The sequence below is a fragment of the Syntrophus sp. (in: bacteria) genome, from assembly GCF_040768185.1.
Taxonomy (GTDB): Bacteria; Desulfobacterota; Syntrophia; order Syntrophales; family Syntrophaceae; genus Syntrophus; species Syntrophus buswellii.
Map to the genome: position 1 here is coordinate 228,972 of NZ_JAXGNC010000002.1, position 57,671 is coordinate 286,642.

Consider the following 57,671-nt stretch of genomic DNA (forward strand, 5'->3'; position numbering starts at 1 on the left):
AAATGACGAAGACAAGGAAGATCAGGGTAAAGGTGTCCTTGAGGAGACTGGTCACCGCCTCGGAAACGGCATGCTGGATGGAAGTGACATCGTTGGTGATCCGCGACATGAGCTCCCCTGTGTGATGCTTGGCAAAGAATCTCAGGGACTGCCTCTGGATCTGCTCATACAAATGGTACCGCAGGTCGGCGACGATGCGCTGACCGATGAAGCTCATCAGAATCGTCTGGAAATAACTGCAGGATCCCTTGACCGCGTAGATCAGAATGACGGCCAGGGGAATCCAGAGGAGCATTTCCGCATTCCTTTTGAGGAAAATGTCATCCAGGGCCGGCTTGACGAGAAAAGCCAGCGCAGAGGTAAGGGCGCCCACGACCAGCATGCAGACCATGGCGACGGCAAACCGGGGAATGTGGGGTTTGGTCAATTTCAAAAGACGCTTAAAGATATCCATTGTTTTCCTTGCAAAAGTCCCTGCGCTCAGGCCTTCCTTACCGGCCGGGTTCCCCGCAGACCCACGTTATCCCCGGGGTCTCTGCAGAAGCGACAAGGCCATATCGGCCGCCCGCCGGGCCGCACCCGGCCGGCCGAGTTTTTCCCGGAGCTGCGAAAGCTCCTCCTTGATGATTCTTCTCCGGTCGGCATCGCCGAGGATCGCCAGGACTTCCGCTGCGATGCGCTCCGGGTTGGCCTGGTGCTGGATCAGCTCCGGGGCCACGGTCTTTCCGGCCACAATATTCACCAGGCCGATATGATCCACAGAAATGAGCATCCGTCCAATCAGATAGGAAAGGGCTGAAACTTTGTAGATAACGACCAGGGGAGTCCCCAGAAGCGCTGTTTCCAGGGTGGCCGTTCCGGACACCACCACAGCTGCATCAGCCGCGGCCACCGCGTCATACGTGGCACCTCGGACCAGGCGAATCTCAGGCACATCCACCCCCTGCATCCGGCTCTCCATCCAGGCCGGGTCCAGCGTGTCGGCCAGGGGGAGGAGAAACTGCACGGGCTGGATCTTCCCGGCGATGAGCCGCACCGCCTTCAGCATGTCCGGAAGCAGCCGGGTGACCTCCCCCTTCCGGCTTCCCGGCAAGAGCGCTACCGTCGTTACGTTGTCCCGCAGTCCCAGCCGGCGAAGGGTTTCGCTGCGCGAAGAGCTTACCTGGACAGCATCGAGAAGGGGGTGGCCGACAAAGGAGGCATCAACACCCGACTCCCGGTAGAGCGGCTCCTCGAAGGGAAGGATGACCGCCATGCGGTCCACAACGCGGCCGAGGGTCTTGATCCTTCCTCTCCGCCAGGCCCAGATCTGGGGAGAAATGTAATAAAAAACGGGAATACCGTTTTTCTTTGCAGATCGTGCAAGGGGAAGATTGAAGTCGGGATAATCGATGAGAATGACGAGATCGGGTTTTTGGAACCGCATCGACTTTTTCAGGCGGCTCATGACAGACAGAATGACCCGCAGCTTGGACAGCACTTCCGTCAACCCCACAACGGCCATGTTCCCCGCATCGGCCCACAAGTCCACGCCGGCCTCCCTCATACGGCCGCCTCCGACGCCGTAAAAGGAAAGCCCCGGGTTCTTCCGCATCATCGCGCGGACCAGGGAAGCCCCGTGAAGGTCTCCGGATGCCTCTCCCGCCACAATAAGGATGCGCTTTGAACTCAAGGGAAGGATTCGCTCTTCATCTCAGGCTTCTGCGGGCCGATTCAATTCTGTCGACAATGTTCAAAGCCACTTCAAGAGACTGGCGGCCCTCCTCCCCCGTCACGGGAGGCGGCATGCCGGTTTTGACGGCCCGGACAAAGGCCTGGATTTCTTCTTCAAGGGGGTCATGCTTCGGGATATTCAACGGATTCGCAACAATTTCGACTTTACCATCGGGAGACCGCCTCGTTCTAAGAGAGGACACCTCACGCTTGGCGCAGTCGGCGGAATGGTAACCATTCGTTTCAAAGAACCGGATCTTCTGCATGGTCTTGGCCGTCACCCTGCTGGCCGTCAGGTTCGCCACACATCCGTCGGCAAAGGTCACACGGGCATTGGCAATGTCGATCTTCTCGGATAGAACGGAAACGCCGACGGCAGCGACATCCGTCACCGACGACTGGACAAAATGGAGGATCAGATCCAGATCGTGAACCATGAGGTCGAGAACCACGTCCACATCGGTTCCCCGTTCGAAGAAAGGGTGAAGCCGGTGGGCCTCAATAAAGACCGGCTTTTTCATCACTCCTTCCAGCGCAACAATGGCCGGGTTGAACCGTTCCACAAAACCGATCTGAAAGGCCAGGCGTTGCTTCTCGGCCAGGGCAACCAGTTCATCGGCCTGCGCCAGGGTTTCCGTAATCGGCTTTTCCAGAAGCACATGAACCCCGGCTTCAAGAAAATCGTGCGCTACCGCGTAATGCGCTCCCGTCGGCACGGCAATGCTCACCGCGTCCACCCGCCCCAGGAGCCGGCGATGATCGCTCAGCGCCTCGCACCCGAACTGGTCCGCCGCCTTCCGGGCGCGTTCCGTCTGGCTGTCTGACGCACCGACGATTTCGACGTCTTCGATTCTGGCGTATTTCTGTAAATGGTAATTGCCCAGATGCCCGATTCCGACAACTCCCACCCGTATTCTGCTCATCCCTCTTTTCCCTGTCTCTGCGCTAGTGGCAGACGCCCCGTTCCGACGTCTGGATGAACTCAATGAAATTGCGCACCTCCGGTGTATCCGTTACGGTTGTCCTCACCCGTTCCAGAGCGGCCTCAAGCCGCAGAGGTGAACGGAAGATGATCCGATAGGCTTCCTTCAGAGCCGCAATGGTCTCCTTGCTGAACCCCCGTCGCTCCAGTCCGATGAGATTGAGTCCATAGAGTTTTGCGTGATTGCCCGCCGCCGTCACATAGGGCGGGATATCCTGAGTCACCGCAGATGCCCCTCCGATGATGCAGTGCGCCCCTATCCTCGTGAACTGGTGAATGCCGACCATGCCGCTGATGATGGCGTAGTCGTCGACATGAATATGCCCGGCCAGATGGGATGCATTGGAAATGATGATATTGTTCCCCAGTTTGCAGTTATGGGCAACATGACAATAGGCCATGATGAGGTTGTGATCTCCGATCAGGGTAACGCCTATATCCGCCGACGTGGCCCGGTTCACGGTCACATATTCACGGAACACATTATGGTTTCCGATGACAACCCGCGTCTTTTCCCCTTCGTACTTCAAATCCTGAGGATCGCCGCCCAGAGAGCAGAAGGATGAAATCCTGCAGTCCTCACCGATATCCGTATCCCGTTCAATAACGACGTGCGATCCGAGAATCGTATTTTTCCCGATGGTCACACCGGGACCGATTACGCTGTACGCTCCGACTTCAACACCCTCCGCCAGGCTGGCCTCGGGTGACACGACTGCTGTGGAATGAATCCTCATGGTTGATTTGTTTCCTCTTTTGCCTTAGCTCATGAACGTTACTTCTTTTTTTCCAGATGCTCACTGAACTGCCCTTCCAGCGCCTCCAAGCGCTTTAATGCATGGTTCAGTGTCGTGCGCATCTCCGGCAACCGTGGCACACAGGACATTGCTCTCAGCCAGGTTCGGTGGGGCATGCACGGCGAACCGGAAACGATGGAACGGGCCTTCACATCTTCATGAACGCCGCTCTGAGCACCGACCATGGCGAAATCACCGATATCCAGATGGCCTACGAGCCCCGCCTGTCCGCCGAGAATCACGCTTTGACCCAGGTGGGTGCTGCCGGAAATGCCGACCTGGGAAACGATGATCGATTTTTCTCCGATCACCACGTTGTGGGCAATCTGAACGAGATTGTCGATTTTAACGCCCCTCTGAATCCAGGTCCGGCCGAGGGTTGCCCGATCGATGGTCGTATTGGAACCGATCTCCACATCGTCATCGATCTGGACAATGCCGATCTGGGGGATTTTCAGATTGTCGCGCCCCGGATTGGCAAAGCCGAAGCCGTCACTCCCTACCACCGCACCAGCATGGAGAATGACCCGCCTGCCAATGAGGCATCGCCGGTAAACGCACACATTGGGGTAGAGAACGGAATCTTCACCGATGACGGCCTCGCGGCCGATAAATACGCCGGGATAGAGAACAGCCCCCGCTTCGATCCTGGCCCCCCGGCCGACGTAGACCCCGGGGTATACCGTGGCCGACGGAGCAATCTCAGCGCCCTCCTCAATCATCGCCCGGCCGCTGACGGCGGGAATTTCCTTCTCCTCCGGGTAAAACAAAGCCAGCAGCCTGCCGAGGGCTGCGTAAGGGTCGTCAACTTGAACCAGGTTTCTGCCGGGGCTTTCCGTGTCTCTGGAAACGAGGACCGCTGAGGCCTTTGTGGTCAGCAGCTTCTGTTCGTACTGCGCATTGGCGACAAAGGTGATATCTCCCGGACCGGCTTCGTCAATTCCCCGAACCGAGCCAATGAGAGCTTGATCATCCCCGACAACCGTTCCCCCCAGAAAAGAGGCGATTTCATTGAGCGTCTTTTTCACTTCCCCGTTCATATTCCTTTCTGGAACGGATTACTTTTCCATTCGTTCTTTCCGATCCTTCATCACCAGCCGTTACTTTTTCGGCTTGTAGGTCCGATCGAATTCTTCGATAACGCGCTTGGTCAAATCATTTTCCCTGGAGAAAAAGGGCACGGGAACCGATCCGACATCCAGGATGACCGTAAACTTCTCCTTCGTCCCGATGTCACTGATGACCTTCATGATCTCCGGCAGCAGAGTCTTGGAAAGCTCCTGGTCCCGTTTCTGCATTTCTTCATTGGCATCCTTGACCATCTGCTGATAATCGCGAAGCTTCTTCTGGTAGGCGTTTTCCTTTTCTCTCAGGGCCGCCTCCTTCAGGACTGAACGCTGCTTATCCAGATCTTCCTTGAGTTTTCTAAGTTCCGCCTCCTTGGCCGAAATCTGCGCCCTGTTTTTTTCAAAGGTCTTTTTTAATTCCTCAGAGGCCTTTTTCCCCTCCACGGAATTCAGCATAACCTCCCGAACGTCCACAAATCCGATTTTTTCAGCGGCCAGGGCCGCGGGTAGCGAACACAGAAAAACAAAACCAAAGACCAACAGCGAAATCCTCATAAGTTTATCTTTCATGAAAAAACTCTCCTTAACTGTGAAATAAACGGATCTGACCATCCCTTACATGAACATGCCGATGGTGAATTCCCAGCGGCTCGCCGGTTCGTCCTCCTCGCGGTCAAGCACATAGCCCCATTCCAGGCGGAGCGGTCCAATGGGGGAATACCAGCGGATGCCGACGCCCGCCGTCTGGCGCAGATCGCCAAGATCGTAACCGCTTTCCCAGGCATTTCCGGCATCAAAAAAGATGACCCCCTTCATCCCCGCATTCTTGATCAGCGGAAAGACAAAATCCACGTTGACGTTGAACATCGTCTTGCCGCCGATCACGTCGTCCTCCTCGTCCTTGGGCCCCACATCACGCAATCCGCGGAGCGAGTTGATTCCCCCAAGGTAAAACCGCTCATAAATGGGAAGCCTTTCGCCGCTGTGGGCCGAGATGTACCCCGCCCGGGCCCTGGTTCCCAGCACGGTTTCCAGCGGGAGAGGGAAGAACCAGGTGGAACTTAACGTGTATTTCGTGAACCCCACGGTTCCCCCCAGGGGACCGCCGGTATATTCCACCGCAATCGTGTTTTTCGATCCCTTCGATGGAAACATGTTGTCATCCGTCGTGTCCCGACCCAGCGACAAGGTCACTCCGCTCGTCGTGTTCTCGCCTTCCTGGTCCTTGACATAGTTCGAAGCGTCCCCATCGACGTTCGTGACGTCATCCAGCGAATACCGGTAAGCGATGTAGCCGTTGATCTGATATTGCGGCCAGAGGGGATATCCCAGCGTGACCCCCCCGCCCTTTGAATCCAGATCGTAGGAGTTGTATTCCCTCTCCAGGTTCCAAAGATCAAACTTGCTCCACAGGGGCATATCCATCAGGTAAGGCTCTATAAAGGACAGCTGATACAGGGTGGTTTTCGAACCCAGATTTGCCTTGAGGCTCAGGATCTGCCCTCTGCCGAAGAGGTTCTGCTGGGATATCTGCGCCGTCAGCATGGCGCGGTCCTGGGCGCTGTAACCGGCTCCCAGGCTGAGAAGGCCGGTCTGCTTTTCCTTGACCCGGATATTGACATCCGTTTTGCTTTCATCCGGACCTTTCTCCGTCTGAAAGTCGATTTCTTCAAAATAGCGCAGCCGGTTGAGGTTTGCGTAGCTCTTCTTCAGATTCGAGCTGTTGTAGAGCTCTCCCTCCTTGATGGCCAACTCGCGTCGGATGACCTTGTCCCTCGTCTTGGTGTTTCCGGTTATTTCAATGCGGTTGAAGTAGACATGCTGCCCTTTCGTAATATCGAACATGACATCCACGGACTGGGTTTTTTCCTGAGGGACCGTCCGGGGGCTGACATCGGCATAGGCATAACCCTCATCATTGCATGCCTGGGTCAGATAATCGATGTCCTTCATGATCGCTTCGCGGTCGAAATGCTCCTTTTTGGCGATTTTCAGCTTAGACAGCAGGTCCTTCCGGGAAACGGTCAGTTCGTCGCCTGTGATCTCAACCGTTCCGACGCGATACCTCTCTCCTTCCGTAATGGGAATCTTGACATAGATGCCCTTCCGGTCATAGGAAATTTCCGGTTCTCCGACCTTCGCGTTCATGAACCCATTGTTCAGATAAAAAACATTGAGTTTGGCAACATCCTGCGTGAGCTGTTCCCTTTTGAGTATCCCGGAATCGGTAAAGAAAGAAAGGATGCCCTTTTCCGTGGTGCTGAGCATGTTGCGGAGTTCTTTTTCCGTGTAGGTCTTATTTCCCTCAAAGCTGATCTTTTCGATAAACAGCCTGTCATGCTCCTTGATCCTGTAAACGACACGCATGTCCTTGGGTCCGGAAGATTCAATCCGATCCAGGACCTCGGCATTGTAGTACCCTTTGCTGTCGTAGAGCTCCTTGATCTTCTGGACATCGGCCTTTACCTTCTCCGCATTGAGAATCTGTTTGGGCTTCGCGCTTATGACCGCTTCAATGTCACTTCGGCTGAGCGCCTTGTTGCCCTCGATCTGAACCTCCGCGATCATGGCCTTTTCCTGAACGCTGAAGACCAGAATCCGGCCTTCGGAGGTGCTTTTCGTCTCCGCCGACACATCATTAAAATATCCCATCTTGTAGATGGCCTTGATGTCTGCTGAAACATCCTCCTCGGAAAAAAGGCTGCCCTGCCGGCTCTTCAGCACCTGTTCGATGGCGCTGGACCCGATCTTCCGGTTGCCCTGGATCTCGACCCTTGCGATGCGCAATTCCGGTGCGATCTTGAGAAGAACGGTCGATTTGAGCTCCGCCGCAAGCTTGTCGATTGCGCTCCGTTTCCCCTGGACAAACAGGGGCGGCAGGGCCGTTGACCGGCGGATGTCCAGAACCCGGATATCCGCACTGAGGCTTTCCCCGAATTCAGAAAGGCTTCCCAGAACGACATAAGCGGCGCCCGTCATGCTCCCGATCTTAAAGCCCAGGGCTTCGGTGACCGCCTGACCGGCCAGGGCGTCCGCAAAAGATTTTTCCTCAATCAGCTGGACATTTTTGGATTTACGGAATTCGCTGGACAGCTGCCGGGACATCGCCTCCTGCAATGAGGCCTTCTCCGCGGAGGTAAAAATATCGAAGGGCAGGACGGCAATGCGCGCCGCCTCTCCGGCGATGGAAATTCCTGCTCCCAGCAGAAAGGCTGCAAGCCCGATCACAAAGATTCCGCATATCACTAGAGATAGTTTCTTATGCACAGGCATATATTTCCCCATCCCGCAAGCCAATGCTTCGCGACATTCTGCCGGCCAAGGACTGGTTGTGGGTTACCACAATCAGGGTAATCCCCTTTTGCCGGTTCAGTTCCAGAAGAATATCTTCAATTTTTCGGCCGGTTTCCGTATCGAGATTCCCCGTGGGTTCATCAGCAAGAAGAATTTCCGGCTCCATGATCAGCGCCCGGGCAACGGCAACCCTCTGCTGCTCGCCACCGGAAAGTTCCGAAGGTTTGTGCGTCATCCTATCACCAAGGCCTACATCATGCAATATCGTTTCAGCCTTCGCAAGGGCGTCGCGCCGTGACATCCCGTGGATCAGGGCCGGCATCATCGTATTTTCAAGGCTGTTGAACTCGGGCAACAGGTTGTGAAATTGAAAGACGAAACCGATCGTCCGGTTTCTGAAGGACGCCAGCTTTTTTTCCTGCCAGTCAAAAACATTCAGCCCGTTAAACAGCACCGTTCCGGAGGTCGGCCTGTCCAGCGTCCCCAGGATATGGACGAATGTCGTCTTGCCTGCGCCGGAAACGCCGAGAATCGCCAGAGAATCCCCGTCGTCAATACTCAGATTGATTCCGCGAAGCACCTCGATCCGGCTGCCGTCTTTAACAAAAGTCTTCTTGAGATCATGAACCTGGATCACAACGCCCATCCCCGGAATCGTTTTCCGCCGCAACCCCTCGCCCTTCCGTCGTCTGCCCTCATGACCGGCATCCCCCCTGGTCGCCCCTATTCATTTCGCAGGGCCTCCGCCGGATCCAGCCGTGCCGCCCGGTAGGATGGATAGAGCGTGGAAAGAAACGAGATGATGAGCGATCCAATCACAATGACGGCGACATCCGTATAATCCACCCGGGAAGGCAGCTGGTTGAGATAGTAGACATCTCCCGGCAGAATCTTGAATCCGAAGAGCCGTTCGATAAAAGCGGACAACCCGGAGAGGTTGTGGGCCAGAGCCAACCCCCCCAGCATTCCCAGAGTCGTTCCAATCGTTCCGATCGTCACCCCCTGAAACACGAAGATTTTCATGATGCTTCGTGACGTGGCGCCCATGGATTTCAGGATTGCGATGTCCTTGTTCTTTTCCATGACCACCATGATCAGGGTGCTGATGATGTTGAAGGCGGCCACCAGCACGATCAGGCTGAGGATAATGAACATGACCCGCTTTTCAAGCTTGAGGGCCGAGAATAGATTCTTGTTCATTTCCATCCAGTGCCTGGCCCAGTAGGGGAAGCCCAGCTTTTTCTCGATGGTTCGGGCAATGACGTCGGCGCGATAGATGTCATCCACTTTGATCTCGATCCCCGAAACCGTATCCCCCAGGTTCAGAAATTCCTGGCAATCCGCCAGGGACACATAGGCCAGGGTGGAATCATATTCGTAAAAGCCCGAATCGAAAATGCCGACGACCACGAATTTCTTCATCCGCGGGACAAATCCCATCGGCGTGGAGACCCCCATGGGGGTGATGATATACACAGGGTCATGGAGGATCAGGCCAAGATTTTTAGCAAGCTCCTTGCCGATTACAATGCCGGGCGGAGCTTCCGCCTCCCCCGCGGCACGGTCGCGCGATTCCGTCCCCGCAAGGGCCTGGATGCTTCCCGCCTTCATACGCCCGAGATCAAGGACTCCGAAGGCGTCTTTCAAAGAAAGTCCCCTCAGAACCGCACCGCTGACGCTGCCTTCACTCTTGAGCATGGCCTGGCTGTAGATAAAGGGGGTGGAGGCCACAACCCCAGGCATCTCTTTCACCTCGCCCATGACCTGACGGTAGTTTTTCATCGTCCCCTGATATTCCATCAGAACGATGTGCGAATTAATCCCCAGGATCTTGTTGCGCAGATCCGTTTCAAACCCGTTCATCACGGCCAGCACGATAATCAGCGCCGCCACACCCAGAAAGATTCCCGCTATGGAAATAAACGTGATGATGGAAACGAAAACCTGTTTCCTTTTTGCGCGTAGATAGCGCAGATTGATGAAAAATTCATAGGACATTTTGTATAATAACCGCACCGGGTTGAAAAGAGATCTGCCGTTCAGGAAACGAAAGGCCGGATCTTATTCCACTCCCGGCTCTTTCCTCCGCATGTGGGGGAAGAGGATCACATCCCGTATGGACGGCGAATCCGTTAAAAGCATGACAAGCCGGTCAATTCCGATTCCCTCGCCGGCCGTCGGCGGCATGGCATATTCCAGAACCTGGACATAATCCTCATCCATGACGTGCGTTTCCTCGTTACCCTCTTCCCGCTCCTTGGCCTGCATGAGGAAACGTTCCCGCTGATCTTCCGGATCGTTCAACTCGGAGAAGGCATTGGCGATCTCCTTGCCGGCGATGTACAGTTCAAAGCGGTCGGTAACACCCGGATCCTCGACATTGCGCCGGGACAGAGGAGATACCTCGACGGGATAAAGGGTCACAAACGTGGGCTGCACGAGTTTCTCTTCCACAATCTCTTCAAAGATGGCGGTCACGAGTTTGCCCAGGGCGTCCGTATTCTTGACCTCCAAACCCAGCTGGCGGGCATAGGCATAGGCCTTCTCTTGATGCTCCAGGATTTCAGGGTCTATTCCACCGTAACGGAGGATGGAATCCTTCACCGAAATCCGCGTCCAAGGCGGAGTCAAATCGATCTCCATTCCCTGATACTGGAAATTCAGCGTGCCCAGAACGCGCTGCGCAACGGTAGTCAGCAGCTCCTCCGTAAAGGTCATCAGGTCTTCATAGGTCGCATAGGCCTGATAAAATTCCATCATCGTAAATTCCGGATTGTGAAAGGTGGAGATCCCCTCGTTGCGGAAATTCCGGTTGATCTCATAAACCCGCTCCAACCCCCCGGTAATGAGCCGCTTCAGGTAAAGTTCAGGGGCGATCCGGAGATACAGGTCCATTCCCAAGGCGTTGTGGTGGGTCCTGAAAGGCCTCGCTGTTGCGCCGCCCGCCTTGGGCTGCATCATGGGCGTTTCCACTTCCAGAAAATCCCGTTCGTCCATGAAACGGCGAATGGCATTGATGATCCGGCTCCGGGTCACAAAGACCTCCCGCACGCCTGGATTGACGATCAGGTCCACGTGCCGCTGCCGGTAACGGGTCTCAACATCCGTCAGACCATGCCATTTCTCCGGCAGCGGTCGAATGGCCTTGGACAGCAGCCGCAACTCATCCACCTCGATGGTCAGCTCCCCCGTTTTGGTTCGAATGGGCCTTCCGCCAATAAAAACGATATCCCCCACATCCAGCCTCTTGAAGAGGGCGTAGGCCGCATCTCCGATTCCGTTCCGGTGGAGATAGGCCTGAATTTTTCCCTTACGGTCCTGAATATTGATAAAGGCCGCTTTCCCGAAATTCCGGACGGCCATCAATCTGCCTGCCAGGGTGAACCGCTCATGAAGCCCCCCCAGGAGTTCATTATCCGCATCTTCGAATCGCTCCAGAATCGAAGCCGTCGTGTCGTCCACACGGACATCGTTCGGGTACAAATCAACCCCCTCGGCTTTCAGGGCGTCAATCTTCTCAATCCTTTTCCTAAAAAGTTCACTGTCTGCCATATCGTCACCAGAACACTGTTATAAAGCGAAGTTCACTATCGTTTTTTTCCCCGTTAGTCAAGAAGGTTTTGAAAACACAGGACAGATGCCCCGACCGTGACCTGCCGCTCACAGCGGCAGGGTTCAAATGAGATTGCTAATTCGGAGGTATTTGTGTATAGCAGAAACCATCTGCAGTTGACTTCGACAGGGGAGGATGACGGATATTCCATGATCAATAAAGCGATCTTAGTAGGCAGGCTGGGAAAGGATCCTGAAGTTCGCTACACGCCGGATGGCGCCATGGTTACGAGCTTCAGTCTGGCCACGGATGAACAGTGGAAAGATAAAAGCGGCGAAAAGGTTCAGAAAACCGAGTGGCACAACATTGTCACCTTCGGCAAGCTTGCGGAAATCTGCGGCAATTACCTGGCTAAGGGGCTGCTTGTCTATATCGAAGGGCGGATCCGCACCCGCGCCTGGGAAGGGAAGGACGGCGTCAAGCGGTATACAACGGAAATCATTGCCCAGGATATGAAGATGCTCAGCCCTAAAGGGGCTGATCGGGGTGAAAGCAGGAGCGCACCGGAAGGGCATTATTCGCCCTTCAACGACGCCTCGGCTCTGCCGGAGGATGATGTCCCCTTCTGACACATGCAACGGATTTCTTCACCCGGACACGCCGGCCGGCGGAGCGGCCCTCAGGCGGCAGACTTTCGGATTCCTATGTCGCCTGTACGGCGGCGCTCTGACCGCCTGCTGCCGGCTTTGATCTGAAACGGGAAGAAGACGACCGTGGAACGTTGAGGCGGGGCTCAGAAACCCTTACCCCCATTGCCCCGTGCCGGGAGGCGGCCGTTGTTCAGCCGGGCGGGGATATCCCGCAGGTGGTCTTATTTCGGCTCGATCTTCTTTGAAGGGGAGGTAACGTCAATTTCTTCAGGTTCGTTTGTTGCCTTCTTAAAGTTCTTGATTCCCTTGCCGATTGCGCCTCCGATCTCCGGAAGTTTGCCGGCTCCGAAAATGATCAGGATGATCACCAAAATAACCAGCAATTCAGGCATGCCAATTCCAAACATAGAGTTCTTTCTCCTTTACGCGTACATTCGGTTTTCCGCAGGAAAACGAATTCGCTTCATTTCATATGAACCATGATCATCAGCATAAAATAACATTTTATCGTTGTCAAACAGATCATGAAGTGGACAGGCCGATCGCCCGGCTTCGCTCAAGGGAGATTGAGGTGAACAACCTGCCCATGCCCCCCCAGATTTTCCAGCAGCCGATCCTGGAACAATACCCTGACACCCGCCGCATTGCCAATATCCAGGGCAAAGCGATCCTTGGCACTGAGGTCCAGCCGTTCTCCGGGTCGGAGCGTTCTTTCCGTGGTCTCCTGGCCATCGGTCCGGATCCGGAGCCAGGTCTTTTCCTTCGCTTCAATAATAAGCGTGTAGGAATTGGAGGTATGTTCACCAGCCTCCTGTAAGGGGGGCGTCTGAGCTTGTTCCGCTGGGGCCGCCTGGGGCTGAATGGCATCCGGTGCGGCCGGCAGGGGTTCCGCTGGAACCGGAGGTGTCGCAACCCCCTTGATAGCCGCCGTGCCGGCGGGCTCCTCTTCGGGAGAGGCCGTTCCTTCCAGCTTGCCCGAACCGGAATCCGGTAAAATCCGAATTTCATTGGTGTATGAAGCAAAGAGCCAGGCAAGGGCGCCGATAAAAAAAAGAACGGATACAATCAGGGCGAGACGTTTCCAGGAACGCTGTTGACCGGAAGGAAAGGTTCCGGTGAATTCCTTCTGAAGGATGGGAGGAGGCGCCTGTTCGCTTTCATGCTTGAAATAATCCAGGAAGGGCTGACTGTCCACCTGGAGAAAATCGGCATAATTCCGGACAAAGTTCCGTGTATAGACATCAGGCGGTAAAAGGTGGAACTCGCCCTTCTCCAGTGCGTCAAGGACCGAAACACTTATTTTCGTTTTTTCATGAACATCCTTCAATGAAAGCCCCTTTGCTTCCCTGACGGCTTTCAAGTCCGATACGAACGTTTTCAGTCCCTCATGAACCTGCTCTGCACTCATGGCACATCCACCTTTTTTCCTTACCTGAATCCAGGACCCATCCTGAATAACATCAAATGGAGAGCTCCGCAATACAAAGTTGCCCCCCATCGATCCGCCGGCATTAATCCTGGTTTTTTGTCTTTTTTGTGTGATAAGGGTTTTCGGCGATACGGAATCTGAACGATACAGGAGATTTTACTGGAATGAATCCATTTACCGAGTTTGCTGTTTCAGCGGCACGAAAAGCCGGAGAGCTTCTTAAAAGCCGTCTGAACACACCGCATTCCATTGATTATAAAGGAGTCGTCAACCTCGTTACGGAAGCGGACCGCATGTCCGAAGCGCTGATTCTCGATCTCATTCAGCGGCAATTCCCCGACCACTCCGTTTTGACGGAAGAGTCCCCGGAACGAGAAAGGGACTCGAGCTACCGCTGGATCATCGACCCCCTGGATGGAACGACCAACTATGCCCACGGCTATCCAGTCTTTTGCGTCTCCATCGCCTTGGAGCAGGATGGAAATATGATCGTCGGGGTTGTCTATCATCCCATGATGGATGAAATGTTTGTTTCAGAAAAGGGAAAGGGATCGTGGCTCAACGGTCAACGCATCTGGGTGTCGGACACGTCCGACCTTTCCCGAAGCCTCATCGCCACGGGGTTTCCTTATGACGTCAGGGAAAGTGAAAACAACAATCTGAATTATTTCAACTCGATGATCATGAAAGCCCAGGCGATCCGCCGCGCCGGGGCAGCCGCCCTTGACATGGCTTACCTCGCCGCCGGCCGGTTCGACGGCTTCTGGGAATTGAAGCTGATGCCTTGGGATACCGCAGCCGCCTCGCTGCTCGTCCAGGAGGCCGGGGGAATCGTCACGGATCTTCGGGGCCGGAACTTTTCATTGACAGCCCCCCACGTACTGGCATCAAACGGAAAGATCCATCAGCAGATGCTTTCCGCCCTTTCGGAAGCGCAGGAATAACAGCGGCTTATTCGGGCCACGCGGTTCGTGCTATCCTCTGGAGAGGACATCGCTGACAGCAGACTTCAAGGTCATGAGGGTGAAGGGTTTTGTAATCGCCTCCTTGAAACCGAAGTCCCTGAAGGATTGCACAATGGGGTCATTGGAATAGCCGGTCGCAATAATGGCTCGAACATCGGGATCAAACTCCAGCATTTTCTGAATGGCCTGTTTCCCGCCCATGCCCCCTCGAACGGTCAGATCGAGGATGACCAGATCGTAGGGCCGAGCGGTCGTTTTGGCGTCCCGGTACATGGCAACGGCTTCCTCCCCATTTTCGGCGGTAACCACTTCATAACCAAGGTGGTTCAGAATCTGCCCCATGACCTGTCGAACGGTTTCCTCGTCATCCATGACCAGAATCCGCCCCTGGGCACCGCCCGGTTTTTGATCGACATCTTTCAGGGAAAGAACCTTTTCTTCAATAGACGCCGGAATATAAACGGTAAACCGGGTCCCTCTGCCGATTTCTGTCGAATAGGTGATCAGACCTTCATGCTTTTTGATGATGGAATGGCAGATGGCCAGCCCCAAGCCCTTTCCCTTGATATTGCCGAAGGACTTCGTCGTAAAATACGGATCAAAGATTCTGGAGCGGTCCTCTTCCGGAATGCCCTTGCCGTGGTCCTCCACCGACCATTCCACATAGGCGCCTTCCTTGAGCGCAGGATTTTCTCCTTTCATGATGCGGATGTTTTCCGCCCGTATGGTGACGATTCCGCCTTCGGGCATGGCTTCCCGGGCATTTCTGACCAGATGGAGAACAACCTGCTGCATCTGTCCTTCATCGATCAGTGCAGGCCACAGATTTTCTGGAAATTCAAAGGAAGACTGGATGTTGGAACCGCTCAGAGCAATGCTGGCCGATTCCCGGAGAAGACGATCCAGCATGTGAATCCTCTTGAGCGGCCCTCCTCCCTCGGAAAATGTAATCAGCCTTGAAGTCAGCTCCCGGGCCTGGATGCAGGCCGCCTCCGCTCGGCTCAATTCGTTGAAAATCTGGTCATCTTTCTTGCTGATCATTTTCACCAGGGTGATGGTCCCCATGATCACGGCCAAAAGATTGTTGAAATCGTGGGCGATTCCTCCGGCAAGAATCCCGACGGACTCAAGTTTGTGGACCCTGGTGATTTCCTCGTCGATCCGTTTGCGGTCCGTAATGTCATGGATGACGGAACACAGATGCAGCTGTTCATCGATATGGATCGGGCCGACGTACACTTCGACATCCCGGACCTGGCCATCGGCCAGACGATGCTGGGAATAAAAGTGATTGCTCGTGAACTCACTCTCCCGATTTCTTTCAAAAAACTCCTGCACCTCCGTCAGCGTATCGATATCCGTCACCTTCATCCGCCTCATCATTTCCCGGCTGCAATGGTAATATTGGCAGGCCGCGGGATTGGCATCGACAATGAGACCTGTTTGGGGATTGGTCAAGAGGATGACGGTATGATTGTTCTCAAAGAGAGTCCGGTATCGTTCCTCGCTTTCCCGCCTTGACGCTTCCGCAATCTGGTACTTCCGGATCTCTTCGGAGAGCGCCAGGTTGGAATTCTCCAGTTGAACCGTGCGCTCCTGAACTCTCTGCTCAAGGTGTTTTTTCAGGATTTCCAGTTCGGAATTCTTTTTCCTCCATTCGTTGAGCATTTCCACATATTTTAAAAAGACGCTTTCATTTTCCTCTTGCGTCAATATATTGTCATTCTCCAGGTGCCTCACCCGGATGGCCATATCCTCAATCTGGCGTTGCAGAGCCTGAATCGTTTTATCCTTCGACTCGGTTTCGTTCATCTCAGAACCATCCGTCCTTTTTCATCTGTGCAATCTGCGCTTCCACTTCATCCATGATAATTTCCAGAGCCCGTTCCTTGATCTGGAGCCGATTCAGGCAGAATTCATAAGCAGGGACATCGATCAGGCTTGTTTCTGAAAATCCGACCTTTCGCAGCTGGCAGGCGCAATTCGCAACATAAACCGTGTCGGCCATCAGAAGAGCGGGGGCCGCATCTCCCGCTTCGGTGCTTTCCGCCGTTCCGATGACGCGGCATAACTCCTCGGGAAAGTTCCAGTTTTCCGCCAGCATTTTCCCAATGTCTTGATGGCAATAGCCCAGAACATCCCGTTCGGCTGAGAGCAGATCGCTTTCAGTTTCTTCCTTCGTCGCCAGAATGGAGAGAAATTCGTCATGCAAAAACTTTTCTTCCACGATAATCCCGATGTCATGAAGAAGGCCGGCCGTGTACACCCCTCCGCCGCTTTTTCGAAATTCGCGCCGGTAAAGAAGTTTACCGCAAAGGGCAACCCCGATGCAATGCTCCCAGAGCGCCGTCCGGGAATAGCCGTATGTCTTCCTTCCATTGTCCTGGAAGAGCTCGAAAAATTTCTGATTGAGGGTCAGTTCCACAATGGCGTCAAATCCGACGAAGATGATGGCATCCATGATGCTCGCGATACCCCGGCGCATTCCGTATAACGCGGAATTGGCCCGGCGGAGCACGTTGGCGGACAGGGGCGGGTCTATTTCGATGAGATTTTTCAAGTCCGTGACGCTGGAATCAGGATTATTAATGACTTCAATAAGTTTAACCAGGGTGGTTTTTAAAGAGGAAAGGTTTGACTTGTTGACGAGCAGCAGCACTTCTTCAAGGGATTTTGACATAAGCTTCAAATGCTCCGTTTAGAGTCATGGAAAGGAATGCCTGACACTCCCAAGCTAATCGAAACCCCTTCCTATTTCAAGGGAAATTGTCCCCTATCATGACATTTCTTATCAGCATTTTAATCTATTTCTTCTTTTCTCAAGACCACACGTAATCAAAAGGGAAGCGAAAGCTGCCTCCACCGCGAAAGGCAGCGGCGGCAGAAAGGCCGTTCGGCGGAACGTGCCACGCAGGCCTCTACATCGATGAAATATCCGTGCCGGTCACACCATCTATGCTCTCTCCGGAGCTTTCCCGCTTCAGGCGTTTCCGGAGGCGTTTTTTTTCTTTTCTTCATCACCGAAGCCCGCAGAAGAGGATCTTCGCCATAGTTTACCCTTTCAAAACCTTCAGTCCTCCCAGGATGGCAAAGTGGAGCTTATCTACATGATATGCCCTAAATTCTCAACATATTGTGTCTGTGTTACGGAAGTTTTTCTGATGAGAATGGATCGTTTCTTGACAGCCTTTCCTTAACTGTTGTATATCACTGCATTCTACGAGGAGGAACTCATGATTGTAAGACATCTGAATGACCCGGAAGTGCTTCAAACGACATATCGTGCCCATGGCGGCGGCATCGCCCGGATGATTCTGACCAGCCATTTCATGCAGGGCATTGAATTTCTCGCTTATGCCTATTTGCCCAAGGGGAATACGCTGGAAGCACACATCGATCCCGTTGAAGAGATCTACTTCATTCTTCAGGGCGGCGGGTTGATGCGTGTAGGCGATGACGAAAAGAGCGTAAAAGCCGGTGACGCCGTCTGGATCCCCGCCGGAGATCTCCACAGCCTGACCAACAACTCGGACGAAGACACCGTGGTCCTGGTCGTCGCCGCTTATCCACGTTGAGCCCTGAAGGGATCCGGCCATTGTCCGCCCGGGAACTTCAAATGAAACATCCAGACCGCCCTGAAATCAGCGTCGTCATTCCCGCGCACAATGAAGCCGCCAGTATCGGCGACATTGTCAAGCGCTCCTCCATCGTCCTGGAGGCCTGCAAATTATCCCATGAAATCATCGTGGTTGACGACGGCTCAGAAGACGATACGGGCGAAAACGCCAGGTCCGTCGGCGCCGAAGTGATCCGCCACCCATATCCCATCGGAAACGGAGCAGCCGTCAAGACGGGCATCCGCAATACAAGGGGAAACATCCTGGTCATGCTCGACGCGGACGGGCAGCATGCCCCGGAAGACATCCCGCGTCTGCTGGAGCGGATGAACGCCTACGACATGGCAGTGGGCTCCCGCGATCGCCATTCAGCCACCCCCCTGCACCGGGATTTCGCCAATGCCGTTTACAACAAGTTCGCATCCTACGTATGCAAAAGGAAGATTGACGACCTGACCTCAGGATTTCGCGCCATAAAGGCGGTCATCGCCCGTGAATTCGTCTCCCTGCTGCCCAACACCTTTTCCTACCCGACGACATTGACTCTGGCGGTTGTGCGCTCCGGCTACAGCCTGACTTATGTCCCTATCACCACGGCCCGCCGCATCGGGAAAAGCAAGATCCGCCTTTTCAGGGATGGAGCCCGATTTCTTCTGATCCTCTTAAAGATCGCCACCCTCTTCTCTCCCATGCGGGTCTTTCTCCCGGTCAGCTTCTTCATGTTCGCAGCGGGGCTTGGATATGGTCTCTTCAGAATTTTGACTCTGGACGGACGCTATGGCCCCACCTCCGCCATGCTCTTGACCATGTCCGTGGTCGTCTTCATGGTGGGGCTGGTTTCGGAACAGGTGGCCCAACTCCGGTATGAACGCACGGATCACCGGAGCCCCCCGCGACAACAGCATAATACGGGAAAGGAACAAACCCATGAGCCTTGAAGAATCCGCCCCTCCCCTTGTCGAAACCATTTCTTCCGGGCTGGAGCCCCTTGCCCTGATCATCCGGGCAGAATATGACGAACCGGGCATCCGGTTTTTTACGCCTCCCACCTTTTCCCAGCAGGTGGCCTGCATGAAACATCCCCCCGGCCATACAATCGCTCCCCATGTTCACAACTTCCTCTTTCGACAGGTCATGTACACCCAGGAAGTCCTGATTATCCGGCGCGGCCGGATGAAGGTGAATCTCTTCTCTTCTGAGAGGGAGTTCATTGCCTCCCGGATTCTGGAAAGTGGAGATCTCATTCTGCTGTGCGGTGGAGGACATTCCTTTGAAATGCTCGAGGAGACCTCGATGATCGAGGTGAAGCAGGGGCCGTATGCCGGCGAGGAGGATAAGACACGTTTTGCAACCAGGGAGACGGACAATGATTCCCGTTAATGAACCTTTGATTGGAGCAAGGGAGGAGGAATACGTTCTGGAATGCCTCCGTACGGGGTGGATTTCCTCATCCGGTCGCTTTATTGAGAGGTTTGAAGAGGGATGGGCCACGTATTGCGGACAGAAATTCGGTATTGCCGTGAGCAACGGAACGACAGCTCTGCAGGTCGCCGTGGGCTGCCTCGGTCTGAAACCGGGGGATCTGGTTATCATACCGACCTTCACCATTATTTCCTGCGCCCTGGCCGTGATTTACAACGGGGGGATTCCGGTTCTTGCGGATTGTGACCCGAGGACCTGGTGCCTCTCCCCTGAAGGGGTTAAAGAGGCCGTGGAACGGGAAACAAAAAAAGGAAACGGCCACAGGCTGAAAGCCATCATGCCCGTTCATATTTACGGTCATCCCGTGGACATGGACCCTCTCGAAGAGTTGGCGGAGGCTTATTCCCTGGCGATCATTGAAGACGCCGCCGAGGCCCATGGCACGGAATATTTGAGCGGGCGCATGGGAAGCAGTCCGGCATGGAAGCGGTGCGGTGGACTGGGCGACCTGGGCGTATTCAGTTTTTATGCAAACAAGGCCATTACAACCGGTGAAGGGGGCATGGTCATCACCAGCAACGCAATCTTCGCCGAAAGGGCGCGTAATCTGCGCAACCTCTGCTTTCTCCCGGAGCAGCGTTTTCTGCATACTGAAGCCGGCCATAATTTCCGCATGACAAATCTCCAGGCTGCCATCGGGGTGGCGCAACTGGAACGGATAGAAGCCATCCTGGAGAAGAAAAAGGCCATCGGTAAAGCTTATTGCGAGCACCTGAAAGATATCCCCAGCCTGCAGCTTCCCGTTGAAGAGCCCTGGGCAAAATCGATCTACTGGATGTTCGGGATCGTACTCCACGAAGATACGGACATGAATGCCTCACAAATGGCACAGCGCTTGCGTGATAAAGGCATCGATACCCGGCCGTTTTTCCTCGGCATGCACGAGCAGCCCGTTTTTCAGCAGATGGGGCTTTTCGGGAACGAACACTATCCCGTTGCGGAGCGGCTGGCCCGCAGAGGGCTTTATCTGCCTTCAGGACTGACGCTCACGGAATCCCAGATTGATGAAGTTGCGGAAGCCGTAAGAGATATTTTGAGTTGAAACTCTGCGCCAACGGCAGATAAAAGACGGATCCTGGATCACGGATCCTAAAAGATTTTATTGTTTTCTTCCACATTTTGCCATGGGCAGCTCACCTTTTCAGAAAGACTATGCGGAAGCTTATGATATCCTCTATCAGGACAAGGATTATCCGTCCGAGTGCGATCTTATCGAAGAGATCTTCAGAAAATTCGCAGCGGGCAAGGTGCGGACAATTCTCGATCTGGGCTGCGGAACGGGCAATCATGCCATTCCACTGGCCTGCCGGGGATACCAGGTCACCGGGGTCGATCTCGCGGAAGACATGCTCCAGCAAGCCAGGTCAAAAGCGCAATTTCTGGCTCAAGAGCAAATAACCTTTCTCAGGGAAGATCTCCGCCGGTTCTCAATGCCCCGAAAATTCGACGCCGTCCTCATGATGTTTGCCGTATTGGGTTACCAGACAACCAATGAGGACGTTCTGGCGGCCTTGAACTCCGTCAGCCGCCACTTGAATCCCGGAGGGCTTTTCATCTGTGACGTCTGGTACGGTCCTGCCGTCCTGAGACAGAGGCCGGAGCCCAAGGAAAAGATCATCAGGACTGGAATGGACGAGATTATCCGGAGCGCATCGGGAACCCTGGATCCTTTTCGGCATCTCTGCGAAGTCCATTATCGCCTGAAGCACTTGAAAAACGGTCAGGTTCTCCAGGATACGGAAGAAAAACACACCATGCGCTACTTCTTTCCTCAGGAATTAGCCTTTTTCATTCGGCAGGCAGAAATGGAGCAAATCCACGTCAGCCATGTCGGGAATTTATCCCGTCCGCCAACGGAAGAAACCTGGAATGTCCTTGTAGCGGCAAGGAAATCGTAGCGGCTCGCGGATTGGTCATTCATGAAACTATGAATACAATTATCATTGAAGCAGGCCGTACGGAGAAAAATTACTGGGCCGACCTCTGGCATTACCGGGAGCTGTTTCTGGTTCTGGCATGGCGTGATGTCTCCGTGCGCTACAAGCAGACCCTCATCGGAATCCTCTGGGCATTCCTGAGACCTCTGCTGACGATGATTGTCTTCACGGTCATCTTTGGTCGAATCGCCAGACTTCCCAGCGACGGAAACACACCTTACGCTGTCATGGTCTTTGCTGCCATGCTGCCCTGGTCACTTTTTTCGAACTCCCTGACGGATTCGGCAAACAGCCTCATCAGCAACACAAACCTGATCAGTAAAGTGTATTTCCCCAGGCTTATCATTCCCGCAGCCACCCTGATCACATCCTTAATAGATTTTGCCATCAGTTTTGTCATTCTGATCGCAATCATGATCTATTATCACATTGTTCCCGACTGCCGCATCCTGCTGCTGCCGCTCTTCATCATTATGGCCCTGCTGGCCAGCCTGGGGCCCGGCCTCTGGATTACAGCGCTCAACGTGAAGTACCGCGATTTTCGCTATGTCATCCCCTTTGTGGTTCAATTCGGCCTTTACATTTCCCCCGTAGGATTCAGCAGCAACGTCATTCCGGAAGAATGGCGGCTGCTCTACAGCCTCAATCCCTTAGTCGGGGTCATAGACGGATTCCGCTGGTGTCTCCTGGGAGGGGAAAGCTCTCTCTATCTGCCCGGCCTCCTGCTCAGCCTTACGATCATCACCCTCTTCCTCTGGCTCGGCATCTCCCGTTTTCGCAGGACGGAGAAAACCTTTGCCGACCTGATTTAGGTTCCAAGGATCATGTCCGACATCGTCATTCGGGCCGAAAGGCTCGGCAAAAAATATATCATCGGCCACCAGGCTCAGAACGGCTCTTATCTGTCGCTGCGTGATGTGCTGATGCAGAACGCCAAAAGCCTCTGGAACAAGACCAGAGATCTTCTCCGTGGGAATCCCGTCATCCAGGGAGATGCCATGGAAGAGGTCTGGGCGCTCAAGGATGTCAGCTTTGAGATCCAGCGCGGAGAAGCGGTGGGCATCATCGGCCGCAACGGAGCCGGGAAAAGCACGCTGCTGAAGATACTGAGCCGCATAACCGAACCTTCGGCCGGACGGGTTGCCATTGACGGCCGGGTTGTAAGCCTGCTGGAAGTGGGTACCGGGTTTCACCCGGAGCTGTCCGGGCGGGAGAATATCTATCTGAACGGCACCATTCTGGGGATGACCCGGAAAGAGATCAAGCGTAAGTTCGACGAGATCGTAGCGTTTGCAGAGGTGGAAAAATACCTGGACACGCCGGTCAAGCGATACTCCAGCGGGATGTACGTGCGCTTGGCCTTCGCTGTGGCCGCTCACCTGGAGCCTGAAATCCTGGTGGTGGACGAGGTTCTGGCGGTGGGGGATCTGTCTTTCCAGAAGAAATGCCTTGGAAAAATGGAAGACGTTGCCAGAGGGGGCCGAACCGTATTGTTTGTAAGCCACAACATGGGGGCAATTCAGATGCTTTGCAGAAAGACCATGCTTCTGAAGAACGGCAGCCTCGTCATGATCCGCGATTCCGGAGACGCTATTGCTCAGTATCTGTCCGACAGCCGGAAGGATCGCGAGGGACAGATAAGACTGGCCCCAACGGGATCGGATGCATTTTTCACGGGGATTTCCATCCGGAATTCGTCAGGAGAGATCTGCAGTGAGATCGACGTCTCCCGGTCCTTAACGATTTCATTTGAATATAAAATCCTTCGTCCTATTAGAGGCTTAGAGGTTTCTTTTTCATTGTTCAACCAATGCGGCTCCAAAATTTTCTACTGCCCCCAATCCACTTCAATCCGTCATCATAAAAATGAATACCCCCCGGGGGAATATGTCGGTTCCGTTGAAATCCCCGGAAATTTTCTGGCACCGGGAAACTACACAATCACGGCCGGAATACATCAGCCCAACATTCAATTGTTTGATGGAAGACAACATGTCATTGGCTTTCAGATTGTTGAGTGCGGATCTCAGCATTATGCCTTTGGTGGACAGGACATAGGATCTGTGCTTGTTGATTTTCCGTGGATGATTCGTTGCCTGTCTGACGGTGAGAATGTATCGTTCAACTGAGTGCAGATCGCATGACCATCATGAATTTATCACTTTTGCAGAAGACGTTGAACGATGCTCTAAATTATTGGCTTTACGGAAGTGTTTCTGCGGACACTTTCAGGCATTCGCTTGTTGAAAAATGTTTCCTTCGTGTCACGCCTCTGCTGGACTGTGTAAAATCCTTTCAGCTTTGCGGAGTGGCTCTGAACATCCAGAATCTGCAAATCTATCGAGGACATGTATCATCTCGACAATATGCAGAAACATTAGCTGTTTTTTTTCAAGCCTGGGAGCGGCATATTCCCAAGACGAATACCAGCCAGACGACTGCCTCTTCAGGAAAAGATTACGCTTCATGGTTCAATGAGGGCGGATTTAAGCCTCATTACCTTCCTGTGCACATGCTCCATCGCATTCTTGATGAAGCGGGCGGGATCTTTTTCAAAAGGGCAATTGTTCACGGCAGCGTTGCCACACTGGAGGATACCATCGGTTTCAGTGATATGGACTTGGCATTTGTCGCAAAAACATCCGTACTCAAAGACCCGGCAGCCTTGCTGCGGCTTCGCAACCTGGCAAGAGAAATATTGACACTGACTTATGCCTTTGATCCCTTCATGCATCACGGCCCTTACTACATCCCCGAAATTGATTTGGCATGGTACCCTGAAGCCATGTTCCCTTCAATACTCTTTGGCTATGGAGTTGATTTGCTTGAACAAAACGATGCTCTGGAGATCTGGGCACGAGATTCCACCGATGTGTCAGATCAGATGCTGGACCTGTTTAAAGATTTCTTTCAGAGACGGGCTTCCAATCCGAACCCATTAAAAGACAGCTTTGACATTGAATGGGTGTTAGGAAGTGCCATGCTCTTGCCAACCCTTTATTACCAGAGACTTACAGGCGCCTTTCTCTTCAAGCGAGATTCTTTTCCGCGAACAGAACCCGACTTTTCTCCCGAAGAATGGGAACCCGTCAGAACTGCGACCGATGTGAGAGCAACACTGGGACCGCGCCCCAGACCCGATCGAACGCTCCTGTGGGCTTCACGCCTGCTCCGCTGGCCCTTTCTATTGCAGGAGTGGGCCAAAGGTCATTCTTCTAGTGCGCAACGGGCTCGGGAAGTACAGCATAAAATCGGCATGGATTATCCCGCAAGAGTTTTAAAGCTGCTTGAAGCAATGCAGCAACGCCTGACGCCTGAACGGACGGAATCCTGCCGGAGCTCAGAAGGAAACGTTATCCAGCAGGAGCCACATTCCTTGAGCAGCAATTTATTCCAGGGATTGGCCAATGGCCCTTTTATCGACATCCCGCGGAAAATGGTGCTCTCAAGCTACACCAGAACCGCCGATTATCTCGTCAATCATTGGGGAAAAATGCTCAAGCCTCCTGTTGCAATCTACCAGATAGGCCGTATCGCCGCCCCAGGGATATCCGATCTTGATTTCATCCTGGTTTATGGGGACAACACCATCCAGGATTGGCAGCAATACCAGCCGGAGTCCTTTCCGGAATGGATCCGATGCCGCTTGACCCATGCGCCTATATCTGCCCCGAAAGCTCATGGGCGGATCTTCCTTGCTGGTACCCCATCTTCAATATCAGGCATCTTTGGGGCGATACGTTGGCACCGCCGTCAATGCCGGACGGCGATGCTGCAGGCGTATACTTAGGAATGCTGGTTGATTATCTTATTGTTAAAATACCCGCTGATATCCTCTGGATTGCGTGGACCAAGCCGATCAGGCTGCGCATTTTGCTCTGCATGCTCCATAGCCTTCAATATACATATCAACTGGCGGAAAAAGCCAATCTGCCGGTTCCGGATGACTATAAGGAGTATGTGTCGCGTATTGACAATTTGAGGGCTACCTGGTTTGATCTCCATCAGGAGCGTTTTGCTATGCTTGAGGAGCTCACAGAGAGGGTCTGTGAGCTCGCCGGTTACCTCATTGCACTCGTCGATCAGGTCCTATCAGAGCAGGCCTCATCAAGCGGAACATCACCATCTGCTCACGGCAAAAGCGATTCCAGGTGCGTCTCACCTTGGCAATACAAAAATGCGCTTAATATCGCAGCCGCATCGCGATGGATTTCAGATGCCATTGATTGGCCAAATCCCGCCAGCTTCCAGAATGTCCTTTCTCTATATGCATCTGTTTCACCTGCCTTGAGAGATTATCTGGAAGCACAGGGGTTTAATGTCAGGAGTGATTGGAATGGAGGGCCCTGGGGAAAAGGCCTTAAGCTCCATGCCAAGGCAATGGTCGATTACGCTGAAAAAGCCCTGGCAATGGGGATTCCTCCGCAGAAATATATCGCGCTGGGCTATCCGGGAATAAACACGAACCGCCCACTTCAGCTGAAAAGGAATCTTTCTAAACTCATTAAGATGTTAAGATAAGAAAAAAAGAATGTTGAATGAAGGAAACGTCGTCATCAACTGCGGGAGAAACACGCCACCTCAACATGGATCGTACAAGGGTTCTCATTTTAAGGCCGGATAACATCGGTGACGTTTTGCTGTTCACCGGGGCGCTCCGGCACATCCGCAATCTTTATCCTGAAGCGCATATTACACTGGCCGTGCAGGCACACATTGTCAATCTCGTCGAATTATGTCCTCACATCGACGCCTGTGTTCCTGTTGATGAGCTAACGTGGCGGGGGAAGGTTGAACATAAGGGCTTCACCGTGAAACCGGAAATGGAACGCGCCATCACCATTGCCAACAAGCTCTGGAATTTCTTTTACAGGCCCTTCGACATCGTTATTTATCCCGTCAAGTCCCCGCAAGTCCCTCATCTGAGAATTATCGACTGCCTGAATGGGGGAAAAACCTTTGGAATGACCGGCTGCAACCTCAACGCCCCGGGGAAGGGATATCCGGAAACATTGAAACCCTCTTCGCTCTTGAAAAAACAGCTCGATGTTTCCACAAGCGATCCCTGGGTACACGAACTTTTGATTACATTGGACTTTCTCGTTTTTATGGGATGCGAGGCCATCTCCCTCGATGACATCAGGCCTGAATTCTGGCTGGACGATTCAGAAAAAAATCATCTTCATGGATTACAACGGAATGGACGGAATGTCATTGGGCTGTTTCCCGGTGCTTCGCATAGGGAAAAACGCTGGGAGTCGCATAATTATGGGGAGCTTGCAAAACGTTTAGGCCAACAACAGATCTATGTTATCTTCGGAAGCTCCGAGGACAGGGAATTGGCCAAGCAAGCGGCGCTCTTTATCAAAGCAAACTGTGAGAATGCTGAAATTCTGGACTTCACAGGACAATCGACGCTTCGAACCTTGGTGAAAACCATCATGTCCTGTGATCTGCTGATCAGCATGGATACATCGGGGTTGCACATGGCCGTCGCTGCCGGCGTTCCGGCAATCGGCATTGTCGGTGGCGGTCACTTCGGCAGGTTTGTCCCTTGGGGAGATCCTGCGAAACATATCTTCCTGACGAATAAAACGGGATGTTTTCACTGCAACTGGCAATGCATTCATGACGAAGCAGAATGTATCACAGGAGTGTCTCCTCAAGAAGTTGCCATGGCTGCATCAAAACTGTTGAATTATGAATGGCAGCAGAGCTGACAAGACCAATGGATTGATATGTGTAAGATATAAGATGCAACCGTTCACCTCCGATGGCACAATCATCGTCTTACCGAAATGTTTGTATCCGCAGGCATCAGATATGCAGACATATTCCCAAAATGAGAATGGCCGCCTTTAAATGATCAGTGTAATTACCCCTGTCTATAACGGAAAACGGTACATTGAATCCTGCGTTATCAATGTGATCGAACAGGCATGTCGAGATGTGGAACATATTATCGTCGATGGCGGTTCAACCGATGGCACGATTGAAATCATCAAACACTATGCGGAACATTATAAGCACATCCGCTGGGTGTCGGAGAAGGACAGGGGACAGTCCGACGCCATGAACAAGGGAATCCGAATGGCCGACGGCGATACTCTCGGGTTCCTCAACGTGGACGATTATTACTCTCCGGGTACGCTGCAGAAGGCGATCGACCTGATGAAAACCCTTCCGGAACCTTCCTTACTCGTGGGCAACTGCCACATGTGGGGTGAGCATGGGAAACTTATCGAGACAAACAAACCGGCGCATCTCGACCTGACGCAACTTCTATCGGCAGAGGTATCCGTATTCCCTTTTCCCGTTAATCCATCAGCTTATTTCTATTCTCGATCTTTGCATGATATCATCGGTTTTTATGATATCCGTGAACACTACACCCTGGATCTGGATTTCATCCTCCGGGCGGCGATGCATGTGAAGCCCGTTTACGTTAATGAATCGTTTGGCAATTATCGGTATCTTCAAGGGACAAAAACCTTCGAGGACATGAAAAGGGGTTCTGGCGATGTACGGTTCAGACAACTGATCAAGAAGTATCGCCAGAGGCTGACCCCGGCGAAAAAGTTCAAAGTTTTTTATTTCATAATCTTAGGAAAGTTCTTCAAATTTATCCGTTATGACCCATGAATGAAGATCTTCTTGCGGGTTTTTCCGCCCTAAAATCAGTCCTCAGACAAACATTTACAAGGGGATATATTCCCAGGATTTTCGCCATCGGATTGACGAATGTCTGCAACCTGAGCTGTCCCCTGTGCATCACAGGACTGAAAAGGCAACAAAAGAGCAAACAATTCATGACCTATGAATTATTTACCTCGATCATTGACAAAATCAGAGAGTTTCATGGCCTTGTCCAGCTATACAAATGGGGAGAAAGCCTGCTGCACAAAGATTTCATAAACATTTTGGAATACTGCAATGTATATGATTTAAATACCGAGATAAGCAGCAATCTGAGCCTTCCAAACATTGATGAAAAACTGGAGGCCATGGTTCGATTTCGACTGAAACATTTAATTGTCTCTTTCGATGGCATCAACCAGGAAGATTACTCCCGGTATCGAATCGGGGGAGACTTCAATCTCGTCCTCTGGAATTTAAACAAACTATCGGATTACAAGAAGGCCTATAATAGCGTTTATCCCGTTATTTCATTACAATATCTTCGCAATAAATATACGACCAATCAAATCAAAGTAATTGCTGAGAATTATACGAAATGGGGAGCGGACAGGTATTATTCCTGCGATATGACAACCGTATTTAAAGACAGAGATACTGCCAGGGCCTTTCAGTGGTTTTCGGAAGAAGAAATCGCCAGACGCAAATATCTCGATGTCAATTTTTCGATGCTGGGAAAGAGATGCCCCTTTTTATACGATTACCTGATTGTTGAACAAGATGGAAGCATCCCTCCGTGCTGCTGGTGCACGGACCCGGCGGATGATTTCTTCCAGTGGGACAACACGATGACGATCCAGCAGATGTACAACACGGACAAATTCAAACGGGCGCGAAGAATGTTTCAAGACAGGAAGGCCGAAGAAACGCTCGTGTGCAACGACTGCAGCATTTTTCTGACCTATAGGATGCAGAAGAATAAATAACGAGAAAAAATCCATGTCCAGATCGCCTTTTGTATCGATCATTATCCCTACTTATAACCGGGCACAGATGCTTCCCGTAACATTGGACAGCTTTCTGGCTCAGGATTATCCGAGTGACCGTTATGAAATTATTATAATGGACAACAATTCAACGGATACAACCCGGGAGATCGCTTCTCATTATGTCGACAACTCGGCCGTTCCCGTAACATACCTTTTTGAACCTCGCCAGGGGGTCCATTATGCGCGAAACAGCGCGGCACAGAAGGCAGGGGGCGATATCCTGTACTTTACAGATGACGATATGGTAGCCGATAAGGCTTTACTGAGTGAGTTGGTCAAGGTGTTCGACCTGTTCCCCGAAGTCGGTTGCGCAACCGGCCTTATTCTTCCCCTGTTTAAGGAAGAACCGCCGGCCTGGATCCGCCGTTTCCTTTGGAATCATTACTTGAGTTTGACGGAAATGGACAGACCTGAGGAACTGATTGTCTCAAAAAACGATCTTGTGTTCAGTTGCCATCAAGCTATTCGACGTGAGCTTTTTTTCCAGGCAGGCGGTTTTAACCCCGAAAATACGGCCGGGGTTTGGATCGGTGACGGAGAAACAGGCCTGAATATAAAAATAAAAAATCTAGGCTATAAATTTGCGTACACATCTCATTCGATCATATATCACATGATTCCCCAAAGCAGAACCACGCTTGATTATCTGATCAAGAGAATAGGCAACCAAGGATTTTGTGATTCCTATACCGATTACAGGAAGCATAGGGAAAGAGGCCGGATTATCCCATTAATGATCAGAAGAAATGCAATAGATTTCATAAAGGCATTATCTGCTACGCTCGCCAAGGTAGCAGCAGGAAAACTTTCATGGCATTTTATACCGGCCAGGATCATGTATTTTCACAAAAGAAACGTCTACGACTTAAAATTGTATACAAATGAAAATTTTCGAAAGGCTGCGGACATTGATAATTGGATAAACAATGACTGTTTAATAAATGATGGGTGCGTCAGGACAATTTCCAGATAAAACAAAGGCGGATCGACCACCACAGACGTCCAGATGGCGCATAAGGAGGCGTTCTGGACCATAAAATCAGGTGGATTCGTGAAATAGCGGGGAAAATGACCAGAAACCGGTAAAAATCACAGGTCTTGATCGTGATGGAAACCACAGAGGAGAACGATCAAGGATGTTCCCAACAACCTGATTTGTATTTCATTGTATTAAAATTAATAGCCATAGAAGAATGCTTGTCTTGAAATGATTAAAAGGGCAAGCCACCTAGATTCACAAAGCATGGTATTTATTTAATAAAAATCAAATGGCACTTTGTTGTGCAGGCTCATGATATCGATATCGATTGACGGACTTTGACGTGACCTTGAAAAAGATCAGCAATCGAATTATCTGGCATTTCTTTTGCTCTATTACCGAATCGTCTTAATCAGTCAGTTCTTTATGAGAAATGAAAATCAATTCATCAGAAAAGATTGGGGCTATGATTAAAAAATTCAGAGCAAAGAGCGATAAAAAAGGTTTTACGTTGATCGAACTCATGATTGTCATCGCGATAATTGGCATCCTTGCAGCCATTGCCATTCCGCAGTTTTCCAAGTATCGGGAGGCTGGCTTTGTGGCCTCGATGAAGGCGGATGCCAACAGCATCAGGAATGCCGAAGAAGCCTACTTTAATTCAGACAACGGCGGTGTGTACACAGCGACCGTAGCTAACCTTTCAGCTTATGGTCTTAACAGCCTTTCTTCCGACAATACGGCAACGATCACGTTAACAGCTGGCCCTCCCGCAACGTATAAAGTGGTGGTTACCTCTACGAAGACAAATAAAACCGTCACCTTTGATAGTTCAGTCGGTGAAATTACGGCCAACTGACCACCATGACCGGCACGCGGATCACCGATTGATGAAAATATTTCCAATATGGAACTGATCCGATGCCAATTTGTCAGCTGACGAATCGCTGACTTTTTTGCCGCCATTACTACCAAGCCTGAATCGGATTGCTCCACAACGGCATCCAGTCTATCATAACAAAATAATTACTTCGTAATCACACTCCATATTTGCTCCGCCTGTTCCAGTTCCGGCGAAGAAGTCAATGGTATTATTATGAAAGAGACATTCTTGGGACTCTTAAATTTTTATTTCCCGTGGATTGTTGAACCGTTCAGTACCATGATAATAAGACCATCTTTCTTTTTCAACGGTGAGCCAACTACCGCTTCAGTAAAATGTTTCCAGCCATGCCACGTTTGGAGGCAAATTATCTCATGGAGTCATCTTGAATACATATCTGGATCAGGATAAACTCAAATCATCACGAACAAAAATAGGCATCTACCTGGGCTCTGAACCAGAATCCGGGGGAATGTTTCAGTACGGCCTTTCCATACTGGATGCTGCGGCTTCCCTGCCGAAAGATCGATACAAAACGATCATTGCCTGCACAACGGAGCGCTGGGAAGAACATCTCAAGTTTCTGGGCCTTGAGCATTTCCGGATATCACAAAATCTTTTATGGCGCATCTTCAAGGGCAAGGGGTGGCTCCTTTTAAACCTGCCGATTTCTTTCTGGCAGCGAGCGTTCTTCAATTTCAATCCTGCCTTTTCCCGGCGCCTGATTGAGGAAAGCTGTTCATTGTGGATCTTTCCTTCGCAAGATACCTGGACATATCTCCTTCCGCTTAATTCTTTGGGAATTATTCATGATCTGATGCATCGTTATGAAAGAAAATTCCCCGAAGCTGCCGCGCCACTGGAATATCTGCGTAGAGAAAAGCACTATCGGGCCATCTGCAAATACTCCAGGGGCATCCTCGTCGATTCCAACTGCGGGGGGAAACAAGTCATGGAATCCTACAAGGTCCATGCAGATCGTATCCATGTCCTGCCATACGTCCCACCGGGGTATATAAATTCGCAAGGCCATTCCATAAACTTTGATACAAAATATGAACTGCCTCGCAAGTTTTTCTTCTATCCGGCCCAGTTCTGGGAGCACAAGAATCATCACAACCTGCTTGCAGCCTTAGCCGGCCTGAAGCGCGAAATCAACGACATTCACCTTGTGCTGGTCGGATCGGCAAAAAATGCTTACAAAAAAACATTGGAATATCTCAATTCGATGGATCTTTCCAACAATGTCACCATCCTCGGCTACGTCTCCAGCGAAGACATGCCCGAACTTTACCACCGGACGCGAGCACTCATTTTTCCATCCTTTTTCGGCCCAACGAATATTCCTCCTCTGGAAGCATGTGCCACGGGATGTCCCATGGCCGTTTCAAATATCTACGGCATGCCCGAGCAGTTAGGAGATGCTGCTTTGTTTTTCAATCCAAACGCTGTAGATGAAATGATGAACGCCATGAAAAGATTATGGACCGATGACGATTTATGCAGACAGCTCAGCAGAAACGGAAAAAAACGGGCGGCCTTGTGGAATCAAAATTCATTCAACGGGAAATTCCAGACAATCATCGAAGATGTAGCGCGAACAGCTGACTCATGAAAACCGATCATCCATTCTTCAGCATTATCACCGCTTCACTGAACTGTGTCGACACGATCCGGGATACCATTGATTCCATTGCAGAACAAACATTTTCACAACTAGAACATCTCATCATTGACGGAGGTTCAACGGACGGCACCCTGGCTGTAATCAAGGATGCGGCCCGGTACCATCGAATATCCTACCTTTCAGAAAGAGATGACGGAATCGCCGATGCCTTGAACAAGGGAATCCGTATGGCAAAGGGACAATATATGTTGGTCCTGCAGGCAGATGATCGGCTTATATCCCGCGATGTCTGCGAAAAGGTTTATCCTGTTGCTGTCGGTCAAACTTATGATATTGTCAGTTACCCCGTTTTAAAAATTGGTCAGAACGGAAAGATGACTCCTTTCAACCCCATAAAAACACCTTGGTGGTATCACTTTAAAACCACATTTCCTCACTCAGGGGCGTTTGTTCATAAACGGGTTTTTGAACGGATAGGCGGCTTCAAAAAAGAGATTTCCATTGCTTTGGACTATGATTTTTTTTACCGGGCACTTGATTCGGCAAGCTGTTCCGTACTGATACAGTCTATGCCCGCCGCTGTCATTGGCTGCAATGGTGTCAGCAGCAATTCGAATTATCTGAGAAAACGGCTCAGGGAAGAACATCTCATTCAGAAAGCGAACGAAAAAAGGCTTATGTGGAAATTTATGCAACTGATCTTCAGGCAAATCTATGTCCCTTACAAGCTTACCTCAACCAGAAGAAAGCTGCCGTCACGTTAAAGACCCCATGATTCTCAGCCCCATGCCTACCGGTAACGGCGCTTTTGTCCTGCACAAAATGCTCGAATCAGGGATTAAAGGGTATCGTGTCTGCCCCTACTCTCCCATGCGGGAGTTTTTCCCGACCACCCTCCCTTTTTCATTAAAGGGCCGAAAGCCTTCCCTGATTCACACCACGTCGGATTACGGGATATTCTTCCGCCGTCCGGGGATTCCCCTAGTCCTCACACTCCACAGTTTTTTTCTAGACGCCATGATGATGCCTCACAGCACCTTGATCCAGCGCATTCATTATAAAACCGACCTGCGCTGGTTCACCCGCGCCTCCTTAAAAGCAGCCGACACGATCACCGCTGTCAGTCGGTTTCTGGCGGAAAGCGCCCATCGGGAGCTGGGAGTTACCCGGAACATTCAAGTGATTTACAACGGCATCGACACGGCCGAATTTTATCCGGCCAACAAGAAACCCGCGGGGAAGGGAATCCGGATTCTTTTTGCGGGGAATCTCCACCGACGGAAAGGGGCCTTTCTTCTCCCCGCCATTTCCCGAAAGTTGAACCCCGGCATCACCATCGGGTATACCCGCGGTTTAAGATCGAAAACACCTCTTCCATCCGTCTCCGGCCTGATAGATCTGGGAAATGTTCCCCTGAAGGAGATGCCTGAACTCTACCGGCAATACGACATGCTGCTTTTTCCTTCTGTCCGTGAGGGGTTTGGTCTGGTTCTCGCCGAAGCGATGTCTTGCGGGCTGCCGATTGTCGCATCCAACACTTCGGCCATCCCTGAACTCGTCATTGACGGCAAAGGCGGCTTCCTCTGTGAACCAGGCCATTCCGATGCCTTTGCGGAAAAGATCAACATGCTTGCCGAGATGCCCGAACTGCGGCGGGACATGGGAGAATTCAATCGCACCCGTGTAGAGCAGTACTTCACCCGAGACCGCATGATTCGGGAATATGCTAAACTTTTTGACACGATGCTTGACCGCGGTACTCCAGGGTAACCGGTTGAGGCACTACCCCGTGTCAAGACAAAAATCAGGCTCCTACAAGGAGCATTGGCACGCCTGCTTTCATCCTGTTGTGAGGAAAGTCATCTCGGTCGCTCACCGGCTGCCATAATCTTTTCAATCATCCCCTTGTATCTCTCCGCAATAATATCCCAGTCGTACCTTTCCCGAACGAAAGCCCGGCCTTGGCGCCCCAGTTCAATCCTCACATCCTGATTATTGAGCAGAAATTTGATTTTTTCCGCCAATGCCGATTCGTTTCGTTGCGGAACGATGAATCCCGTTTTTCCATCGCTCATAATATCCCGGATCGCCGGCAGATCCGTTGCGACAACACCACATTCACATCCCAGCGCCTCAACCTGGACCAGCCCGAAACCTTCCTGGTCTCCATCTGCAGCAATGATCGAGGGAAAAACCACAATTTCCGACTTCTGGTAGAGTGCAGGCAGATCCTGGTTCCCCAAGGATCCTAGAAAGGTGACGCTCGAATGCAGCCTCAAACGTTCCGCTTCTTTTCTTAGATTCTGCTCTTCCGGGCCACTGCCGACAATCAGCAGACGGGCTTCAGGATGGTCCTGCAATATGGCGGGCATGGCTCCAAGCAGATAAATCAGTCCTTTTTTTTCCACAAGCCGTCCGACAAACAGCAGCTGTCCGGGAATTCGCGCAGCGGAATTCGGTGGCGGAATAAAGGTTTTTTCAAGATCGACACCCATCGGAATGACATCGGTGATGAGTTCGCGGCTTCCCAGCCGCAGCACCTCTTCCTTCATCGCCCGGCTGACCACCGTGAGCCCTTGGGTTCGGGAAAGGACGAAGCGTTTCAGAATCCGGAACAGGCTCCCCTTTAAAGCAAACAGATCCCCGCCATGAGAAGTGCACAGGATCGGGCATTCCGCTCCTGCGCACTTCCGCGAAAGAATCGCCGCAAAACCTTGCGGAAGCAACCAGTGTGCATGGATTGCTTCATAATGGCCTGACTTGAGCAGTCGATATAGTGCGGCCAACTGGCCGGCAAGGAAAAAAGGGACCAGAAGAAAACGCCGGGGATGCTGCTTCAAACTGCCAAGAATACCGCCCTCGTAAGCGAGCTTTTCTCCCTCCCCCCAGAAATAACGGAACCGGAACACTCGGATACCGTCCATTTCCTCAACTTCTTTCGTCCCAGGCGCATGTGGTGCAAGAACATGCACGGTAAAATGGCGAGCCAGCCGCCTGGACAGCTCATAGACAAAGGGGGGTTCCCGATCTCCCGACCATCTGGGAAAGGTCGAGGTCAGGACAAGGAGGGTGGGATGGATATTTTGCATCAACGTTCAGTACTGGTGATCTTTCATATATTATCCAACAAATAAGTTATTGTGCCATCTCACTGCTGCCCCAACGTTGATTTTTGAAGATGCCGTAACTCATTAATACAAAACACGTTAACGTGTAAAATGACATTGTGGCAAGCCTGAGAGCAACCCAATCAAAACGTTATCCCCCGGGGGCATCCGGGGAAAGGTTCCCCGGAACACCGTGGCCCGTGCCAGTCGGATCATCCAATAATTTCATAAACTGCATATCCGTGAGATGCATATAACAACTTTGTACTGCTATTGAATGAACGTGCAAAGTCACATATCTGCACCTCTGAACAGTTCTCTTTTAAATATCGCTCGAACAAATCTATACGCACCAGCAGATGTGAGTATTTCTGGCTTTTGAAATAGCTTCTCAGTGATTTATCGCCACTTGATGTCTCGATCATTTCATTGATTGCCGTCATACCGAAGTAGCGGTCGTGGACATAGGCACGATCAAGATAATATCCCCTTCTTCCCATGTAAATTAAGCGAACGCAGGCGTTCTGAGGCAAATGGTCATTAATATACTTGATTGATTGATAACTATCCACATGACGCAATAAATACGCATCCCTTGTCTCATGATTTAATACATAGGGCATCGGATCAACTGACATAAAATAATTTTTCAAGTAGATCGAGTTCATCAGCAAACACAATATTAGAACAGAAAAGACCACTGACTTCAATCCATACTTCGCAAACAAGGGTCCATCCCATTTGAAGTTGAGAATGTTTCTCATTCCATGAACACACAGTATCGACAGGAAAGGCACGATGGGCAGGATATAGCGGATCCTTATAACCTCGGTAAAAAAGGCAACAAAGATCAGAAATCCTGTAAAGACTGAAAACAAAACAGTTTCCTTCCGATATTGACGATCCATAAATGAAAAAGGCAGAAAGACAATCAGGATCAGATTCAAAACCCCATCGAAGTATTGCGGGGAATCATCTTTGCCCTGGAAAAATATTCTCAGAGGCACAAGAATCGTTTCCCAGAAGCTTTCTCCATAGTACACGATTCTTGTCTGGAAAAGGCCGCTACTAGCATTTTCTTTAAGAGATTTAAGAACTTGTCCCCTAAAATCTGAAGCATTATGATGATACTCCTGAAAAATCCCGTCGAACAATGGATGGAAAGGATTTCCCGTTGAAACATAATTCATCATGTACCAGGGTGAGACGAAAAGTAAGGAGACGATGCAGAAGAGCGCTCCATATTTCAATGCCATCCCCTGCCTTCCCGTATCTCTGGCATAGATAAACACCACCATCATGTTCAGGAAGAAAAAGGCTATCAGAGAATTGTACTTGGAACCCAAGGCGAGTCCCATGCAAAGGGCGGAACAATAAAACCATTTTCCGTCTTCAAATTCAGAATCCCGCCATCGGACAAATGACAGCATACTCCCTGTGATAAAGAACGTCATCCCAAGATCGACATAAGCCATGGTTGAAAGGCGGAGAATGATGGGGGTGCTGACAAAAATCAACCCTCCCAGCAATGCCCATAGATGCCCGATTTTCCTATTCAAATGCCAATAGATAAGCAAACCGGTGCAGATACCGAATAGTAAATGGATGTAATTAGGAATGATGTCGTTATGGAAATAAAGGGGAATAGTGTAAAGCAGCTCAATGTTCATTGGGTAGTACGAGAATTCCGCCCAGGGAACATGAAAGAACTTATTGTGCAGCAGCCACAGTTTCGGAAGGGCAAGATGGTGAATCAGGGCGTCCCGGGCAGTTGGTGGAACGTTGCACAATAAAGTCAGCGGGATTAAAAAACATCCCAGGGAAGTTAATACCAGTGTTTCGATAATGCGGTTTAATTTCATATGGATCTGCACAAACAAAGGCCCTCGACCCGAACTCCGTCATCGCCTCAAAGATCTTTTCTTTCCGGTGCATTACCGCTGACCGCATTGCATGCCCGGCTGAACATCAAAAGTTCGGAAGCGGGATGAAACGTTAATTTTTCCATTCAAATATTTTTTGAGAAAATTCCCCGTAACGAAAAAGGGTGAGGAACTTCCTCACCCCTCTTCATCGGACTTCTTTCCTACGGCATGGTTCAAATCAGGAGTTCCCTTTGGTTAAACTCGGAAAGAATGGTGTTTCCATTATGACCGTCTTGGATGCTCTTCCATGACTTCGTATCGACAGTCCCCATTTAAGCCTGATTTTGGTCCTGCCAGTTTTAGTTCATCGTAGTCTGGCCGGTTGCACTGTTATAGGTAACCGTTTTTGCCGTCTTGGTTGATGCTATTGCAACTGAAAATGTGGCTGGAGGACCGGCAACTACCGTAATTGTAGGTGTATTTCCCTCGGAAGGCTGTGAATAACCGAAGTTAGCAAGATCAGCAGCAGTGCCTGTATATATGTTTTTATCCACGTAATATGCTTCCTCGGCAATCCTGATTGAGTTGGCATCAGATTTCATCGAGGCCTGATAACCACGCTCTCGATATGCGGAAAACTGCGGAATGGCAATGGCCGCCAGAATGCCGATGATCGCGATGACGATCATGAGTTCAATCAACGTGAAACCTTTTTGCCCTCTTTTCTTGGTAATTTCTGTCATCATAACTTGAATCTCCTTTTCTTTATTCAATTATTTGTTATTTTTTACAAAAATTCTAATATCTGCCCGTGACTTCTCCCAGCCCTGACACCACCTCCCTATCCTTCAAAATGTTCATTTTTTAAAATCAAATCGTATCATTATGAACTGACTGCCTATAAGAGCAATGACTGTACCAGAAGCATTACATGAACATCACCAACCAGGGGAACTTAACAAAATAGAAGTTATTTCAAACCGTTATAAATAATAAAAATTTCAAAAGGACCTTCGCTTTCTTATCAACAGTTTTGCCCTGACCTTCTCAAACAAAAAAGACCGGTGATTTTCACCGGTCTCTGGTCATTTTCCCCTGCAGCCTAAAGGATGGCCCCTTTCAGCGGTCCGCGCCTCCGCCTCCGTCCGATTTGCTTTCGTACTTGTCATAGGTATCCAAATCCGGCGTATAGATGATCACTCCGTTATCTTCCTTCATTCGTAACGCCGTCGTTGCTGTCATAATGGAATACCAGATTCCCACAGGCTTTCCTTCGAGGTCCAGAAGGGAAAAACCGAATAACCCCTGACCGATCATTGACGCCCTCGCCTTCATGGCACCGACAAGTTCTTTCATTCGGGAGGGAGTCATGTCCACAGCTTTCCAGAGGGAGGGCTCCAGCACATAACGTTTATCGAGCCCCAGCAGGGCGCTCGGATGGGTGTCCGAACCGCTGACGTAATAGTTCATTTCCGGATCTACCTGATAGCTTTCAAAGGCCTGGGCGGCTTTCGAATCCGGCGAAAATCTCCCGTAGTCGCGGAAATGCATGGCCGCACAGCCTTGCAGGACAAGCAGAAGCCCCATCAGGACTGCGACGGCAAGATGCCCACAATATCTGCTCATTGTCTCAACCTCCCCACATCACAAATTTTTTCAGAAAACACCGCCACCCCTTCCAGAATCCATCGATAAGAATGGCGCATCAGCGGGATTTACTGTTAAAGGCCGGTCCGTCTCTCCAACATCAGTTTAACATTGACAGGGGGAAAATCATAATATAAAAATCCGGAATCATGAATGTTTCTCGTTGCGGGTTTTTTTCGTTTCAAGAGACGATCAACCAAACAACTGCCTCCAATTTAGGAAGGAGAAAATATGGACACCCTTCTTTCCATCAATCTTTCGATCCCCCTGATTCAGATCGCCCTCCTGCTGATCATGAGCACCGCGGCTGTGTTGTTCGGCCGGATTAAACTCGCCCTGATTCTAAACTACGGCTTCATTCTCTACTGGGCCTACATCCTGAACATGAATGTCATCCGGGAATCCGGTCAGGCTGTTATCGATCAATTCACCCTCATTTATTTCGGTTTTGGGTTCGTCATCCTTCTTCTCGCTTCGGTCGGCTTTTTTGCTCACCACGATTAGTGTTTCCTTCAGATCCTCACGGAACGCCGGTTTTTTGTTTTTTGGGAGTGAAGGCCAGGCAGGAAGTCCCGGAATGCCGATAAACCGCCTCCGAAGGGAGGGTGAACGACATAAAACTCATGGCCCGGCAACGGTAAGGCCACCGGGAATTGTGGGTTATCAAGAAATGCCGGCAGAGAAAACAGGGCGTTTTTGTGACCGTCATTCAGCGGCTTCCCATATGAGAGGTTCTATTGCCAGTTTTCTTTGAAGGCGCTGGTTGGCGGCAGAAAGCGAATCCTCCGATGCATACACGGCAACGCCCTCTTCCTTCTGCATATCGCTGAAATAAGCGATTGCGGCACTTTGAAGGTCTTCTGCCGACGCATCCAGTATGGCTTCCCGGAATCTCCGGCGATCGTTGTCCGATATGCCTGCCAGTTCCCGGATCATGGCCACCGACCCCCGTCCGGAAGGATCCATCGGTCTGTCCAGCGCACCAATCGTTCCGACAATCGCTTTTTCCATTTCCTCCGGCGCCAGTTTTACATCGCCGATAAAGGCCATGGCCTCCTCATAAATCTCCAGGGTTTCCACAATGCGGGGGTCTCGATAGGAGAAGAAAGAAAACAATCCGCCCATGGGATCGAACTGGCACATACCGCCATAGGCGCCACCCTGGACCCGGATGCGCTTGTAGAGGAAGCCGTTGGACAAGTGGCGGGCCAGCACCAGCAAAGCAGGCGACAAGGGCGAATTGAAATTGGGGGCGCCCATGACCCTTGCCACATAGGACACCTGAGCAGGAATGGCAATGCCGGAATAAACCGGCGTTCTTTCCGGAAGCGCTGCGGATTCCTCCTTGACACTCCTTGTCAGGCAATTGACAAGGACCTTCAGCTGATTCTCCAGCAGGGAGAGGCCTTCCTCATCTCCCGTCACGTTGAGCAGCAGCTTGTCCGGGCTGAAGACCATGGACCGCAGGCATGCCAGCTTTTCCCGAAATTCGCCGGGCTTTTTCTGGAATTCCTCAGCAATGCGGCTGACGAAGCGGAGCTGCGTGCGGCCATGCCACTGCTCATCGCGCCAGGCCGGCAGAGAAAGGCCCGCCCCCGCGGCCATCCTGGCAAAGGCATGGCCCGAAGGCACGACGGCGGCGTGAAGCCCGTTTTTCTTTTCTGCAAGGAGATCGCGAATCCGGGCTTCATGGCTGAGATCTCCAGCCGTGAGGACATCTTTCAGAATTTCGATGGCATCCTCAACATTCCGATGGAGGGAGGATACGCCGAAAATCATGCGCTGCCAGGTTCCCCGGCCGTCGGCCGTCATGCCGGCGTTGAGAGACGAGCCGAGCCCCCCGGTCTTCAGGGTGATCCGCTTGGCCATCTCCTCATAGGAATAACCCGCCGCCCCCATATTGTTCGTCATCTTGCCCAGCAGAGGCAGATAAAGCTGCAGCTCCTCCGGAATGGAGGACACGTCAAAGGCCAGTTCGGCATAGGCAATCCCGTTGGTAAACAGATTGTGCATCAGGACGGGAATCCCTTCGAGAGACCTTTTCTCTGTGGGAATCGTTTCAATGCCCCGTTCGAGATCGGCAACCCGGAGCTTCGGCAGAGAGGCTACCGCGTCGGGACTGTCCGGCTCGCTCTGAAACGCCCGGAGCCGCTGCGCCGTTTCCCGGATCTCTTCACGGTTCTGATTACTCAATGATGCTTTAATGCCCGCCATTTTTTCCCGGAACCCGGATTCCTTTTCCTCGGCAATGGTCCGGCTGGGCTCCAGAATCGAAAGGACGCGGTGGGGATTGTCGAGCAGCCAGGTTTGCGTCAAGCGCTCGAAGAGGTCCGGCTGGGCCTCCCATTTTCTCCGCACATGTTCGATGATGCGGGGAAAGTTCAGTCCGGAGAGGGGATCGCCGTCATAGAGCCATGTGTGGTAAGCCCGCCCCATCAAGACAATCCCGTATGGATAGGAGCTCCGGACAATCTCCTTGCCTTGAAATTCGATCTGATGGAGAACGCCCTCGATCAGCTCCCGGTCAAATCCTTTCGCAACGGATTCTTTAAGCGAATCCATGATACAGGCCTCTACCGCTCCAGCCTTTTCCGGATCGCTTCCCCGCAAACCCACGGCAAAGAGAAGCTGGCGCAGATCTCTTTCGATGCCCGATACGGGGGAAAGGTCCTCGCCAAGGCCCGAATCGATGAGGGATTTGCGGAGCGGAGCGGCTGCGCTTCCGATCAGGATGCCCGCCAGGATTTCCAGGAGAATGGCGGTCTCCTCATCGGTGTTTTCCGTAAGCATCCAGGCCATGTTGATGGCGGTTTTTCCCGCCAGAGCCTCTTCTTTGCTCACGGGATAAACGGATCGCACCTGGGCGGGGGCCATCCAGCGGGGCTGGCAGGTCACCTCGGAATTCACGGAAGTCCGCTCAAAGCCGGCAAGCATCTCCTCAAGAAAGGCCAGATGCTCGGCCGTCGGAATATCCCCGTAGAGGAAAAACCGGGCATTGGACGGCGAGTAATAGAGGCGGTGAAAAGTCCGGAACCCTTCGTAGGTCAGCGTCGGAATCGCTTCAGGACTGCCCCCGGAATCAAAGGCGTACGGCGTATCCGGATAGATTGCTTCTTGGATCTCCTTGAACATCAGCGCTTCAGGAGAGGAATAGGCCCCCTTCATCTCGTTGTACACGATGCCCGAAATGGTGAGTTCGCTGGAGGTGTCCTCAGGATCGACGAATTCCAGGTGATGGCCTTCCTGAAGAAAGGTTTCCTCCAGGAGACGTGGGAAAAGAACCAGATCGGTATAAACCCGGGCAAGATTGAAAAAATCCCTTTTGACCTGGCTGGCCACGGGGTAGATGGTCTTGTCCGGATAGGTGAAGGCATTGATGAAGGTCTGCAGGGTTCCCCGCACCAGTTCGTTGAAGGCATCCTTGAGCGGATATTTTTCCGAACCAGCGAGGACGGAATGCTCCAGGATATGCGGCACACCGGTTGAATCCGGAGGGGGGGTCCGGAAACCGATGGAGAAGAGGTTTTCCCTGTCCATGCTGTGAAGATGAAGCAATTTTGCGCCGGTGTTTTCGTGCTCGATCTCATAGGCCGTCACCCGGAGATCGTCCATCTGTTCAACGCGCAGCACCTTGAAGCCAAAAAGTCGATCACCGGCCTTCAGGGTCGGCTCCGGGCATTTTCCCCTTTTGTCCATGTCTTCAGATCTCCTGTCAAACCAAGCTGCATCCATTCGGCTGACTCTCGCGCACCGTCTTCTCCCTGCCGCCCGATTCTCCCCTGGAATGCAACCTCGTTTCGATGGTTTTTTTCACAATATCCTTCCGTTAAATCTTTTTGAATCGACCGTCAAGGAAAAAACAGGGACAGAATCCCCCCGGGATGACCGACAAGAAACAATTCGGGGCAGATTGGCACGAAAGGTCAATCTGCCCCGAATTGTCAAGGTCTCGTCTGGGATCACCGGGCAGGCTGTTCCCTTCAATCTAGGACATAAAATAGAACCCCAGTTGCTTCTGGGACCACTGGTCCTGATTGACGAACTCGCCCCCCACCATCCGTCCCTCAACCCATTTGACCTTGGTCATTTGATTGACTTGAGTCTTGTTCCTGTCGTCCAGTGTAAAGGTGAGTTTCAGGATACAGCCGGGTTTAAAATCGTACGTCACCCGGGTCCTAAATTTTATGCCGACCCTTGAGAGATCGGTGACTTCGATTCTCCCCGCCAGCTCTTCTCCAGGCTGTTGCCGGATGAAGGTTCCTTGAAGGCTGACTTCCTTTCTGTACGATTTTCTGAATTCGCAAGTGACTTCCGACACAGCCTCGCATTTTGAACATTTGTGGTCGATGACATTTATTCCCTCGCAGAAACCATTCAAATCAACAACCGAAGTGTGTTTGCATTGGTTGCACGTGATCCATGCCATCCCTTTTTCGTTCACCAAAACCTTTTGCATTGCATCCACGGCTCCTTGTTAAATAAAAAAGGTCCTAGCAAAAAACACACCGCAGCACAGCGAATGCCGAAAAACCGGGGTATGTGCGGGCAGGCTCGACCCCCTTGACCCGTGCGATAAGTGATCGATGAAAACGGAGCCGTTAAAAGCGCCTTTCCCACGGGAATCGCCCTGACAGGCAGGGTCCAAGCCCCTGAATCTACTTCGGCCTTCCGTTACCGGCATCTGCAGAATCCTGACAGGAAAAAAATCGGGTTCTGCACGAAATCAGCCGGCTAAAATTTCCTTGACACGGAGGGCACCTCTCTCACATATTCAGCAACACAGCAACAGAACCTTATCCACCCGATTCCGCCCGGGATCTCCCGTTGAATCCTTCTACCCGTCCGCTATGAAAGGAGCCTTATGGCCGCCAAAAACCGTTATGTCCTCCGCCTCATCGCTTATGCCCTGGTGGGTGCCTTGCTGTTCATTCTCTGGCGGGGCTGCCCCCACATTCAGGGCTTGTTTTCCCCGAAAACGGATGCCTCACCCCGCACTGTAGCGGCCCGCGGTGATCTGGCCGCCGACGAGAAGGCAACGATCGAGCTTTTTGAAAAATCGCGCGACTCCGTCGTCTTCATCACGACCAAGGCGCTGGTGCGCGATCGCTGGACGCGCAATGTCTTCACAGTGCCGCGCGGTACGGGTTCCGGATTTATCTGGGATCAATCCGGGCATGTCATTACCAACTTCCACGTCATCCAGGGGGCGAGTGAAGCAACGGTCAGGCTCAGCGACGGAAGCGACTACAGGGCCGCCCTGGTCGGGGCAAGCCCTTCCCATGACATCGCCGTTCTGAGGATCGGAATAGGCTTCAAGCGCTCCCCGCCGGTACCACTGGGAACGAGCAGCGACTTGAAGGTCGGCCAGAAGGTGTTCGCCATCGGCAACCCCTTCGGCCTGGACTGGACTCTAACGACCGGTATTGTCTCAGCACTGGATCGTTCCCTCAGCGGCAATGGCGTCACCATCGAGCACCTGATTCAAACGGACGCAGCCATCAACCCCGGAAATTCGGGTGGCCCTCTCCTCGATTCCGCCGGTCGGCTCATCGGCATCAACACGGCCATTTACAGCCCGAGCGGAGCCAGTGCCGGTATCGGATTCGCCGTGCCTGTCGATACGGTGAACCGGGTTGTACCTCAACTGATCCGGAACGGGAAATACAACCGCCCGGCCCTCGGCATTCACTTGGACGAGGGAATCAATGAGCGCCTGAAACCCCTCCTGGGCCTGAAGGGGATTGTAATCCTGAAGGTATCCCCGGGGTCAGCGGCGGAACAAGCCGGCCTGAAAGGGGCGACAATCACCCCGGATGGGGGGATTGTACCGGGAGACATCATCACCGCGGTTGACGGGAAGCCGGTTGACACTGTCAGCAGGCTGCTTGCACGCCTGGACGACTTTTCCGTGGGCGACACGGTCAAGATAACGGTGCTGCGTGACGGGCGGGCACTGGAGTTCGCCGTGGCGCTGCAGCCCGGAACATAACCCTGTGCAACACAATCTCGGCCCTGCTGAGCGATGCGAAGCAGGATTTCGAGAGCGGGGGGCCTTTAACTTCTTTTTAATTTCATTCCATCAGACCTTAATCCACCATCAAAAAAAATAAAAAACCTCGTTGACCCTTAAAAATCAAGGTGATAGAGATTTTCTGTCAAGGAAAAATCATCATCAACGAGGTGGAGCGATTATGGCACAAGGGGTCCTATCATTCAAGTATGAAGAGGAGAAAAGAGAGTCGGGAATGACGGCGCTGGCCGGTCTTCCGTTGTACCTGGATTTAGCCTCGGTCATGGGGCTTTCAGACAGCATTGCACGCCACATTCATGTGAAGCGTCAGGGATGGACGGATGCGCAGATAGTAACATCCTTGATATTGCTTAATCTTGCTGGTGGGGAATGTGTGGATGATTTACGCAAGCTGGAGGACGACGAGGGGTTTTGTCGGGTGTTGCGCCGGATTGAGCAGAAGGGGATGACCCGCCGTGAGCGGCGGGAGTTGGATCGGCGGTGGAGGAAGGAGAGGAATCGCAGTGTTCCATCTCCTTCGTCGGTGTTTCGGTTTTTATCGGCCTTTCATGATACGACTCAGGAGGCAAAGCGAGTGGCGTGCACGGCCTTCATTCCGCCTGCGAATAAACATTTACAGGGATTGTCGGCAGTGAATGCGGACATGATGGCTTTCGTCCAGAAGCGAAATCCTCAGGGGATAGCGACGCTGGATCAGGATGCGACGCTCGTGGCCACGGGCAAGCGGGAATCTCTTTACAGTTACAAGGGTTTTTCGGCATACCAGCCGTTGAATACGTGGTGGGCGGAGCAGTCGATGGTATTGCATACGGAGTTTCGTGATGGGAATGTTCCTGCCGGGCATGAGCAATTGCGGGTACTGCAGGAAGCCCTTGCTCTGTTGCCGGCAGAGGTTGAAAAGGTCCGCCTCCGTTCGGACACGGCAGGGTATCAGCATGCGTTGCTTCGCTACTGCGAGCAAGGAGCACATGAGCGGTTTGGGCGGATCGAGTTTGCGGTCGGCTGCGATGTCACAGCGGAGTTCAAGAAGGCGGTGCTGGATGTGGAGGAATCGGAATGGTCGCCTGTGCACAAAATCTATGATGGCGTTCCGACTGAGACCAATCAGCAATGGGCGGAGGTCTGCTTTATTCCCTCAGCAATCGCCCACAGCAAGAATGCTCCTGTTTACCGTTATCTTGCCATTCGCGAGAAGTTGAACTTTTCGTATCTGCCGGGGATGGAATCTCTTCAGGAGGAATTGCCCTTTCCGACAATGAGCGTTTCGAGTCAGCCGTACAAGGTGTTTGGTCTGGTGACGAACATGGATTGGGATGGAGATGCTCTGATTCGCTGGCACCGTGAGCGATGCGGGAAATCTGAGGAAGCCCATTCCGTCATGAAAGGAGATTTTGCCGGCGGTCGCCTTCCCTCGGGAGACTTTGGCGAAAATGCGGCCTGGTGGTGGATCATGATTCTGGCACTGAATCTCAATTCAGCGCTGAAGCAGCTGGCATTGGGACGATCATGGACGACCAGGAGGATGAAAGAGATCCGTTTTTCGCTTATCAATCTTCCGGGGCGCATTGTGGAACGATCCCAGGAGTTGATTATCCGTCTGGTGAAAGGGCACCGGGCCATGGACCTGCTTCTTGCTGCCCGGCACCGGATTCAGGCGTTGGCATGGCTTCCGGCAGGGTAAGAACAGAGATCTCCTTGATAATAAAAAGGAAATAAGAATCAGGCGGTGGATTTCAGAAAGGGAAAATTTTACCGGAGGGAGAAGTGCCTCCGAGATACGCAAAAAATCCGTTCAGGAGAGACTTATCGCATGAGATCCACTTGATTTTGACACTACAACCAATCTTTCGGTTCTGAATTTCTTCAAAACGTGGCGTGAAAAACCGAAATGATCAGTTGCTTCAAAATAGGCGGTGGATTTGGGACAAGCTCAAGCCTTGACTAATCATCTTTATCTTGCTTTGATTGGAGCAAACCGGCGATGAAGAGGCTTTTGGATCTTGCGGAAGTCCGGATAACCCAGCATGATAAATCGGTTCATGTCATTGATTCCGGAGAGATGAAAATTCATGAACCGCTGGCGGCCACCTCCCGTTATTGAGCATATCCGCGAGAAGGGGCAAAAGGGGTGGAACGGCTGATGGACAGAAAAGAGGCGATCCCTCCATGGGGTTCCTATGATTCCCCCCATTACACTAACCTGATCAGACGGAGTTCTCCATGAGTTGTTTGCCGAGCTTTCCAGCAGATATCACGCCATTGATGGCATTTGGCCTCATCCTGCTGATCGGGTCCCTTGGCGGATTCATCACACATCTTATCCCCTGGCTTCCAAGCATCACGGGGTTTATGGCTGTCGGATTCTTCTTCGGGCCGAGCGGAATCAATATTTTGAGCCAGGAAACCTTGGCCCAGTCAGGGATTCTTATACATATCGCCCTTGGGCTTATTCTCTATCGGCTTGGGTTGTCACTCGACATGGCCATGCTTCGACATAACCCAAGCCTCCTTCTGGTCTCTCTTGTTGAAAGTGTTGCGACCTTTTGTCTTGTAACCTACATCCTCTCGATTTTTGATGTGGGGATCGCAACGGCTGCACTGGTTGCCGCAATCACCGTTTCCTCATCCCCAGCGGTTCTTTTGCATGTGGCGAATGAAGTCGGCGCATCGGGCAAAGTGACGGAATCCACGGAGACACTGGTTGCGCTCAATAATCTGATTTCTTTTACGTTATTCTCTTTCATTCTGCCCTTCATGCATTACACCGTAGGTTCACACTGGATGACCGTGATTCTTCAGCCCCTGTACCAACTGATGGGGTCGCTCCTTTTGGGGATTATTTTAGGCTGGTGTCTACATTTTTTTGTTATCAAGACCCGCCAGGCAGCTCAATACCGACTCGCACTTGTAATAGGTACAATCATGTTGGCAGTTGGCTTTGCGAAGGAGACGCAGCTTTCCATGCTCCTTGTTCCGCTCGTTGTCGGAGTTGCGGCGAAAAGTATTGAGAGGGAAAATATTGTTTCAGAGTTGGCCTTTGGTCCTGCCTTTGAGCTTTTTTTTATCGTACTGTTTGTTTTTGCAGGTGCAAAGCTGCATGTAAGTGAATTGATCGAGTTTGCTCCTGCAGTCTTCGCGGTGGTAGTTGCCCGTACATTTGCAAAAACGGCCGGGGTTACCGCAGCAACGGTCCTGCTTCGTAAACCCCTTCGTTACGGAATATCGAGCGGACTTCTCATGGTTCCAATGGCAGGTCTGGCGATAGGGCTAGCCGACACTTCCTGTATGATGTTCATGGATCAGGCATCCCTGATTTCAGCCACGGTGCTTGGGGCCGTCACGATGTTCGAAACGATAGGCCCACCTGTTGCGGCTTTTGCATTCCGCTTTTCGGGCGAGTCCTCCGCGGCCGCCGTTCGCTGAAGAAGGAGAGCACCGCCTCCGGAAAGAGTAGACGAGAAAAGAAATTGTTAAATGGCAGGAAGGATTGACAAGTTGCGGGAGGCGCCTTCTGCCCCGTCCGTTTGTTGAGCCCTTAATGTTTTCAGGCATTCCAGAATCTCCTGCTCGGATTGGCAAGACCGGAGAATCTGGATCCGGAAAGTTCCAGATTCTCCGGCAGAGGGAGTTGCTGAATCGCTGCTTGTTCATGATCGTTCAGGAGTTCCGGACTTGTATAAAGGCGCTGTTTTTTTGGGATGGCCCTTCCGTGTTTATTTTTGGGAGCTAAGGTTTACCTGTTCCAGCAATATCCGCTCGGGAACATGGATGGTCGAGGTCGGGAAAGCGACCTCCGCTCCATGGGAGAGGATAATCCGGTAAACCTTCATCAGCACATCCTCCTTGACCTGGTGATATTCCACCCACACCTTCGTTCTGGTGAAGGCATAGACCATGACATCCAGGGACGAGGGGCCGAAGGTGTTGAAATTGACGATCAGTGTCTGGGTGGGATCAATGCCGGGGTGATCGATCAGCATCTGACGGACATCTTTTGCGATGGCCATGACCTTGTTTGCGTCATCGTAGCGGACGCCGATGGTTTCATAAATCCTGCGATGGGTCATTCTGGATGGGTTTTCCAGCGCGATGGTCGTGAAGGTCGAGTTGGGTATGTAAAGGGGGCGGTTTTCGAAGGTTCGGATCCGGGTAAGGCGCCAGCCGATGTATTCCACTACGCCCTCGATGTTTCTGTCCGGTGAGCGAATCCAGTCCCCCACGGCAAAAGGCCGATCGAGGAAGATCGTCAATCCGCCGAAGAAGTTGGAGAGGATGTCCTTTGCCGCAAAGCCCACGGCGATGCCGCCGATGCCGCCAAAGGCGAGGACGCCGGAGATGCTGAAGCCCAGGGTCTGCAGCATCATCAGTGAGGCCGTGATAAAAATGGATATCCGGGCAAGCTTGCCGATGGCATCTGCCGTGGTCGGATCAACCGGCTTCCCCTTTTTGCGCTGAATTTCCAGGATATTGTCATGAAGCTGCCGGACGAGGTTGACGCAGAACCAGGCGATAACAAGGATGATGCCGGCACGGGCAGCATCCCGGGAATACTCCAGGAAGGCCGTCTTCGGTGCTACGTAGTTAACCGCAGCGGAAATGCCTATGATCCAGATCAAGGCGCTCAAAGGCTTCCGAAGAGCAGTCAGAATGGCCTCGTCCCAGGGGTTTTCTGTGAGGAGCGTCCGCCTGTGCAGACGCGATAGGACAATTTTTTGAATGAAATCAAATAGAAGCGCGACAAATATAATCAGAAATACGATGAGCCATTGATATCCCTGGTAAAGGGCCGTAATTTTTTCAAGATAAACGTTCAGATCCATTCCGTACACCCCTTCCGATTCATTCGTGAGGCGGAGGGATTTTCCCCAATGTCTCCATTCCGGAGTCGATTATTTCGAAGGTATTCCGCATCAAAGCAGGAGAAAAACACCGTTACCCTTCGCTGCTTCCCGGGTTGCCATGCCTTTTTCCCTCGATGGCCAGGAAGTTGCCGGGAGGAATGGATGCGAGTTCAACATCCTGCTCCGCCTTCAAGCGTTCAAATTTTACCGTCGATTTGACGGTGATGTCCGACCCCCTTGGAACCGAAATCGATAAAGGATTTATGGGGCGGTCGTTGATCCTCATCTCGAAATGAAGATGCGGCCCCGTCGCAAGTCCTGTTGATCCGACGAGCCCTATCAAAGAACCCTGGCTGACCTCTGTTCCCTGCCTTAAACGTTCGTGGATTTTCGACAAATGGCCATAATACGTCTGATAACCGCCGGGATGCTTCAGAATCACAAGATTGCCGTACTGTCCCCGGCGTCCCGCAAAAACGACCGATCCATCGCCTGCCGCCGAAACAGGGGTACCTTCGGGGGCCGCATAGTCGACCCCGTGATGAGGCCTGGTGATCTTCAGGATCGGATGGTAGCGACCGTTGGAGAACGTTGAACTGATCCGCCTGAAGTTCAATGGAGCCCTGAGGAAGGTTTTTTTCAGGGACTTCCCCGATGCATCGTAATAATCCGTACCCTCTTCATCCGTGAACCGGTAGGCGCGGTATGCCTTTCCGTTGTTGATGACCTCGGCGGAAAGAATATTGCCGTATTTTTTCAGGGTTCCATTGAGGTAAAACCCCTCGGCGACCAGCCTGAAGGTGTCGCCCTTTCTGATGTCTGTTGTAAAATCTATATCCCAGGCGAAGATATCGGAGAGATTCTGTGCAAGCACCAGGGACTCTTTGCCATGCCCCAGGGCAGAAATCAGATTATCCTGGATGACCCCGCCGATGTGCTCGATCTTCTTTTCGTAAGGCACAGGGATCTTTTCCGCGCAGAAACCTTCCTCGCCGCAGGTGATATTCAGGATGGTGTCCTCATCGATCCAGTATGTGAAGGAGTTTATCTGTTTGTTTTCATCGAGGCGAATCCGATAGGGCTGGTTAACCCGGAGATATCTGAGTTTATAAATACTTGCCGATGCTTCTTTTAAACTGAAGAGATCGTTCAGGTTCAGTTCGTAGTGTTTAAAAATGTCAAAGAGGGTTTCACCTTTTCTGATTTTTCCCGTTATTTCGTGAAATTCTTCCGATTCGGTTACCTTGATCTCTTCGTCGAAATCCGTTTTTTCCGGGAGATTGAAACCGGCAAGGACTGTTAAAAAAAACGTCGGGACAATCGTGGAAAAAAGAATGTAAACAAGAGTTGACCGGATGAAGATTTTTTTCATTCGATTTCTCTCCGCCTCTCCGTTGAATTCAGTTAAGTCGCTGTAATTGCGGCATGTCTATCTTAACTTCTGTAGCTCTGTCCGCCGGGGAACAGGTTGGCCGAGACGTCCAGCTTCTCGGCTTCCATGAGCTTTACCACCTGCTCCAGGGATTCGGCGATGACCATCTGCTCCGATTCGGGAAGCCTCGACAGGGACTCCGACAGCTTGTGCTGAAGCGGCGACGGAGCTTTGAGAATGATTTCCCTTCCGGATTGGGAAATTTCCAGGTACACCTTGCGATGATCCTCCGAACTTCTCGTTCGAGTCAGATATCCCTTCGCTTCCAGTCGATCAATGATCCCGTTGGCCGTGCTTATTCCAAGGTTCACCATCCTGGCCAGATCCGTGAGGGTTGTCCGGCTTGATTCCGCTAATGCACCGAGACACAAAAGCTGGGGCGTTGTCAGTCCGAACTCCGAGTTTAATTTTTTGGAATGGATATGGACGGCGCGGATGACGCGACGCAAAGCGCGTATGATTCGATATTCATAAGCATTGCCACTTTCTGTTGTCATGGACAATCCTTTCTGGTAAAATATTTCGTGTAAGAATATTAATTGCCGCTGGATAATCGGTTCTGAAAAATATGTCAAGAGAAAACAAACCCTCATTCCGCTTTTGAGCTGCTTCCGGGAATGGGTTGCCCGGCCCCGGAATGTCGGGAAGAAGCCGGAATCGAGCCTTTCCCCATGGTGTTGCTGCAAAGATTTCCCGGATCCAGGTTGAAGGCGGGATAAAACCAACGGTGATTTGGTGAGGAGGCCCATGCAGATCGATCCTTTCGCAGTGAAGGACTGCGCACTCATTGCGGTAGCCACCGGGGAGCACGTGGTAACTCTTCGCGAGCTCAAGGACAGGCTGGGAACCATACCGACAAGCTGCATCTATTATCATTTCTGGGGCGGCCTTTTGCGCCCCCGTTTCGACGACCCCCTCTATCAGAACGATTTTGCGATCTGGACCTGGCGGGGCATTCACGACAAAACACTGGCCGAGAGGCTCGCCGTGATCGATCCAACGGGTTTCAAGGACCTCGAAGAACTGCGCAGGGAACTCATCGAGGTCATCGAAGAGCGGCTCGATGAAAACGAACTGCTTTCGTGGATCATACCATCCCAGAGGTTCCATTTCGTCCGGTCCCAGATCGTCGTTTTCGACACCGGCAAACGGTTTTCAACCATTGAAGATCTCTGTGAATACATCCCTCATATGTCACGGGGAGTCATCTTCTATCATTTAATCGATGCGCGCAGGAGAACCCCTCTGGGAAGAAATGATTTCACCGAATGGCTCATGGGCTATGGTGAAGAGCACCAGGAACTTGCCATGCGCATTGCCGGCATAGACCCCTATTTCACGACGCTCAGCGAGCTTCGGAATGAACTGCATCAGGTCTTTGCTGCATACATGAGAGAAAGGCGGGGCCGGTCATGACACTGCTGGAGAACTATGCCCAAATTGTCGGCGAGGACGTCATCCATCACCTGGAGCTGCTCGCTGCGAATCTCCAGGGCATGAAGGTCGTGCATGTCAATTCCACTCGGGAAGGGGGCGGGGTTGCGGAGATTCTCCACTGGCTCATTCCCCTGAAGCGGGAGTTGGGGATCGACGCTCAATGGGAGGTGATCTCCGGGACCGATCCGTTCTTTTCGTTCACGAAACTGATGCACAATGGCCTCCAGGGTAAGAGGGTGGAACTGCATCCCGACCATCTGGCGGAATATGAACGGGTTAACGAGATGAACGCTGAGTCCCTCCGGAAGACTCTTGAGGAGGCTGATCTGGTTTTCATCCACGACCCGCAGCCAGCAGCGCTTCTGCAGTTTATTCCCAACCGGCGGGGGAAATGGATATGGCGCTGCCACATCGATGCGAGCCGCCCGTTCCGGCCGGTCTGGAAATTCCTGCGGGCGTTCGTCGAACCTTACTCCGCCAGCATCTGGTCGCTGTCCGAGTTCGCCCAGCCGCTTCCCCATCCTCTCTACCTTGTTGCCCCGAGCATCGATCCCCTGAGCGAGAAGAACATCGATCTGGGGCACGATGAACTTTCGGCCATGTACCACAAGTGGGGCCTGGATCCGGAACGGCCCATCATTACCCAGGTATCGCGCTTCGACCGGTTCAAGGACCCCATTGGAGTGATCCGTTCCTACAGGATGGTGAGGGAATTTTCACCGATTCAACTTGTCCTTGCAGGCGGAGGGGCCGCCGATGACCCCGAAGGAGAGGAGATGATCCGTCGGGTCAAAGAGAACGCCGGTACGGACGAGGATATCCATGTCCTTCTCCTTCCCAGTGATGACCACCGGACCATTAACGCCTTCCAGAGAATCTCGGACATTGTGATCCAGAAGTCCACCCGGGAAGGGTTCGGCCTCACCGTGACCGAAGCGATGTGGAAGAGCAAGCCGGTAATCGGAGGGGATACGGGGGGGATCCGGCTTCAGGTTGTGGACCATCACACCGGTTTCCTCGTCACCTCGCCGGAGGGCGCCGCCCTGAGAATCCGGTACCTGCTGAAGCACCGGGACCAGCTGACGGAGATGGGGGAGAAGGCCCATCATTTTGTCCTGGAAAACTTCCTGGTGACGCGCCATCTCCGTGAATACCTCACCCTGATGCATGCCGTCATGTTCGAAACCCGGGAAAGGATCGAGACCTGGTGATTTCCTCGCGCGTCTTTCCCATACCGGTACGGGGCATCCCGGATTTCTGGAAGAGGCTTCAGTCCGCCAGGGCGAGTTTCCTCGTCCTGGATTATGACGGAACCGTCGCCCCGTTCCAGGTCGCACGGATGGAAGCCTACCCGATGGCCGGCATCCCGGATCTTATCGCCAGGATTCGGAACAGGACTTCCGGCGGCATTGCCGTCGCTTCCGGCAGGCCCATTGCCGAGATCGAAAAGCTTCTCGGCGTGCCAGGCATCATGACAATCGGAAGCCATGGATGCGAGTTCCACGATTCCGATGGCACCCTGGAAATCCGGAAGCCGTCTCAAATTCAGAGGGAAGGACTTGGCAAAGCCCTGGAGACCGGCATCCGCAGGGGAATAAAGGATCAGCTCGAAGTAAAGGCGGCCAGTATCGCTCTCCATACACGAGGGCAGGTGGACGATGAGGCGCTGTCCATGGAGAAATGGGCGGTGGACAGCTGGACCCCCATTGCCCGTCTCCACAATCTTGAAGTGAGGGGGTTCAACGGCGGCGTTGAACTGAGGTGCACCGGCCTGGACAAGGGGAGCGCCTTGCAGATCCTGCTTGCCCGCCAGCCGGAAGACGCCTTCTGCGTCTATCTCGGAGACGATGAAACCGACGAAGACGCATTCCGGGTTCTTTTGGGCCGAGGCATCGGCATCAAAGTTGGAAATGCCGACGTTCCCACGACTGCAGCGGGCTTTCTGCCCGATATCGAAGCGGTGAAAGACTTTCTTGAGGGATGGGACGCTCTAGCCCCCGAGGGGCATCAGGAGGATTGAACATGGAAAAGAGAAGACTCGCCGTCATATCAAACCGCCTCCCCATTGTCTTGAAAAAAGAGCAGAGGGGGAAATGGCAGATCGAACCGGGATCCGGTGGTCTGGTGACAGCCCTGGGGCCGGTCCTCAAAAATCGCGATGGGATATGGATCGGCTGGATGGGCACGAATGCCGAGGAGGAGCCGGCTGGTCCTCTTCTCAAGGACCTCATCCGCAGGGGAACCCGGGAAACGGGATACTCCCTGAAGCCGGTCCATTTGACGAAAGAAGAGGTGAACAAGTATTATCACGGATTCTCCAACGAGATCCTCTGGCCCCTGTTCCATGACCTTTTTTCGCGCTGCAATTTCGATCTTTCGTACTGGCCGTTCTATGAGCAGGTGAACCGTAAGTTTGCACAGGCTGTTGTCTCGAATACGGACGAGAATGATTATGTGTGGGTCCAGGACTACCAGCTCATCCTGGTGGGCAGGGAGCTCAAGCGACTCGGATTAAAACGCCAGACGGGTTACTTCCTCCATATTCCTTTCCCGCCCCTGGACATTTTTCTCAAGCTGCCCTGGCGCTTCGAAATTCTCGAAGCGCTCATGGAATATGACCTTGTCGGCTTTCAGACCGTGAGAGATTTGAGGAATTTTGTCGGATGCGTTCGGGCGCTCTTCAATTACAAGGTTGCAAAGGAAAAGTTCATGAACCGGATTCTTCGTCCCGACGGCGAGGTTCTCGTAGGAGCCTTTCCCATCAGCATCGATTACAGAGAATTTGAAGACCTTGCCCGAACCGGTGAAGTGGCCGAGATGGCATGGAGCATCCACGAAAACCTCCCCAATCGGCAGCTCGTCCTTGGTGTGGACCGCCTTGACTATACCAAGGGTATTCCTCACCGGCTTCTGGCCTTCGCCCATGCCCTGGAGTGCTATCCGGACATGCGCCGGAAGGTTACGCTGATCCAGGTGGTGGTCCCCAGCCGTGTGGATGTGGAAGAGTATGGAAATCTCAAGCAGGAGATCGAACGCATCGTGGGGGAGATCAACGGGAGGTTCACGGAAGTCGGCTGGACGCCGATCCACTATATATACCGGTCATTGCCGCGCCAGGAACTTGTCGCCTACTACAAAACCTGCGAGATCGCGCTGGTCACCCCGCTGAAAGACGGCATGAATCTCATCGCGAAGGAATACTGTGCAAGCAACATAGAGGAAAAAGGGATCCTCATCCTGAGCGAATTCGCCGGCGCCGCCTCTCAACTCCACCGGGACGCGCTTCTTGTCAACCCCTATGACAGGCAGCGGATGGCCGATACGATTCATGCCGCCTTGCGCATGCAGGATGATGAGCGGCAGGCCCGAATGCGGAGGCTCAGGCGGTTCATCAAGAGGCACGATATTATCAACTGGGTCAATTCTTTTCTCCATGCAGGCATTGCAAGGAATTTAGGGGACTTTCCCCAGGCCGAGTTCTTTGTGCCTTCTCCGAACGGCGGCGTCGGGAGCGATGACGAATAAGCCCATCTGAAAAAAAAGGACCTTCGACGATCCGGAGGCGCTCCGGAGCCCGGCGCATTCGAAACAGGGCCTCCCGACACATGGCCGGGAGGCCCTTTTTGAAGTCTGCCTGCCTCCTTACCAGGGGGCCATAGGGAAGTTCCTATTGCGGGTTCTGGGCATCTTCAAGAATGATCACTTCAACGCGGCGGTTCTGCTGGCGTCCGGCAGCGGTCTTGTTGCTGGCCACCGGAGAGGTTTCTCCGTAACCCTTTGTCGCGATGCGGCTCTCATCAATCCCCTTTTCAACCATGGCCTTCTTGACTGCGTCGGCCCGTCGCTTGGAAAGTGTCAAATTATATTCCGAACTTCCCCTGCTGTCCGTATGGCCTTCGATGACGATTTTCCGAGTGGGGTATTTATTCATGAACTGGCTCAACTGATCGATGTTCTTTTCGGCTCCCGCTGTAAGAGTGGCCCTGTTCGTCGCAAAAAGGATATCGCCCAGGGTGACAACCATTCCCCGGTCGGTCGGCCTTGCCTTGAGTTCCTCCAGTTCGGCTTTCAGCCGTGCAAGTTCGGCTGTCTTTCGCTCCACTTCAAGTGCTTTCTGCTCCGCTTCCATCCGGGCTTTTTCCAGCGCCGCCGCTTTTTCCTTTGCGGTGAGCGTGGCCTTGCCTAGTTGCTTTTCACGAAGCTGCAGGATCAGCTGATCCTTTTCTTTTGAAAGGTTCAAGGTTTCCTGCTCCGCCAGCGTACGTTCCGCCGATGCAACGGCAAGCTGTGTCTTTCTTTCGGACATGTAGGCCAGATGCTCCTTTTGGGCGGCGTCATCCTCAACCTTTTCCGCCTCTTTCAGTGTCTGCTCCGCCTCATAAAGAGGAACGGCGGAGACTGAAGCAATCTGGGGGTTCTGCTTGGCTTCTTCAAGAGCGGCCCGCGCTTTGGTTACGGCATCTATGGCCCTCTGTTCCTGGGGGGTGATGCCGGCACATCCGGCTATAAACAAGGATATTCCCATCAAAAGCAGAATGTCGACGATGATGAATCTGTTTCTTTTGACTTTCTCCATCTTTTGCTCCTCCTATTTATGGCTTCGCTCCAATTCTTTTCGCATGGAATCGACCGTATTACGCATTTCCCCGGA

52 protein-coding genes (2 of these 52 cut by a window edge) are annotated in these 57,671 nt (G+C 52.2%); 27 read left to right on the forward strand and 25 right to left on the reverse strand.

Annotated features, from left to right (window positions below; genetic code table 11):
* From msbA to lysS, 10 genes are all read right to left on the reverse strand, one after another.
* On the reverse strand, positions 1–454 hold the beginning of the coding sequence (msbA, locus tag AB3175_RS04005; protein WP_367359655.1) for a lipid A export permease/ATP-binding protein MsbA. The gene continues 1,295 nt to the left of window position 1, outside the view; the window shows 454 of its 1,749 coding nt (coding positions 1–454); it begins with the start codon at positions 452–454; its stop codon lies beyond the left edge, outside the window.
* Positions 455–520: 66 nt separating this feature from the next.
* Positions 521–1,672 (reverse strand): lipid-A-disaccharide synthase, encoded by a 1,152-nt coding sequence (gene lpxB / locus AB3175_RS04010; RefSeq protein WP_367359656.1) that lies wholly within the window; start codon positions 1,670–1,672, stop codon positions 521–523.
* Positions 1,673–1,688: 16 nt separating this feature from the next.
* Complete coding sequence (locus AB3175_RS04015) at positions 1,689–2,636, reverse strand: Gfo/Idh/MocA family protein (RefSeq protein WP_367359657.1); 948 nt, start codon at positions 2,634–2,636, stop codon at positions 1,689–1,691.
* Between the two features lie 22 nt (positions 2,637–2,658).
* Positions 2,659–3,432 carry an acyl-ACP--UDP-N-acetylglucosamine O-acyltransferase gene (gene lpxA, locus AB3175_RS04020; protein ID WP_367359658.1) on the reverse strand — a complete coding sequence of 258 codons (774 nt, stop codon included), beginning with the start codon at positions 3,430–3,432 and terminating at the stop codon, positions 2,659–2,661.
* A 38-nt stretch (positions 3,433–3,470) separates the two neighbouring features.
* On the reverse strand, positions 3,471–4,532 hold the full coding sequence (gene lpxD / locus AB3175_RS04025; RefSeq protein ID WP_367359659.1) for a UDP-3-O-(3-hydroxymyristoyl)glucosamine N-acyltransferase: 1,062 nt from the start codon (positions 4,530–4,532) through the stop codon (positions 3,471–3,473).
* Between the two features lie 60 nt (positions 4,533–4,592).
* Entirely contained in the window at positions 4,593–5,129 is a 537-nt protein-coding gene (locus AB3175_RS04030; protein ID WP_367359660.1) for an OmpH family outer membrane protein, read from the reverse strand.
* Positions 5,130–5,174: 45 nt separating this feature from the next.
* Entirely contained in the window at positions 5,175–7,826 is a 2,652-nt protein-coding gene (bamA, locus tag AB3175_RS04035) for an outer membrane protein assembly factor BamA (RefSeq protein WP_367359661.1), read from the reverse strand.
* Positions 7,819–8,499 (reverse strand): ABC transporter ATP-binding protein, encoded by a 681-nt coding sequence (locus AB3175_RS04040; protein ID WP_367359662.1) that lies wholly within the window; start codon positions 8,497–8,499, stop codon positions 7,819–7,821. Before AB3175_RS04040 ends, bamA begins: the two co-directional genes overlap by 8 nt.
* Before the next feature lie 77 nt (positions 8,500–8,576).
* Complete coding sequence (locus AB3175_RS04045) at positions 8,577–9,851, reverse strand: lipoprotein-releasing ABC transporter permease subunit (RefSeq protein ID WP_367359663.1); 1,275 nt, start codon at positions 9,849–9,851, stop codon at positions 8,577–8,579.
* 63 nt (positions 9,852–9,914) lie between these two features.
* Entirely contained in the window at positions 9,915–11,405 is a 1,491-nt protein-coding gene (gene lysS / locus AB3175_RS04050) for a lysine--tRNA ligase (protein WP_367359664.1), read from the reverse strand.
* A gap of 210 nt (positions 11,406–11,615) precedes the next feature.
* Here lysS and AB3175_RS04055 point away from each other — a divergent pair, with 210 nt between their 5' ends.
* A complete protein-coding gene (locus AB3175_RS04055; protein WP_367359725.1) occupies positions 11,616–12,035 on the forward strand; it encodes a single-stranded DNA-binding protein in 420 nt (139 codons plus the stop codon).
* A 242-nt stretch (positions 12,036–12,277) separates the two neighbouring features.
* Here AB3175_RS04055 and AB3175_RS04060 read toward each other — a convergent pair whose 3' ends face one another.
* Positions 12,278–12,463, reverse strand: a complete 186-nt coding sequence (locus AB3175_RS04060) for a twin-arginine translocase TatA/TatE family subunit (protein WP_367359665.1) — start codon at positions 12,461–12,463, stop codon at positions 12,278–12,280.
* Between the two features lie 149 nt (positions 12,464–12,612).
* A complete protein-coding gene (locus AB3175_RS04065; protein WP_367359666.1) occupies positions 12,613–13,464 on the reverse strand; it encodes a helix-turn-helix domain-containing protein in 852 nt (283 codons plus the stop codon).
* Positions 13,465–13,649: 185 nt separating this feature from the next.
* Between AB3175_RS04065 and AB3175_RS04070 the strand changes: the two genes are divergently transcribed.
* Complete coding sequence (locus AB3175_RS04070) at positions 13,650–14,429, forward strand: inositol monophosphatase family protein (protein WP_367359667.1); 780 nt, start codon at positions 13,650–13,652, stop codon at positions 14,427–14,429.
* A 30-nt stretch (positions 14,430–14,459) separates the two neighbouring features.
* Here the strand turns inward: AB3175_RS04070 and AB3175_RS04075 are convergent, their stop codons facing one another.
* Positions 14,460–16,262: an ATP-binding protein gene (locus tag AB3175_RS04075; RefSeq protein ID WP_367359668.1), complete on the reverse strand. Its 1,803-nt coding sequence runs from the start codon at positions 16,260–16,262 to the stop codon at positions 14,460–14,462.
* Between the two features lies 1 nt (position 16,263).
* A complete protein-coding gene (locus tag AB3175_RS04080) occupies positions 16,264–17,130 on the reverse strand; it encodes an HDOD domain-containing protein (protein ID WP_367359669.1) in 867 nt (288 codons plus the stop codon).
* A gap of 553 nt (positions 17,131–17,683) precedes the next feature.
* Here AB3175_RS04080 and AB3175_RS04085 point away from each other — a divergent pair.
* The 17 genes from AB3175_RS04085 (at position 17,684) to AB3175_RS04165 (ending at position 34,430) form a co-directional block, all read left to right on the forward strand.
* On the forward strand, positions 17,684–18,025 hold the full coding sequence (locus tag AB3175_RS04085; protein WP_367359670.1) for a cupin domain-containing protein: 342 nt from the start codon (positions 17,684–17,686) through the stop codon (positions 18,023–18,025).
* Positions 18,026–18,066: 41 nt separating this feature from the next.
* Complete coding sequence (locus AB3175_RS04090; protein ID WP_367359671.1) at positions 18,067–19,005, forward strand: glycosyltransferase family 2 protein; 939 nt, start codon at positions 18,067–18,069, stop codon at positions 19,003–19,005.
* The gene (locus AB3175_RS04095; protein WP_367359672.1) at positions 18,995–19,447 is read left to right on the forward strand and encodes a hypothetical protein; all 453 of its coding nucleotides are present in this window, start codon (positions 18,995–18,997) and stop codon (positions 19,445–19,447) included. The genes AB3175_RS04090 and AB3175_RS04095 overlap by 11 nt, the downstream gene beginning before the upstream one ends.
* Positions 19,434–20,591: a DegT/DnrJ/EryC1/StrS family aminotransferase gene (locus AB3175_RS04100; protein WP_367359673.1), complete on the forward strand. Its 1,158-nt coding sequence runs from the start codon at positions 19,434–19,436 to the stop codon at positions 20,589–20,591. Before AB3175_RS04095 ends, AB3175_RS04100 begins: the two co-directional genes overlap by 14 nt.
* Before the next feature lie 82 nt (positions 20,592–20,673).
* A complete protein-coding gene (locus tag AB3175_RS04105) occupies positions 20,674–21,447 on the forward strand; it encodes a class I SAM-dependent methyltransferase (protein ID WP_367359674.1) in 774 nt (257 codons plus the stop codon).
* 29 nt (positions 21,448–21,476) lie between these two features.
* Entirely contained in the window at positions 21,477–22,298 is an 822-nt protein-coding gene (locus AB3175_RS04110) for an ABC transporter permease (RefSeq protein ID WP_367359675.1), read from the forward strand.
* A 12-nt stretch (positions 22,299–22,310) separates the two neighbouring features.
* Positions 22,311–23,615 carry an ABC transporter ATP-binding protein gene (locus tag AB3175_RS04115; protein ID WP_367359676.1) on the forward strand — a complete coding sequence of 435 codons (1,305 nt, stop codon included), beginning with the start codon at positions 22,311–22,313 and terminating at the stop codon, positions 23,613–23,615.
* A gap of 11 nt (positions 23,616–23,626) precedes the next feature.
* Entirely contained in the window at positions 23,627–25,276 is a 1,650-nt protein-coding gene (locus tag AB3175_RS04120) for a hypothetical protein (RefSeq protein ID WP_367359677.1), read from the forward strand.
* A gap of 2 nt (positions 25,277–25,278) precedes the next feature.
* Entirely contained in the window at positions 25,279–26,007 is a 729-nt protein-coding gene (locus tag AB3175_RS04125) for a hypothetical protein (protein ID WP_367359678.1), read from the forward strand.
* 443 nt (positions 26,008–26,450) lie between these two features.
* A complete protein-coding gene (locus AB3175_RS04130; protein WP_367359679.1) occupies positions 26,451–27,206 on the forward strand; it encodes a glycosyltransferase family 9 protein in 756 nt (251 codons plus the stop codon).
* 142 nt (positions 27,207–27,348) lie between these two features.
* Positions 27,349–28,128 (forward strand): glycosyltransferase family 2 protein, encoded by a 780-nt coding sequence (locus AB3175_RS04135; protein ID WP_367359680.1) that lies wholly within the window; start codon positions 27,349–27,351, stop codon positions 28,126–28,128.
* A complete protein-coding gene (locus tag AB3175_RS04140; protein WP_367359681.1) occupies positions 28,125–29,108 on the forward strand; it encodes a radical SAM/SPASM domain-containing protein in 984 nt (327 codons plus the stop codon). Before AB3175_RS04135 ends, AB3175_RS04140 begins: the two co-directional genes overlap by 4 nt.
* Positions 29,109–29,121: 13 nt before the next feature.
* Positions 29,122–30,144, forward strand: coding sequence for a glycosyltransferase family 2 protein (locus tag AB3175_RS04145; RefSeq protein ID WP_367359682.1), 1,023 nt, complete (start codon positions 29,122–29,124; stop codon positions 30,142–30,144).
* Between the two features lie 472 nt (positions 30,145–30,616).
* On the forward strand, positions 30,617–31,009 hold the full coding sequence (locus AB3175_RS04150) for a type IV pilin protein (RefSeq protein ID WP_367359726.1): 393 nt from the start codon (positions 30,617–30,619) through the stop codon (positions 31,007–31,009).
* Between the two features lie 409 nt (positions 31,010–31,418).
* The gene (locus AB3175_RS04155; RefSeq protein WP_367359683.1) at positions 31,419–32,648 is read left to right on the forward strand and encodes a glycosyltransferase family 4 protein; all 1,230 of its coding nucleotides are present in this window, start codon (positions 31,419–31,421) and stop codon (positions 32,646–32,648) included.
* Entirely contained in the window at positions 32,645–33,424 is a 780-nt protein-coding gene (locus tag AB3175_RS04160; RefSeq protein WP_367359684.1) for a glycosyltransferase family 2 protein, read from the forward strand. Before AB3175_RS04155 ends, AB3175_RS04160 begins: the two co-directional genes overlap by 4 nt.
* Before the next feature lie 22 nt (positions 33,425–33,446).
* Positions 33,447–34,430, forward strand: coding sequence for a glycosyltransferase family 4 protein (locus AB3175_RS04165; RefSeq protein WP_367359685.1), 984 nt, complete (start codon positions 33,447–33,449; stop codon positions 34,428–34,430).
* Positions 34,431–34,519: 89 nt separating this feature from the next.
* Here AB3175_RS04165 and AB3175_RS04170 read toward each other — a convergent pair whose 3' ends face one another.
* From AB3175_RS04170 to AB3175_RS04185, 4 genes are all read right to left on the reverse strand, one after another.
* Complete coding sequence (locus AB3175_RS04170) at positions 34,520–35,749, reverse strand: glycosyltransferase (protein WP_367359686.1); 1,230 nt, start codon at positions 35,747–35,749, stop codon at positions 34,520–34,522.
* 230 nt (positions 35,750–35,979) lie between these two features.
* Positions 35,980–37,629 carry an ArnT family glycosyltransferase gene (locus AB3175_RS04175; RefSeq protein WP_367359687.1) on the reverse strand — a complete coding sequence of 550 codons (1,650 nt, stop codon included), beginning with the start codon at positions 37,627–37,629 and terminating at the stop codon, positions 35,980–35,982.
* Between the two features lie 362 nt (positions 37,630–37,991).
* A complete protein-coding gene (locus AB3175_RS04180) occupies positions 37,992–38,375 on the reverse strand; it encodes a type IV pilin protein (protein WP_367359727.1) in 384 nt (127 codons plus the stop codon).
* A 376-nt stretch (positions 38,376–38,751) separates the two neighbouring features.
* On the reverse strand, positions 38,752–39,258 hold the full coding sequence (locus AB3175_RS04185; protein WP_367359688.1) for a hypothetical protein: 507 nt from the start codon (positions 39,256–39,258) through the stop codon (positions 38,752–38,754).
* A gap of 252 nt (positions 39,259–39,510) precedes the next feature.
* Here AB3175_RS04185 and AB3175_RS04190 point away from each other — a divergent pair, with 252 nt between their 5' ends.
* Positions 39,511–39,783, forward strand: coding sequence for a hypothetical protein (locus tag AB3175_RS04190; protein ID WP_367359689.1), 273 nt, complete (start codon positions 39,511–39,513; stop codon positions 39,781–39,783).
* A 201-nt stretch (positions 39,784–39,984) separates the two neighbouring features.
* Here the strand turns inward: AB3175_RS04190 and AB3175_RS04195 are convergent, their stop codons facing one another.
* Both AB3175_RS04195 and AB3175_RS04200 read right to left on the reverse strand, forming a co-directional pair.
* A complete protein-coding gene (locus tag AB3175_RS04195; RefSeq protein ID WP_367359690.1) occupies positions 39,985–42,975 on the reverse strand; it encodes an insulinase family protein in 2,991 nt (996 codons plus the stop codon).
* Between the two features lie 289 nt (positions 42,976–43,264).
* Entirely contained in the window at positions 43,265–43,735 is a 471-nt protein-coding gene (locus tag AB3175_RS04200; protein ID WP_367359691.1) for a hypothetical protein, read from the reverse strand.
* Positions 43,736–44,140: 405 nt separating this feature from the next.
* On the opposite strand from AB3175_RS04200, the gene AB3175_RS04205 reads away from it, so the two are divergent.
* The 3 genes from AB3175_RS04205 (at position 44,141) to AB3175_RS04215 (ending at position 48,733) form a co-directional block, all read left to right on the forward strand.
* Complete coding sequence (locus AB3175_RS04205) at positions 44,141–45,268, forward strand: S1C family serine protease (protein WP_367359692.1); 1,128 nt, start codon at positions 44,141–44,143, stop codon at positions 45,266–45,268.
* 202 nt (positions 45,269–45,470) lie between these two features.
* Entirely contained in the window at positions 45,471–46,991 is a 1,521-nt protein-coding gene (locus tag AB3175_RS04210) for an IS1380 family transposase (protein WP_367359693.1), read from the forward strand.
* A 539-nt stretch (positions 46,992–47,530) separates the two neighbouring features.
* Positions 47,531–48,733: a cation:proton antiporter gene (locus AB3175_RS04215; RefSeq protein WP_367359694.1), complete on the forward strand. Its 1,203-nt coding sequence runs from the start codon at positions 47,531–47,533 to the stop codon at positions 48,731–48,733.
* A 290-nt stretch (positions 48,734–49,023) separates the two neighbouring features.
* Here the strand turns inward: AB3175_RS04215 and AB3175_RS04220 are convergent, their stop codons facing one another.
* From AB3175_RS04220 to AB3175_RS04230, 3 genes are all read right to left on the reverse strand, one after another.
* Positions 49,024–50,130 carry a mechanosensitive ion channel family protein gene (locus tag AB3175_RS04220; RefSeq protein WP_367359695.1) on the reverse strand — a complete coding sequence of 369 codons (1,107 nt, stop codon included), beginning with the start codon at positions 50,128–50,130 and terminating at the stop codon, positions 49,024–49,026.
* Positions 50,131–50,242: 112 nt separating this feature from the next.
* Positions 50,243–51,523 (reverse strand): M23 family metallopeptidase, encoded by a 1,281-nt coding sequence (locus AB3175_RS04225; protein ID WP_367359696.1) that lies wholly within the window; start codon positions 51,521–51,523, stop codon positions 50,243–50,245.
* A gap of 62 nt (positions 51,524–51,585) precedes the next feature.
* Positions 51,586–52,080: a MarR family winged helix-turn-helix transcriptional regulator gene (locus AB3175_RS04230; protein ID WP_367359697.1), complete on the reverse strand. Its 495-nt coding sequence runs from the start codon at positions 52,078–52,080 to the stop codon at positions 51,586–51,588.
* A gap of 250 nt (positions 52,081–52,330) precedes the next feature.
* Between AB3175_RS04230 and AB3175_RS04235 the strand changes: the two genes are divergently transcribed.
* From AB3175_RS04235 to AB3175_RS04250, 4 genes are read left to right on the forward strand one after another with little or no spacing between them, the layout of a single operon-like run.
* Positions 52,331–52,999 carry a DUF5752 family protein gene (locus AB3175_RS04235; RefSeq protein ID WP_367359698.1) on the forward strand — a complete coding sequence of 223 codons (669 nt, stop codon included), beginning with the start codon at positions 52,331–52,333 and terminating at the stop codon, positions 52,997–52,999.
* A complete protein-coding gene (locus AB3175_RS04240) occupies positions 52,996–54,231 on the forward strand; it encodes a glycosyltransferase (RefSeq protein ID WP_367359699.1) in 1,236 nt (411 codons plus the stop codon). Before AB3175_RS04235 ends, AB3175_RS04240 begins: the two co-directional genes overlap by 4 nt.
* Positions 54,228–55,040, forward strand: a complete 813-nt coding sequence (otsB, locus tag AB3175_RS04245) for a trehalose-phosphatase (RefSeq protein ID WP_367359700.1) — start codon at positions 54,228–54,230, stop codon at positions 55,038–55,040. The genes AB3175_RS04240 and otsB overlap by 4 nt, the downstream gene beginning before the upstream one ends.
* 2 nt (positions 55,041–55,042) lie before the next feature.
* The gene (locus AB3175_RS04250; protein ID WP_367359701.1) at positions 55,043–56,545 is read left to right on the forward strand and encodes a trehalose-6-phosphate synthase; all 1,503 of its coding nucleotides are present in this window, start codon (positions 55,043–55,045) and stop codon (positions 56,543–56,545) included.
* 142 nt (positions 56,546–56,687) lie between these two features.
* Here AB3175_RS04250 and AB3175_RS04255 read toward each other — a convergent pair whose 3' ends face one another.
* Positions 56,688–57,596 (reverse strand): OmpA family protein, encoded by a 909-nt coding sequence (locus AB3175_RS04255; RefSeq protein ID WP_367359702.1) that lies wholly within the window; start codon positions 57,594–57,596, stop codon positions 56,688–56,690.
* A gap of 12 nt (positions 57,597–57,608) precedes the next feature.
* Positions 57,609–57,671, reverse strand: partial view of a DUF4398 domain-containing protein gene (locus AB3175_RS04260; protein WP_367359703.1) — the final stretch only. 321 nt of this gene lie beyond the right edge of the window; only the last 63 of its 384 coding nucleotides appear in the window; its start codon lies off the right edge, out of view — the gene reads right to left on this strand; its stop codon occupies positions 57,609–57,611.

Coding starts and splice junctions, on each gene's coding strand:
- AB3175_RS04015 (WP_367359657.1), bottom strand. CDS start 2,636: ATGAGCAGAATACGGGTGGGAGTTGTCGGAATCGGGCATCTGGGCAAT.
- lpxA (WP_367359658.1), bottom strand. CDS start 3,432: ATGAGGATTCATTCCACAGCAGTCGTGTCACCCGAGGCCAGCCTGGCG.
- lpxD (WP_367359659.1), bottom strand. CDS start 4,532: ATGAACGGGGAAGTGAAAAAGACGCTCAATGAAATCGCCTCTTTTCTG.
- AB3175_RS04030 (WP_367359660.1), bottom strand. CDS start 5,129: ATGAAAGATAAACTTATGAGGATTTCGCTGTTGGTCTTTGGTTTTGTT.
- AB3175_RS04040 (WP_367359662.1), bottom strand. CDS start 8,499: ATGGGCGTTGTGATCCAGGTTCATGATCTCAAGAAGACTTTTGTTAAA.
- AB3175_RS04045 (WP_367359663.1), bottom strand. CDS start 9,851: ATGTCCTATGAATTTTTCATCAATCTGCGCTATCTACGCGCAAAAAGG.
- lysS (WP_367359664.1), bottom strand. CDS start 11,405: ATGGCAGACAGTGAACTTTTTAGGAAAAGGATTGAGAAGATTGACGCC.
- AB3175_RS04055 (WP_367359725.1), top strand. CDS start 11,616: ATGATCAATAAAGCGATCTTAGTAGGCAGGCTGGGAAAGGATCCTGAA.
- AB3175_RS04060 (WP_367359665.1), bottom strand. CDS start 12,463: ATGTTTGGAATTGGCATGCCTGAATTGCTGGTTATTTTGGTGATCATC.
- AB3175_RS04065 (WP_367359666.1), bottom strand. CDS start 13,464: ATGAGTGCAGAGCAGGTTCATGAGGGACTGAAAACGTTCGTATCGGAC.
- AB3175_RS04070 (WP_367359667.1), top strand. CDS start 13,650: ATGAATCCATTTACCGAGTTTGCTGTTTCAGCGGCACGAAAAGCCGGA.
- AB3175_RS04075 (WP_367359668.1), bottom strand. CDS start 16,262: ATGAACGAAACCGAGTCGAAGGATAAAACGATTCAGGCTCTGCAACGC.
- AB3175_RS04080 (WP_367359669.1), bottom strand. CDS start 17,130: ATGTCAAAATCCCTTGAAGAAGTGCTGCTGCTCGTCAACAAGTCAAAC.
- AB3175_RS04085 (WP_367359670.1), top strand. CDS start 17,684: ATGATTGTAAGACATCTGAATGACCCGGAAGTGCTTCAAACGACATAT.
- AB3175_RS04090 (WP_367359671.1), top strand. CDS start 18,067: ATGAAACATCCAGACCGCCCTGAAATCAGCGTCGTCATTCCCGCGCAC.
- AB3175_RS04095 (WP_367359672.1), top strand. CDS start 18,995: ATGAGCCTTGAAGAATCCGCCCCTCCCCTTGTCGAAACCATTTCTTCC.
- AB3175_RS04100 (WP_367359673.1), top strand. CDS start 19,434: ATGATTCCCGTTAATGAACCTTTGATTGGAGCAAGGGAGGAGGAATAC.
- AB3175_RS04105 (WP_367359674.1), top strand. CDS start 20,674: ATGGGCAGCTCACCTTTTCAGAAAGACTATGCGGAAGCTTATGATATC.
- AB3175_RS04110 (WP_367359675.1), top strand. CDS start 21,477: ATGAATACAATTATCATTGAAGCAGGCCGTACGGAGAAAAATTACTGG.
- AB3175_RS04115 (WP_367359676.1), top strand. CDS start 22,311: ATGTCCGACATCGTCATTCGGGCCGAAAGGCTCGGCAAAAAATATATC.
- AB3175_RS04120 (WP_367359677.1), top strand. CDS start 23,627: ATGACCATCATGAATTTATCACTTTTGCAGAAGACGTTGAACGATGCT.
- AB3175_RS04125 (WP_367359678.1), top strand. CDS start 25,279: ATGCTGGTTGATTATCTTATTGTTAAAATACCCGCTGATATCCTCTGG.
- AB3175_RS04130 (WP_367359679.1), top strand. CDS start 26,451: ATGACCGGCTGCAACCTCAACGCCCCGGGGAAGGGATATCCGGAAACA.
- AB3175_RS04135 (WP_367359680.1), top strand. CDS start 27,349: ATGATCAGTGTAATTACCCCTGTCTATAACGGAAAACGGTACATTGAA.
- AB3175_RS04140 (WP_367359681.1), top strand. CDS start 28,125: ATGAATGAAGATCTTCTTGCGGGTTTTTCCGCCCTAAAATCAGTCCTC.
- AB3175_RS04145 (WP_367359682.1), top strand. CDS start 29,122: ATGTCCAGATCGCCTTTTGTATCGATCATTATCCCTACTTATAACCGG.
- AB3175_RS04150 (WP_367359726.1), top strand. CDS start 30,617: ATGATTAAAAAATTCAGAGCAAAGAGCGATAAAAAAGGTTTTACGTTG.
- AB3175_RS04160 (WP_367359684.1), top strand. CDS start 32,645: ATGAAAACCGATCATCCATTCTTCAGCATTATCACCGCTTCACTGAAC.
- AB3175_RS04165 (WP_367359685.1), top strand. CDS start 33,447: ATGCCTACCGGTAACGGCGCTTTTGTCCTGCACAAAATGCTCGAATCA.
- AB3175_RS04170 (WP_367359686.1), bottom strand. CDS start 35,749: ATGCAAAATATCCATCCCACCCTCCTTGTCCTGACCTCGACCTTTCCC.
- AB3175_RS04175 (WP_367359687.1), bottom strand. CDS start 37,629: ATGAAATTAAACCGCATTATCGAAACACTGGTATTAACTTCCCTGGGA.
- AB3175_RS04180 (WP_367359727.1), bottom strand. CDS start 38,375: ATGACAGAAATTACCAAGAAAAGAGGGCAAAAAGGTTTCACGTTGATT.
- AB3175_RS04185 (WP_367359688.1), bottom strand. CDS start 39,258: ATGAGCAGATATTGTGGGCATCTTGCCGTCGCAGTCCTGATGGGGCTT.
- AB3175_RS04190 (WP_367359689.1), top strand. CDS start 39,511: ATGGACACCCTTCTTTCCATCAATCTTTCGATCCCCCTGATTCAGATC.
- AB3175_RS04195 (WP_367359690.1), bottom strand. CDS start 42,975: ATGGACAAAAGGGGAAAATGCCCGGAGCCGACCCTGAAGGCCGGTGAT.
- AB3175_RS04200 (WP_367359691.1), bottom strand. CDS start 43,735: ATGCAAAAGGTTTTGGTGAACGAAAAAGGGATGGCATGGATCACGTGC.
- AB3175_RS04205 (WP_367359692.1), top strand. CDS start 44,141: ATGGCCGCCAAAAACCGTTATGTCCTCCGCCTCATCGCTTATGCCCTG.
- AB3175_RS04210 (WP_367359693.1), top strand. CDS start 45,471: ATGGCACAAGGGGTCCTATCATTCAAGTATGAAGAGGAGAAAAGAGAG.
- AB3175_RS04215 (WP_367359694.1), top strand. CDS start 47,531: ATGAGTTGTTTGCCGAGCTTTCCAGCAGATATCACGCCATTGATGGCA.
- AB3175_RS04220 (WP_367359695.1), bottom strand. CDS start 50,130: ATGGATCTGAACGTTTATCTTGAAAAAATTACGGCCCTTTACCAGGGA.
- AB3175_RS04225 (WP_367359696.1), bottom strand. CDS start 51,523: ATGAAAAAAATCTTCATCCGGTCAACTCTTGTTTACATTCTTTTTTCC.
- AB3175_RS04230 (WP_367359697.1), bottom strand. CDS start 52,080: ATGACAACAGAAAGTGGCAATGCTTATGAATATCGAATCATACGCGCT.
- AB3175_RS04235 (WP_367359698.1), top strand. CDS start 52,331: ATGCAGATCGATCCTTTCGCAGTGAAGGACTGCGCACTCATTGCGGTA.
- AB3175_RS04240 (WP_367359699.1), top strand. CDS start 52,996: ATGACACTGCTGGAGAACTATGCCCAAATTGTCGGCGAGGACGTCATC.
- AB3175_RS04250 (WP_367359701.1), top strand. CDS start 55,043: ATGGAAAAGAGAAGACTCGCCGTCATATCAAACCGCCTCCCCATTGTC.
- AB3175_RS04255 (WP_367359702.1), bottom strand. CDS start 57,596: ATGGAGAAAGTCAAAAGAAACAGATTCATCATCGTCGACATTCTGCTT.